Source organism: uncultured Clostridium sp., from assembly GCF_934754925.1.
Lineage (GTDB): Bacteria > Bacillota > Clostridia > Clostridiales > Clostridiaceae > Clostridium.
Window position 1 is genome coordinate 1 of the sequence record NZ_CAKVJA010000012.1, and the last position, 57,671, is coordinate 57,671.

General features: G+C 26.9%; 52 protein-coding genes and 2 tRNA genes (1 of these 54 running past the window's edge). 9 read left to right on the plus strand and 45 right to left on the minus strand.

Going from position 1 to position 57,671, the window contains the following annotated elements; all coding sequences use genetic code 11:
* The 4 genes from Q0G30_RS05880 to Q0G30_RS05895 form a co-directional block, all read right to left on the minus strand.
* Positions 1-1,033: GDSL-type esterase/lipase family protein (locus tag Q0G30_RS05880; RefSeq protein ID WP_294387777.1), on the minus strand; the 1,033-nt coding region annotated here is incomplete at its 3' end.
* Positions 1,034-1,261: 228 nt separating this feature from the next.
* On the minus strand, positions 1,262-2,830 hold the full coding sequence (locus Q0G30_RS05885) for a DNA mismatch repair protein MutS (RefSeq protein ID WP_294387889.1): 1,569 nt from the start codon (positions 2,828-2,830) through the stop codon (positions 1,262-1,264).
* Between the two features lie 170 nt (positions 2,831-3,000).
* Positions 3,001-3,825: a mechanosensitive ion channel domain-containing protein gene (locus Q0G30_RS05890; RefSeq protein WP_294387778.1), complete on the minus strand. Its 825-nt coding sequence runs from the start codon at positions 3,823-3,825 to the stop codon at positions 3,001-3,003.
* A 100-nt stretch (positions 3,826-3,925) separates the two neighbouring features.
* The gene (locus tag Q0G30_RS05895; RefSeq protein WP_294387780.1) at positions 3,926-4,165 is read right to left on the minus strand and encodes a lactate dehydrogenase; all 240 of its coding nucleotides are present in this window, start codon (positions 4,163-4,165) and stop codon (positions 3,926-3,928) included.
* A gap of 560 nt (positions 4,166-4,725) precedes the next feature.
* Between Q0G30_RS05895 and Q0G30_RS05900 the strand changes: the two genes are divergently transcribed.
* Positions 4,726-6,177: an LTA synthase family protein gene (locus tag Q0G30_RS05900; protein WP_294387781.1), complete on the plus strand. Its 1,452-nt coding sequence runs from the start codon at positions 4,726-4,728 to the stop codon at positions 6,175-6,177.
* An 85-nt stretch (positions 6,178-6,262) separates the two neighbouring features.
* On the plus strand, positions 6,263-6,607 hold the full coding sequence (locus Q0G30_RS05905) for a DUF1622 domain-containing protein (RefSeq protein WP_294387782.1): 345 nt from the start codon (positions 6,263-6,265) through the stop codon (positions 6,605-6,607).
* 52 nt (positions 6,608-6,659) lie between these two features.
* On the opposite strand, the gene Q0G30_RS05910 is transcribed toward Q0G30_RS05905, so the two are convergent.
* The 19 genes from Q0G30_RS05910 to Q0G30_RS06000 form a co-directional block, all read right to left on the minus strand.
* Positions 6,660-7,604, minus strand: a complete 945-nt coding sequence (locus Q0G30_RS05910; RefSeq protein WP_294387783.1) for a family 43 glycosylhydrolase — start codon at positions 7,602-7,604, stop codon at positions 6,660-6,662.
* 41 nt (positions 7,605-7,645) lie between these two features.
* Positions 7,646-8,575 carry a helix-turn-helix domain-containing protein gene (locus tag Q0G30_RS05915; RefSeq protein WP_294387784.1) on the minus strand — a complete coding sequence of 310 codons (930 nt, stop codon included), beginning with the start codon at positions 8,573-8,575 and terminating at the stop codon, positions 7,646-7,648.
* A 290-nt stretch (positions 8,576-8,865) separates the two neighbouring features.
* Positions 8,866-9,759 carry a carbohydrate ABC transporter permease gene (locus tag Q0G30_RS05920; protein ID WP_294387786.1) on the minus strand — a complete coding sequence of 298 codons (894 nt, stop codon included), beginning with the start codon at positions 9,757-9,759 and terminating at the stop codon, positions 8,866-8,868.
* A gap of 3 nt (positions 9,760-9,762) precedes the next feature.
* Positions 9,763-10,653, minus strand: coding sequence for a sugar ABC transporter permease (locus Q0G30_RS05925; RefSeq protein ID WP_294387789.1), 891 nt, complete (start codon positions 10,651-10,653; stop codon positions 9,763-9,765).
* A 72-nt stretch (positions 10,654-10,725) separates the two neighbouring features.
* Complete coding sequence (locus tag Q0G30_RS05930; RefSeq protein WP_294387790.1) at positions 10,726-12,111, minus strand: ABC transporter substrate-binding protein; 1,386 nt, start codon at positions 12,109-12,111, stop codon at positions 10,726-10,728.
* Positions 12,112-12,544: 433 nt separating this feature from the next.
* Positions 12,545-13,387, minus strand: coding sequence for an Mrp/NBP35 family ATP-binding protein (locus tag Q0G30_RS05935; protein ID WP_294387792.1), 843 nt, complete (start codon positions 13,385-13,387; stop codon positions 12,545-12,547).
* Positions 13,388-13,526: 139 nt separating this feature from the next.
* The gene (locus tag Q0G30_RS05940; protein WP_294387892.1) at positions 13,527-13,964 is read right to left on the minus strand and encodes a gamma-glutamylcyclotransferase family protein; all 438 of its coding nucleotides are present in this window, start codon (positions 13,962-13,964) and stop codon (positions 13,527-13,529) included.
* 2 nt (positions 13,965-13,966) lie between these two features.
* Positions 13,967-14,608 carry a pyroglutamyl-peptidase I gene (gene pcp, locus Q0G30_RS05945; RefSeq protein WP_294387794.1) on the minus strand — a complete coding sequence of 214 codons (642 nt, stop codon included), beginning with the start codon at positions 14,606-14,608 and terminating at the stop codon, positions 13,967-13,969.
* A gap of 154 nt (positions 14,609-14,762) precedes the next feature.
* The gene (locus Q0G30_RS05950) at positions 14,763-15,692 is read right to left on the minus strand and encodes a DUF979 domain-containing protein (RefSeq protein WP_294387796.1); all 930 of its coding nucleotides are present in this window, start codon (positions 15,690-15,692) and stop codon (positions 14,763-14,765) included.
* Between the two features lie 20 nt (positions 15,693-15,712).
* Positions 15,713-16,384 carry a DUF969 domain-containing protein gene (locus tag Q0G30_RS05955; RefSeq protein ID WP_294387798.1) on the minus strand — a complete coding sequence of 224 codons (672 nt, stop codon included), beginning with the start codon at positions 16,382-16,384 and terminating at the stop codon, positions 15,713-15,715.
* 222 nt (positions 16,385-16,606) lie between these two features.
* Complete coding sequence (locus Q0G30_RS05960) at positions 16,607-16,915, minus strand: hypothetical protein (protein WP_294387800.1); 309 nt, start codon at positions 16,913-16,915, stop codon at positions 16,607-16,609.
* 120 nt (positions 16,916-17,035) lie between these two features.
* The gene (locus Q0G30_RS05965) at positions 17,036-17,716 is read right to left on the minus strand and encodes an N-acetylmuramoyl-L-alanine amidase (protein ID WP_294387802.1); all 681 of its coding nucleotides are present in this window, start codon (positions 17,714-17,716) and stop codon (positions 17,036-17,038) included.
* A gap of 95 nt (positions 17,717-17,811) precedes the next feature.
* Positions 17,812-18,630, minus strand: coding sequence for a MerR family transcriptional regulator (locus Q0G30_RS05970; protein WP_294387804.1), 819 nt, complete (start codon positions 18,628-18,630; stop codon positions 17,812-17,814).
* 204 nt (positions 18,631-18,834) lie between these two features.
* Positions 18,835-20,142, minus strand: a complete 1,308-nt coding sequence (locus tag Q0G30_RS05975; RefSeq protein ID WP_294387806.1) for an MATE family efflux transporter — start codon at positions 20,140-20,142, stop codon at positions 18,835-18,837.
* 164 nt (positions 20,143-20,306) lie between these two features.
* Positions 20,307-23,519 (minus strand): sensor histidine kinase, encoded by a 3,213-nt coding sequence (locus Q0G30_RS05980; RefSeq protein WP_294387808.1) that lies wholly within the window; start codon positions 23,517-23,519, stop codon positions 20,307-20,309.
* Between the two features lie 160 nt (positions 23,520-23,679).
* A complete protein-coding gene (locus Q0G30_RS05985; protein ID WP_294387810.1) occupies positions 23,680-24,027 on the minus strand; it encodes a hypothetical protein in 348 nt (115 codons plus the stop codon).
* A 103-nt stretch (positions 24,028-24,130) separates the two neighbouring features.
* A complete protein-coding gene (locus tag Q0G30_RS05990) occupies positions 24,131-24,637 on the minus strand; it encodes a putative ABC transporter permease (RefSeq protein ID WP_294387812.1) in 507 nt (168 codons plus the stop codon).
* A gap of 95 nt (positions 24,638-24,732) precedes the next feature.
* Positions 24,733-25,467, minus strand: a complete 735-nt coding sequence (locus Q0G30_RS05995; protein ID WP_294387814.1) for a phosphatase PAP2 family protein — start codon at positions 25,465-25,467, stop codon at positions 24,733-24,735.
* 135 nt (positions 25,468-25,602) lie between these two features.
* Entirely contained in the window at positions 25,603-25,833 is a 231-nt protein-coding gene (locus Q0G30_RS06000; RefSeq protein ID WP_294133216.1) for a hypothetical protein, read from the minus strand.
* Between the two features lie 206 nt (positions 25,834-26,039).
* On the opposite strand from Q0G30_RS06000, the gene Q0G30_RS06005 reads away from it, so the two are divergent.
* Positions 26,040-26,825: a polysaccharide deacetylase family protein gene (locus Q0G30_RS06005; protein ID WP_294387816.1), complete on the plus strand. Its 786-nt coding sequence runs from the start codon at positions 26,040-26,042 to the stop codon at positions 26,823-26,825.
* Positions 26,826-26,857: 32 nt separating this feature from the next.
* On the opposite strand, the gene Q0G30_RS06010 is transcribed toward Q0G30_RS06005, so the two are convergent.
* Positions 26,858-27,100: a hypothetical protein gene (locus Q0G30_RS06010; protein ID WP_294387819.1), complete on the minus strand. Its 243-nt coding sequence runs from the start codon at positions 27,098-27,100 to the stop codon at positions 26,858-26,860.
* A gap of 236 nt (positions 27,101-27,336) precedes the next feature.
* On the opposite strand from Q0G30_RS06010, the gene Q0G30_RS06015 reads away from it, so the two are divergent.
* A complete protein-coding gene (locus Q0G30_RS06015; RefSeq protein WP_294387822.1) occupies positions 27,337-27,723 on the plus strand; it encodes a carboxypeptidase-like regulatory domain-containing protein in 387 nt (128 codons plus the stop codon).
* 80 nt (positions 27,724-27,803) lie between these two features.
* Here Q0G30_RS06015 and Q0G30_RS06020 read toward each other — a convergent pair whose 3' ends face one another.
* The 4 genes from Q0G30_RS06020 to Q0G30_RS06035 form a co-directional block, all read right to left on the minus strand.
* The gene (locus Q0G30_RS06020) at positions 27,804-29,882 is read right to left on the minus strand and encodes a sensor domain-containing diguanylate cyclase (RefSeq protein WP_294387825.1); all 2,079 of its coding nucleotides are present in this window, start codon (positions 29,880-29,882) and stop codon (positions 27,804-27,806) included.
* Positions 29,883-30,162: 280 nt separating this feature from the next.
* The gene (locus Q0G30_RS06025; protein ID WP_294387827.1) at positions 30,163-30,399 is read right to left on the minus strand and encodes a TIGR04540 family protein; all 237 of its coding nucleotides are present in this window, start codon (positions 30,397-30,399) and stop codon (positions 30,163-30,165) included.
* A gap of 90 nt (positions 30,400-30,489) precedes the next feature.
* The gene (locus tag Q0G30_RS06030) at positions 30,490-31,020 is read right to left on the minus strand and encodes a cob(I)yrinic acid a,c-diamide adenosyltransferase (protein WP_294387829.1); all 531 of its coding nucleotides are present in this window, start codon (positions 31,018-31,020) and stop codon (positions 30,490-30,492) included.
* Between the two features lie 179 nt (positions 31,021-31,199).
* Positions 31,200-32,225 carry a putative sulfate exporter family transporter gene (locus tag Q0G30_RS06035; protein ID WP_294387831.1) on the minus strand — a complete coding sequence of 342 codons (1,026 nt, stop codon included), beginning with the start codon at positions 32,223-32,225 and terminating at the stop codon, positions 31,200-31,202.
* Between the two features lie 164 nt (positions 32,226-32,389).
* On the opposite strand from Q0G30_RS06035, the gene Q0G30_RS06040 reads away from it, so the two are divergent.
* Positions 32,390-33,292, plus strand: a complete 903-nt coding sequence (locus tag Q0G30_RS06040) for a LysR family transcriptional regulator (protein ID WP_294387834.1) — start codon at positions 32,390-32,392, stop codon at positions 33,290-33,292.
* 210 nt (positions 33,293-33,502) lie between these two features.
* On the opposite strand, the gene cls is transcribed toward Q0G30_RS06040, so the two are convergent.
* The 16 genes from cls to Q0G30_RS06120 all read right to left on the minus strand — a co-directional run bounded on the left by cls (position 33,503) and on the right by Q0G30_RS06120 (position 54,256).
* A complete protein-coding gene (cls, locus tag Q0G30_RS06045) occupies positions 33,503-34,942 on the minus strand; it encodes a cardiolipin synthase (RefSeq protein WP_294387836.1) in 1,440 nt (479 codons plus the stop codon).
* Between the two features lie 242 nt (positions 34,943-35,184).
* Complete coding sequence (locus Q0G30_RS06050; protein ID WP_294387841.1) at positions 35,185-35,637, minus strand: ABC transporter permease subunit; 453 nt, start codon at positions 35,635-35,637, stop codon at positions 35,185-35,187.
* Positions 35,638-35,831: 194 nt separating this feature from the next.
* Positions 35,832-38,021, minus strand: a complete 2,190-nt coding sequence (locus Q0G30_RS06055) for an alpha-galactosidase (protein WP_294387844.1) — start codon at positions 38,019-38,021, stop codon at positions 35,832-35,834.
* A gap of 243 nt (positions 38,022-38,264) precedes the next feature.
* Positions 38,265-38,810: a nitroreductase family protein gene (locus Q0G30_RS06060; protein ID WP_294387845.1), complete on the minus strand. Its 546-nt coding sequence runs from the start codon at positions 38,808-38,810 to the stop codon at positions 38,265-38,267.
* 138 nt (positions 38,811-38,948) lie between these two features.
* Complete coding sequence (locus tag Q0G30_RS06065; RefSeq protein WP_294387848.1) at positions 38,949-39,965, minus strand: phosphotransferase; 1,017 nt, start codon at positions 39,963-39,965, stop codon at positions 38,949-38,951.
* 25 nt (positions 39,966-39,990) lie between these two features.
* A complete protein-coding gene (locus Q0G30_RS06070; protein WP_294387851.1) occupies positions 39,991-40,281 on the minus strand; it encodes a Dabb family protein in 291 nt (96 codons plus the stop codon).
* Between the two features lie 97 nt (positions 40,282-40,378).
* The gene (larE, locus tag Q0G30_RS06075; protein ID WP_294387854.1) at positions 40,379-41,176 is read right to left on the minus strand and encodes an ATP-dependent sacrificial sulfur transferase LarE; all 798 of its coding nucleotides are present in this window, start codon (positions 41,174-41,176) and stop codon (positions 40,379-40,381) included.
* A 131-nt stretch (positions 41,177-41,307) separates the two neighbouring features.
* Positions 41,308-41,628 (minus strand): DUF5661 family protein, encoded by a 321-nt coding sequence (locus Q0G30_RS06080; RefSeq protein ID WP_294387859.1) that lies wholly within the window; start codon positions 41,626-41,628, stop codon positions 41,308-41,310.
* Between the two features lie 143 nt (positions 41,629-41,771).
* The gene (locus tag Q0G30_RS06085; protein ID WP_294387861.1) at positions 41,772-45,140 is read right to left on the minus strand and encodes a starch-binding protein; all 3,369 of its coding nucleotides are present in this window, start codon (positions 45,138-45,140) and stop codon (positions 41,772-41,774) included.
* Between the two features lie 48 nt (positions 45,141-45,188).
* Positions 45,189-46,832 carry a triple tyrosine motif-containing protein gene (locus Q0G30_RS06090; protein WP_294387864.1) on the minus strand — a complete coding sequence of 548 codons (1,644 nt, stop codon included), beginning with the start codon at positions 46,830-46,832 and terminating at the stop codon, positions 45,189-45,191.
* A gap of 18 nt (positions 46,833-46,850) precedes the next feature.
* Positions 46,851-49,925 carry an alpha-amylase family glycosyl hydrolase gene (locus Q0G30_RS06095; RefSeq protein WP_294387868.1) on the minus strand — a complete coding sequence of 1,025 codons (3,075 nt, stop codon included), beginning with the start codon at positions 49,923-49,925 and terminating at the stop codon, positions 46,851-46,853.
* Between the two features lie 284 nt (positions 49,926-50,209).
* Positions 50,210-50,285, minus strand: a tRNA-Val gene (locus tag Q0G30_RS06100).
* Between the two features lie 9 nt (positions 50,286-50,294).
* Positions 50,295-50,369, minus strand: a tRNA-Glu gene (locus tag Q0G30_RS06105).
* A 146-nt stretch (positions 50,370-50,515) separates the two neighbouring features.
* Positions 50,516-51,388: an MBL fold metallo-hydrolase gene (locus Q0G30_RS06110; protein ID WP_294387871.1), complete on the minus strand. Its 873-nt coding sequence runs from the start codon at positions 51,386-51,388 to the stop codon at positions 50,516-50,518.
* Positions 51,389-51,652: 264 nt separating this feature from the next.
* Positions 51,653-53,464 carry an FUSC family protein gene (locus Q0G30_RS06115; RefSeq protein WP_294387874.1) on the minus strand — a complete coding sequence of 604 codons (1,812 nt, stop codon included), beginning with the start codon at positions 53,462-53,464 and terminating at the stop codon, positions 51,653-51,655.
* Between the two features lie 156 nt (positions 53,465-53,620).
* Positions 53,621-54,256: a hypothetical protein gene (locus tag Q0G30_RS06120; RefSeq protein ID WP_294387876.1), complete on the minus strand. Its 636-nt coding sequence runs from the start codon at positions 54,254-54,256 to the stop codon at positions 53,621-53,623.
* 158 nt (positions 54,257-54,414) lie between these two features.
* Between Q0G30_RS06120 and Q0G30_RS06125 the strand changes: the two genes are divergently transcribed.
* Genes Q0G30_RS06125 through Q0G30_RS06135 form a run of 3 tightly spaced genes read left to right on the plus strand, consistent with a single transcriptional unit; the run spans position 54,415 to position 55,400 of the window.
* A complete protein-coding gene (locus tag Q0G30_RS06125) occupies positions 54,415-54,564 on the plus strand; it encodes a spore coat associated protein CotJA (RefSeq protein WP_294387877.1) in 150 nt (49 codons plus the stop codon).
* Positions 54,565-54,575: 11 nt separating this feature from the next.
* Positions 54,576-54,824: a spore coat protein CotJB gene (locus Q0G30_RS06130; RefSeq protein ID WP_294387879.1), complete on the plus strand. Its 249-nt coding sequence runs from the start codon at positions 54,576-54,578 to the stop codon at positions 54,822-54,824.
* Positions 54,825-54,839: 15 nt separating this feature from the next.
* A complete protein-coding gene (locus Q0G30_RS06135) occupies positions 54,840-55,400 on the plus strand; it encodes a manganese catalase family protein (protein ID WP_294387881.1) in 561 nt (186 codons plus the stop codon).
* A gap of 97 nt (positions 55,401-55,497) precedes the next feature.
* Here the strand turns inward: Q0G30_RS06135 and Q0G30_RS06140 are convergent, their stop codons facing one another.
* Complete coding sequence (locus Q0G30_RS06140) at positions 55,498-56,703, minus strand: NAD(P)/FAD-dependent oxidoreductase (protein WP_294387883.1); 1,206 nt, start codon at positions 56,701-56,703, stop codon at positions 55,498-55,500.
* A gap of 220 nt (positions 56,704-56,923) precedes the next feature.
* Between Q0G30_RS06140 and Q0G30_RS06145 the strand changes: the two genes are divergently transcribed.
* On the plus strand, positions 56,924-57,671 hold the 5' portion of the coding sequence (locus Q0G30_RS06145; RefSeq protein WP_294387886.1) for a DUF1002 domain-containing protein. Its footprint extends 497 nt past the window's final position; 748 of the gene's 1,245 nt are visible here — the first part of the coding sequence; the start codon lies at positions 56,924-56,926; its stop codon lies off the right edge, out of view.

Here is a 57,671-nt window from a genome sequence, read left to right on the forward strand (position 1 = left end):
ATTTCTCAAATTTGTACAATATAGAAAAAATCTTTTTATCATAAACTAATACTTCTATATTGGTTCCAGAAACCATAGGTGATATTTCAACTTGAAACTCTCCATTTGCTTTTGCTTGAGTTGTTCCTATAGTTCCATTTTCAGATACAATGATAATATTACTATTAGGAACAGTTTTTCCCTTAATATTATCACTATTAGATGTAACTTTATCTACTTCTAAGTTAACATACTCTTCATAATCTGAGATTACTTGTGTTGCCATCATTGCATGTCCAACTTTATTAGGAGAAATTCTTGCTACTCCATTTTCAATCTTAAAATTTAAAACTTCATCATTATTTAATATGTGATAGCAATCCAAAATTTTATAATCATAATTACTATTATTTTTAACTATTAAATCATTAATTAAATTTATTTGCTCATCAAAAAAATCATAAATATTGCACTTTTTATTAATAGGATTATATACTGTATTTACGTATATCTCAGCTTCAGGAGCTAACTTTTTTATTTTTTTTATTATGTTAGGAAAATCCTTTGAAAATTTATTTACTTCATTTAAAATTTCAGTTTTAATTTCCTCACTATTCAAATATTCACTTATTATAGAGTCAAATTTCTCTTCATCGCAGTTTTGTAATATAGTTTCATCTATATTTAGATTTTTTAATATAGGATTTAAAATATTATTTCCTCCAATTGAGATTGTAATTATATCTGCGTCTTTTATCTTATCCTTATTATCATCTATTATATTTAATAATTCAAAAGATGTTATTCCTTCCTTGCTTAAATTGCTATAATCTAAATTATTATTTAAAGCATATAAAAAATCTCTAATCAAGGAAACATATTCAATATCATAATCATTACTAGCTTCTATAGAAATTTCATCCCCTATGGCAACATATTTATTTAGTCTTTCATTAGCAACTTCTCCCTTAGCTTGTATTGCTACAGATAAGGCTAATACAATTATTCCTATAATTACTACAAATATAATCTTGAATTTACTATTTCTTTTCACAATTTCTCCTCCACACCTTATAACTCCTATACTTATTATAGGTGCTTTTTCTATAAATTTACAGTTTTTTTAGGTATTTTTTTCCAAAATATATCTACATATTTTTTTCCTATTTAAAAAAATAATTTAATTTTCTACATATTATTTTTATGTAAATATTTACTTGTGTAAATAAAAAAATAAGCTATTCTAAGTAATTACACATACTACCTACAATAGCTTAAATTTCTACATATATTTTTCTAAAGTTTCAGCTCTATTATACGATTTTTTTATTATTTCTTTTGGATATCCTATATGATCTAATAACTTAATAGCATTACGTGTTTTAGATACTCCCCTCTTTAATTTGTAATCAAAATTTAATCCCTTGCTATCTACTTTTTCACTAAAATAGAAGAAATCATAATTTTCCTTAAGAATATCTGTAAGCTCTCTATCATGTGTTGCAACAATTGATATACTATCCTTACTATTAATATATTTTAATATTTCAGCAGAAGATGCTATTCTTTCAATTGGATTTGTACCCCTAAATATTTCATCTATTGGACAAAATACCGGTAAATCTAAATCTAAGGCTTTAATTATTCTAAGTAATGCTTCAGCCTCAGCCATGTAATAACTCTTTCCTAGAGTAACATCATCACTTGGACTTATTGATGAAACTATATTAAAAAAACATGCTTCATACTTTTTGGTTAATGTAAAATTAAATGTTTGTGCAAATATAATATTAAGACCTATCATTCTTAAAAAGGTAGATTTTCCTGCCATATTTGTTCCTGTTAAAATAATTCCTCTCTTTTCAAAATTAATTGAATTAGGAACTGCATCTTTTATTAAAGGATGTATACCATCTACTATGTTAATGCCTACTTTATTTATAAATTTTGGTTTAGTATACTTTTCTTTTATTTCTTCCTTATAAGATGCTATAGACATATAACTTTCTATCTCACCTATTAAATAATACAAATCTAAAATATACTCTCTTTTTTCATCTAATAAGCTAGCAATTCTATAAAAAGCAGTTTCCTCTAATAAAAATGGAATAGTTAAAACCTCAAAAACTCCTCCACCTGTATTAGCTAATTGAATAGGTCTAGTAGCACTATCAATACCTTTTAACTCTTTCAGTAATTCTTTAATTTTATTATTATACTCTTCAAGAGCTGGATGTTTTATCTCTTGAATTTTCTTTGCCGAAATTATAATATTTCTTAAATAAAGTAATCCTTGTGATTTAACATTTTTTCTTTCTTTATCATTAATAAATACATTAACCCATAATAATATAAATGTAGCTAAAAGCAACATAGGCTCTTTTAATAATATAGATAATATTATTGTTCCAAGCATTAAGATTCTACCACATAAAATATATAAATAATATTTAGTTTTATTTGCTTCTAAAGATTCCATTATCATATCTAAAAATGTATTTTTTCTATCATATCCAAGCTTGAAATAAATCATTTGTAGCTTTGTTCTTAAATCAGTAGTTTTTCTTAATGTTTCAATTATTTCATCTCTTTCCTCCAATTTTCCCCTATTATGAAGTGGGTTTCTAAGCATTTTATATAAAATTGCTTCTCCTGCACTACTATAAGTTCTATCAACCTTTTCAAAGACTTCATCCATGTTAAAATCATCCCAAGTTTGATCATCTATTGTATATCCATCATGCTCTTCCATATCAAAATAAGTTCTTATATGCTTAAAGTTTCTTTTCTTTTTTCTTTCTTCACCGAAGTCTTTTTCCATCATATCATAAAGCCCTAAAAGTGAATCCATTATATTTTTCATTTTGCACCTCTTTTACGCATTAACTTCAATATAAAAATCTATTTAATATTATACACTATAATCATATCTTATTATATAAAAAGCAACATATTCCTTAAAATAAAACTCCCCTATAAGTCAAAAAATATTTACAACTTATAGGGGAATAAGATTTAATTTTATTTTTCTAATTCTTGTTTTTTTATATGTAAATCCATTTGTGGATAAGGTATACTTATATCTTCTTCATCAAATTTAACTTTAACTGCTTCAAGTAAATCAAAATGAACTTTCCAATAATCACTATTATTAACCCAAACTCTTACTACAAAATTAATAGCGCTATCTCCATGAGCAGAAAGTGCTATAAATGGTGCAGGATCTTTTAAAATTAAATCATGTTTATCTACAATATTAGATAATACTCTTTTCACTTTTAAAACATCTTGTTCATATCCAACTCCAAAAGTTAAGTCTACTCTTCTTAATTCTTTTGCTGAGTAATTTACAATACTTCCATTTGCTAAATTACCATTTGGAATAAGTATAAGCTTATTATCTACAGTTGTCATATGTGTATAGAACATTCCTATTTTTTCAATAATCCCTGTATGTCCAGATCCTTCAATATAATCTCCAACATTAAATGGTCTTATTAATAATATTATTACTCCTCCAGCAAAATTAGATAGACTTCCTTGTAATGCAAGCCCTATTGCAACTCCCGCTGATGCTAACAATGCAGCTATTCCTGTTGTTTCAATTCCTACTTGATCTAAAAATACAAAAAGTACTACCCCTTTTAATACTACTTCTACAAAAGTATCTAAAAAGGATCTAATTGTTGCATCTACATTTCTTTTTTCTAGTGTTCTATTCATTATATTTACTATTTTCTTAGCAAGTTTCCAACCAATCCATAGTAAAAATAACCATACAACCAATTTTACTCCTTCTGTAGTTACCCAATTAATAAGTTTGTTTAAAAATTGTTCTAAATTCATAGTTATAAAAAGTGCCTCCTCATTTTATTCATTATTTTATTATATACATATTTAATTTTTTGTAAACTTATAATTAGTAATTTGAAGCACTTTTACAAGATTAATTCCTCTTATTTCCCTCTTTATACATCTTATATAAGTAGTAGCTATTTACAAAAAATATAAAAGCATTTATTATACCAACAGGGTATGCTTTCACTGTAAAACCATATATAGCAAATAATATACATCCTATTGAATTTATTATTCTAAGCTTTACTATATTAGTCATAATTAATGATATTGCAATCATAATTGAGGCTGCATATCCAACCCATTCAATTGCCGGTATTCCAAACATTAAAATCACTCCATTCTAATTTTATTTACCTAGTTAGTTTATACAAATACACTAAAATTAAAATAAAAAAACATTGTTATTTGTTCGTATGCATATAATTGTTTTTCACTATAAACTTTATTATAAATTCTATTAAATTTCTCTTAATATTCTCTTAATCTAATTTAAAAAAAACTATTTTAAGTATATAATGTTATTTGGTACTTGTAATTTCTCAAGGTATCTTACCAGAAAGGAGTTATTATCGTATAATGAGATCTAACTTAAAAAACATACCTAAATATTTATTAATTATATTATATCCATTATTTTTATCAATTTTATTAGAGTATAATATATGTCAGGATTTTAATGACACATTAAAATTCTTAATAAAAAAACCTAACATATTATTATTTAATATTATTATTTGTATCATATTATTTACTTTAATTTTTCTTATATTAAAAAAAGCTTACCTATCTATGATTTTTCATGGAGGTATACTTTATATTCTTTCTTGTATTGAATATTTTAAATATAAAACTAGTGGCAGTCATTTAGTAATAAGTGATTTATTAATGACAAAAAACTTAAGTGATGTTGGAAAATTTGCTTCTTTAAAAATTACTTATCCATTAATCCTTAATTTTATACTATTGTCATTATATATTTTCTTAACTTACAAAAATAATTTAACTCTAAATTTTTCAATTAAAAAACGTATTTGTAGTTGTGCCTTTATAAGTTTATTAATAACTATATCATTAACAACTCCTATTTCAGCAAAGATTTTTTCAGTTTTTGAAATAGAAACTACAGTTGCTACTAATATATTAGAAAGTAATGAACAATTTAGTGATATAGGGTTTCTTCCTTATTTAACAAAGACTACATCAGAAAATTTAATGGATATTGTAAATCCACCTGAAAACTATAGTTATGATTCTATAAAAAATTTATTATCTAATTCAGATACAAGTACAAATTTGGAAACTGCATCTAAAAATTCCCCTAATGTTATTTTTATTATGTCTGAATCATTTAGTGATTTTAGAGTATTTGATTCTTTAGAGGTTAATAATGATATTTATTCTGGTTTTGATTCTGTGGGTGCTGAAGGTTACGTTGGAAATTGTATAGTTCCAACCTTTGGAGGTTATACTACAAGAACTGAATTCGAATTGTTAACTGGCCTACCAACTTATGCTATTAACACTCCATCAGTTCCGCAAAACTTATTAAAAAAACAGGAAATTATAGATACATTCCCTAGTTACTTTAAGTCTCTTGGATATAGTACATCATATATTCACCCTTTTAGTAAAACTTTTTATGATAGAGATACCTTATATTCTGAATATGGATTTGATACCTTATATTTTGATGATAGTATGACAGTTGAAACAGAATATTTTAGAAGATATATTTCTGATAAAAGTGTTTTTAATCAAATTAAAAATGTTCTACAATCAAATGAAAATCCAAGCTATATATTCGCTACTACTATGCAGAACCATCAACCATATTATGCTGAAACAGCTGATGGAGCTGATCAATTATCATACTATTTAGCTGGTATTAAGGAAACTAGTGATCAATTAAGAGAGTTTACAAATTGGTTAAAAGAATTCGATGAAGATGTATTACTTGTTTTTGTTGGTGATCATTTTCCTTTCTTCACACCTGATGATAATGTGTATGACAGATTAGGTGTTTCTGATGATAACGCTAAGTTAATTTATAGTCAAAAATATATACTATGGAATAATTACGATTCTAACATTTTTAATAAAGAGATAGATACTATTTCTGCATTCTATATACCTTATATAGTTACAGACTTAATTAATTTAGAAGATACAGCTTTCATAAAAACTATGAAAAATTTAATGAAAGAATATCCACTATATTCACCAAGTATTCAAAGTTCTGATTCTAGAAATGAAATTTTAGATTTAATTACTTATGATAAAGTTATAGGTGAAAATTATAGCTCTGATAAATATAATAATAATAATAATAATAATTGAACTTACTAATGTTGAAATCTTTTCCTTCTTAATTTATATTATATTTGTATTATACATATATTTATAAGTTAAGGGGGATATTATTTTGTTAGAACATATTTTTGATAAATTACTTCCAATATTAATTCACATTTTTGAATTAATGGGCGTAATTGTATTAACAGTTGGAGCATTTACAGCTTTTTATCATTATGTAAAATCTAAATTTGGAAAAGAAGGTTATTCGTTAAAATATCAATTTGCAAATTCTATGATTACTGCACTTGAATTTAAACTTGCTGCTGAAATACTAAAAACTGTTTTGGTAAAAAGCCTTGATGAATTAATAATTTTAGGAGCCTTATTCTTAATAAGAGCCTTAATGACATTTGTTTTAGAACGTGAAATTAAGGATAGCGAAAAACATAATAAAAGCCTTCTAGAATCTTAATAAAAATTTGGATGACTCTAAGATAGTTATCTTAGAGTCATCCTAAATAAACTTATTTTAAATCAAATATTATATTTCCATCCTCATCATAACCTAATTCTTTGACAAATGTATGCCTATTAGGATCATATAATGGATCTCCTACTATTTCTTTATAATTTCTTGCATGATATACTAACATATCAGTTTTTCCATCTTCTGAAACAGTAAAGCAACTATGTCCTGGTCCGAATATTTCTTCCTCTTCATTAGTTTTTAATACAGGGGTAACTGATTTATACCATGAATCTTTATTTAATAAATCACTATTTTCATCAGCTATTAAAACTCCCATACAGTAATTATAATCTGTAGCACTTGCAGAATATGATATAAATATTTTTCCATTCCTATTTAATACTGCTGGCCCCTCATTAACTAAGAATCCAATCTTTTCCCAATCATATTCTGGCTCTGCAATCATTATCTGCTCACCCTCTATTGTCCAAGGATTCTTCATCTTTGCAATATATAAATTTGAATTTCCATATATATTAGGATCCTTTTGAGCCCAAACTAAATATCTTACTCCATTATGCTCAAATGTAGTTGCATCTAATGCAAAGGATTCCCAATTAGTTTTTAGCTGTCCCTTTTCAATCCACTTTCCCTCTAATGGATTTTCGTTTTCATTCTCTAATACAAAAATTCTATGATCAAATAATCCTTCATTAGTTTCTGTAGTCCTAGCTGCTGCAAAATATATATACCATTTACCATCAATGTAATGAATTTCAGGTGCCCATATATTTGCGCTTAACATACCTTCATCATGTTTTCTCCAAATAGTTATAGCTGGTGCTTCAGCTAACCCATTTATTGATTTTGATCTTCTTATTTCAATCCTATCATACTCTGGCACTGAAGCTGAAAAATAATAATATCCATCTGTATGCTTATATACCCACGGATCTGCCCTTTGTAATATAATAGGTTTTACTAATTCTTTAACTGCCATAACTCTTCCCCCATACTCAATACATAATTTAATATACTTTTTTATTTTGTATATTCTATTTTCATTATTATATCCTGTGGATAATCTCCAAAAGATTTTCCAAATATACTTATTCCGCCTATATTTTTCGCATTTTCTTTTATACCAATTTTCACACTTATAAAATCATTATCTTCAATATTAAAATCATTAATTGTTCTTTCTGATAATTTCACATCATCAATATAAGTTCCTGTATCCTTAATTCTCCAATATTTTAATAATCCATATTGATTTATTGTATCTGGCCACCATTGAGGGTTATTCCTACCACGTCTACCACCAAAATCTCCTGGACTAGTCCAAGTTCCAACTTCTATACCATTTATCCACATAGTTATATCTGATGGCCAATCATTTTTATAATGAGGTGCTTCCGAGCACATCTCTATTGAAACTTCTAACATATTTATATTTTTATTTTTTAATTTTTCATATGGAAATTTATACTCTATATATCCTTTATAAAACCATAATAATTGAGAATTAACCTTTTCTGGATAATAAAAACTACTTGGCTTATCAAATTGCCCTATACTTCCATTTTCGCTAACTAACCCACAGGATGGTAATACTAAACAATCACTATAATTACCAATAGGCATATTTATATAAACACAGCTTTCTGATAAAGTATTTATACTATCATTTAAATTAATAATAATATTACTACATGCCTTACTACTTACCTTCATAGAACCTCTAATTCCCGGTTGTAACTCTGTAAGTACTAATCCAGCTTCTTCTAAAATCTTTATATTTAACGCTGTTGTTGATACTGGTAAATCTAAAGTTTCTGCAATTTCATTTACATTTAAACATCCTCTATCTAATAACTGTAAAATATTTATTCTTGATTCATTAGCTAATGCTTTTATAACACTAAGCATCTCATTTTTATCACTATAACTTAGTTCAATTTCCTTTAACATTCTGCCACACTCCTTCTTGTAAACACCACTTTTTAATTTTTAGTACTATTAATCTGCAAGTAAATTATAAAGCGATTAAAAAACTACCATAGTACACTAATAATTTTAAATTTAAGATACTTAGTTAATATATTAATATACCTTTTATATTTTTCTTTAATCTAATTATATTCTAAGATAACTTACCTAATTGTAAAGTTAAAATTCCATTATTTAAAATCTTTATATATTATTATATTTGTTTTTTACTAATGATATATATATTCACTTTTGTACTTGATTGTTTATTTTTATCCTTTAACAGCTCCTGCTGTCATACCATCAACAAAGTATTTTTGGAAGCATAAGAAAATTATTAAAACTGGAATTACTGAAAAGAATGATCCAACTATTAATAAATCATAGTTATTTCCATAAGGAGTTAACAGTGTATTTAATCCTATTGGTAAAGTAAATTTAGTATCAGTTTTCAAAACAAGTAAAGGCCATAATAAGTTGTTCCATGCACCCATTGTATTTAAAATTGCCATTGCTGCAAATGCAGGTTTCATAACAGGAAGTATTATCTTAAAAAATATACCATATTCTGATGCACCATCAATTCTTCCTGCATTGATTAAATCTCTTGGTATCCCCATTAAATATTGCCTAAAGAAGAATATAGTTGAGGCACTTGTTATTCCAGGTAATACAACTCCAGCATAAGTATCTATTAGTCCCATATCTATTATCTGACTATACATAGGAACCATTAATATTTCAAAAGGAACCATCATAACAAATAATACGCAAATAAATAGAAAAGTTTTAAACTTAAAATCATACATTGAAAATCCATATCCAACTGCTGCACATACAAATAAAGTTATTATTACAGAAACAGCTGTTAAAAATAAACTGTTAAAGAACCATGTAAAGTATTGATGATCTCCAGTAAATAAGAATATAAAATTATCTAGAGACATTTTATCTAATTCAATTTTTAAATTTATTCCGTAACGAATTAAATCATTACCTGGCTTAAATGAAGAAATAACTAATATATAAAAAGGTATAATTATAATACAAGATAAAATAAGGAATAAAGTAAAAACTAATATCTGTAATGCTAAACGCTTCTTATTTGCAACAGCTTTCTTTTTTATTGTTTTTTCTATATTGGTTGATATATTTAAACTAGTCATTACCTATTCCTCCTTCGAAAATGTTCCATTTAATTTTAATTGAATCATATTAATAGTCATTGCTATTATGAATAATATAATACCAACTGCAGATGCATATCCCATTGCATTCTTTTCAATACCTTGTCTATATAAATATCCTACAATTGTAAGTCCTATATTCTTTGGTGATGAATTTCCACCCCAAATCATATAACTTTCTGTAAACATTGCCAATCCTGCATATATTGAAATAGTTAATACATAGACTATTGTTGGTTTTAATTGTGGAATTGTAATATAAATAAATTTTTGAATAGCATTTGCTCCATCAATATCTGCTGATTCATATAATTCATCTGGTATATTCTTAAGACCTGATAGGAAATATAACATATTAACCCCTGTCCATCTCCAGCATGCTAAAAGTAATAATGCAAAGAAACCTGTTCCTGCACCCTTTAGCCATTTTATAGGGTCCATGCCAAAGAAACCTATAATAGAATTCATTACTGCACCATCTAATTCACTAAATGCTAATCTAAATATTGTACCTGCAACAACTATAGATGTTAAAGCTGGTAAATATAATGCAGATTTAAAGAACTCTCTTCCCTTAGCAAATTTACTATTTAAAATTGTTGCAAGCAACATAGGAATTGGAATAAGTAATATTAACGTCCAAATCATATATTTCATGCTATTCATAATGGCTTTAAGGAATACTTTATCACCTAATAATCTAGTATAATTATCAAATCCTACCCATTCTGTTATTCCTGGTAATACTGATTGGAAACTCATTATAATTGTCCTGGCCATAGGGGAAATAAAGAATACTAGAAATATAATTATAAAAGGTAATATAAATACATATGGTGCAACTTTTTTATTGTATATAAATTTTTTTACCATTTTGTTACCTCCTCTATAAATTATGCAAAATCCATTATATAAAATGGATTTTGCATTTATTAAAATTAATTATTATTGAATTGCATTATCTACTTCATCTTTGGCATAATCTAAAGCGTCTTGTACATCTTCACCATCTTCAAATATGCTATTTAAAGTTGTAGTACAGAATACTTCATTAATTGAAGGACTATTTGCAACAACCTTAGTTAATCCAATCTCATTTCTAATTTCTTTTAATACATCAAATGGATTGTTTTTGAAGTATTGAATATATTGATTATCAGGATTATTAGTAACCTCTTCATTTTCCCAAACAACAGTATTAACAGGATCAAACCCTAATATTTCCCAAACCTTAATATTACCTTCTTCTGAAAGCTTAGCAAAGGCTAAAAATTCTTTAGCTAACTCTACATCATTACATTGGTTTGTAACAACAGTACCAGTACCTCCTCCACCAACAGAACGGTCTTGTCCATCTTCAAATACTGGAGCAGGAGCTATAGCAATTTTACCTGATAGTTCTGGCATGTAATTTATAAATCTTGACATATACCACATAGGCATGATAGCGCAAGCATAGTTTCCATTATTATATTCACCAAAAGCCTCTTCATTATCTGGTTGTCCTCCTGCAATTGTTGCAATAGCATTACATTCTTGAAGCTCTTTTAATGTTGTTAATAACTTTTTCATTTCAGGTGTATCTATTTGTGGATTTCCCTTATCATCTGTATAATCACTTCCAAGTTCTGATAACATTAATGACTCTGTCCATATAGACCCTGTATCAGCTGTTCCTAAGTGTTTACCTGTAGCTTCGTAATATTTAATACCAGCTTCTTTAAAATCATCCCAAGTTTTAATTGTTGTATAATCAATACCAGCTTCTTCTAACAACTCAGTATTATAGAATGCAACAGTTGCTCCAACGTGTGTTGGTAATCCATATATATCTCCATCTTTGCTATAAAGATTAAGTCTTGATTCTACAATTGAATCTTTATAAGGCTCAACTACATCATTTAATGTTTCTAATTGCGGAACACCTTTTAAGAAATTAGGAAACTGTCCAACTTCTATATCACATAAATCTGGAGCTCCCTTTCCAGCTAACAACGATGATTGTAATTTAGTATGCATATCACCATAAGGTAAAACTGTCATTTTTAAATTAATTGTCTTATCTGGATTTTGCTCATTCCATTCTTTAACCATTTCTTCATAAAATTTAGCATGTAGCTCAACAAATGCCCACATTTCAAATTCAGTTCCATTCTCGTCTCCTGCAGTTACTACTGTTGCCTCTTCCTCTGTTTTCGTTTCTTCTGATTCACCTTTTTTACTTGAGCTATCTGTACTTTTATTAGATCCACAACCTACCATTGCTCCCGTAGTCATTGATGTAGCTAATAAAATTGCCATTAACCTCTTAAACGTTTTCACTTTAACCATAATACCCCTCCATAATTCCATATAAATATATATTACAAAAGCCTAAGCTTATGTTTACCCTTATTTTCTCATATTAAAATACCCTAACCCATTTTTTTATCTTACATTTATTTTTGTTTTATTGAATTATTACAATATTATTGTAACTAATTGGTAACAGTATTGTCAATACATTTTTATGTATTTCTTATACTTTTTTCCATATTGTTTTATCATTTAAGTATCAATTCTTTATTTTTACGTATTATTGTACTTACAATAATATATTTAATATTTCATAATCACTTTTGTCCTTACCTATATTATTACTATATAATTTTATTCTAATAAAAAAATATCCATGTTTTAAAAGTTAATCATGGATATTTTATTAATTGTAATTTCATAATTATATATTTTTATACTTAAATAACTTAATAGTAATTTATTTAAACTATAATACTAATTTTTTCTTTGATTTCTCTATTATCTTCTCAACTATAGGATCAAATAACTCAGCAACTTCTTCCTCTTCTTCAATTAACTCTATAGATCCATAATTAGTTATGGCTCTATGCATAGGTAATTCCCCTAATAGCTCTACATTCATATCTTTTAAGAAATTCTCAGTATTTTCTCCATTAAACAACTTAATTGTTTTATCACAATCTGGACATTTAATATAACTCATATTTTCTATTACTCCAAATATATCTATATTCATTTTTCTAGCCATATTTATAGATTTAGAAACTATCATTGAAATCATATCTTGAGGAATAGAAACCATAACTACTCCTTTTATAGGTATAGTTTGCATTACTGTTAATGGAACATCTCCAGTTCCTGGTGGCATATCTATTATTAAGTAGTCTAATTCTCCCCAATATACTCCAGTCCAGAATTGCTTTACAACATTAACTATAGCTGGCCCTCTCCAAATAACAGCTTCATCTTCTTTTTCTACAACAAGATTTAAAGACATTACTTTAATTCCTTCATTACTTTCTACAGGGAAAATAAGTGTTTCTGTTCCTCTTGCCCTTTCTTCCTCTATATGAAGTAATCTGGGTATACTAGGTCCTGTTATATCAGCATCTAAAATACCTACTCTATATCCTCTTTGAACTAATTGTCTAGCTATCATAACAGACATTGTAGATTTTCCTACTCCACCTTTACCACTCATTACTGCTATTATATTTTTAATTTTATTTTCTGGATTATTTTCAATTCCACACTGTGTTGCATCTTTTCCACATGATCCATGACTTGGACATGTATTACAGTTTCCCATTTACTTCACCTCATCTTGATTATATTTTTATATTTATTTACCCTAAGTTTATTCCTAATATTTTTCTTTGTCAAATATAGAAAAACTGCCTCCAATCAATTCCAATATATGGATTGACCCCGGAGGCAGATACATTTTTTTACAGAGAATGTTGTAACATATAATCTTTCCAGTCACCATTCTCTATATAAATACTATTCTTTTCAAAAATATCCTTATCATTCATAGCATAATAATAAACATAACAACTTTCTTTAGTTCCATCTGAAAGCTCAACATCCATTATTATTCTATTATATTCATTTCTATTATCATTTACCCCATAGTAATTTTCCATCTTATCCATTGGAATCATTACCTCTTCAAAGTTATTTAAAGCCATTATCTCACCAATTACCACATCATCACCTTCTAGCAATGCTGGATATCCCTTATTTGGCATATGATATAGCTTTCCCTTTACTTTTCCAACTTGAGCATTTGATACTTTGCCTAACAAATATTTATTATAGTTAAAAAAACCAGTTCTTAAACTACCATAAACAAATATCTTCTTTTGTTCTCTTGGTTCTATCATTTTTAGCAAATAGCTCCACCAACAGCTTTAATATCTTCTGAATTTTCTACTGCTGCTTTTATTGATAATTCTAACCCTTTTGATATATCAATTGTACTCATAGATGGTTTTTCTGGTTTATCAACTACTTGTGCTGGAATATATGGAACATGTATAAATCCTGCTCTAATATTTGGATACTTCTTGTCTACTAAATATAATACCCCATACATTACATGATTACATACAAATGTTCCTGCTGTATTTGATACTGATGCAGGAATGCCATTATTTTTCATTTCATTAACCATAGCCTTTATTGGTAGGTTTGAAAAGTATGCTGGCTCTCCATCTTCATATATGGCAACATCTAATGGTTGATTTCCTTCATTATCTTCAATTCTTGCATCATCTATATTTATTGCAACTCTTTCTGGTGTTATACCAAATCTACCACCAGCTTGACCTACAGAAATAACAATATCAGGATTATGAATTTCTATAGCTTCTTCAATTTTTGCTAAAGATTTTCTAAATACTGTAGGAATTTCAAGTTTAATTATTTCTGCACCTGAAATTGTATCTGGTAATAATTTCACTGCCTCTAAAGCTGGATTTATTGATTCTCCTCCAAATGGATCAAATCCTGTTATTAAAACTTTCATATTTATCTTCTCCTTTGTTAACTTCTAACTTAAGGGGAAAACTTAGTTATTTTCACCTTATAAGTTTTCAGATAATTATGAGATACTTCCTAAACTAGTAAAATTATTAGAAAATATCTCATATATATTATACCATATTAAACTATTATTTAAATTAAAATGCTAAGAAGTACATTAATATAATATGAATAGCTAATAAAATTAAAGCTACTGGTGCTTGATGCTTAATTATTGAATTTTTATCTTCAATTTCAAGTAAAGCAGCTGGCATAATATTAAAATTAGCTGCCATTGGTGTTAATAATGTACCACAATATCCAGCTGTTAATGCTAAAGCACCTGCTATTGCTACATTAGCACCTTGTGAGAATACAAATGGTATCCCTATACCAACTGTTATTACTGAGAATGCTGCAAAAGCATTTCCCATTATCATTGTAAATAAAGCCATACCTACACAATAAGCAGTAACTCCTATGAATATATTTCCTTGTGGTAATATACTTGATATTCCTGAAGAAATTACATCTCCAACTCCTGCTGCTGTAAATAAAGCACCAAGTGCTGCTAATAATTGTGGTAGTATACTTACTGCTCCTACTGATTGAAGCATTCTATCTGATTCTTCAACTAAAACTCTTGGTTTTGCTTTAGTAATAATAAATGTAACTATTACAGCAATAACTGCTGCAACACCTATAGCTGCTGATCCTGAAATTGCTGTAAATTGTGCAATTCCTAATGCAGCTAAAGCTATAACTAATGATGGTATAAATACCTTAAGTCCTAATTTATTTGCTTGTTCTTCACCAAACTTTTCATCTAAAGCTTTAACAGTTCCTGGTTTAACTTGTTTAGTTAAAGTAAGTACTGCTATAACAACTAATATTGCTCCAACTAATACTGATGGTATATATGGCCCAAATATAAATATTATTCCAAGTAATGCCCAAAAGGCAGCTGTTCCAATTTTAGCCTTATGATTTTTATCTCCTAATGTTAATACAGCTGTATTTAACATCATAATTCCAATTATTATGTAGAATATTTCTAATAATATATTAGAAATTGCTGCAAAATCCATATATCTCTTCTCCTTTGTAACTATTTATTCTTCTTTCCAAATTTTTTATCTAACTGCTTGTCTAGTAATATATTTTGAACTAAAACTAATACAAAAGCAATTATAGCTATAGGAACTGATGCTTTTGCAATATCTAATCCTGTTGTTGTATATCCTAATTCACTTAATGTATTAGCAATTAATAAAACCCCTGAACTTGCTAAGAAAAGATTTTGTCCATAGAAGTTTCCATAGTTATCCATAGAAGCTGCTGCTGCTTTTATTTTAGCTTCTGTTTTTTCATCAATTTTTCCATATTTACTTATTGCAGCTCCTTGAGCCATTGGATTTATTAATGGTCTTACAAATTGAGGATGTCCACTTATTCTTAATGACATAGCCCCAGCAATTTGTCTTATTAAACAATAAAGAGTTAACAGTTTTCCTGTTGAAAGATTTTTTACCTTCTTAATAAGTGAAACTGCTTTTTCCTTTAATCCATATCTTTCTGATATACCTATTACAGGTAATGTTAATATAAAAATTGTTATTAATCTTTGATTAACAAATGTTTGTCCTAGTATTGAAAGTATTTCGGTAATATCCATATGAGCTGCAAATCCTGTAGCAAGTGCTGATATTATTATTACAGCTATGCTATCTAACTTTAATGCAAACCCTATTATTACCATTAAAATTCCTATTAGTACCATTTTTATTCCCTCCATTATATGTCTATATTATATTTATACCCATTTTTTCTACATTTGTCTACAAAAAAAATTTGCCAACAACTCTTATTTATATAACTTATATAATTTATCATCGCTTTCATTAATAAAATATTAATATTTAATCCCTTTTATACTCACTTTATTACATATGTTTATTTTTAGATTATTCACATCCTAATAAATATAACTTTTTATGTATAATTATTCACCGTTTTTATAATAATGATGGTCATAATAATCATCCTTTTTATCATAATATTGAAAATCCTTATAATTATTATAATAATCATAATCATCAAAATAATAATGAAAATCGTCTATTTTATTAATATCACTATTATTATTTAAATCATTATTAGGTACCGTTTCATATTGTTTAGGAATTGTTTTATTAAAATAATCATCATAATATGATGTAGGTTCTAATATGTAAAAATCAGAATTAATTTTTGTTATATTAAAAAACAAAATTAAACTTAAGCAACTTATTATCCTTTGTTTTCTATTCATAATTAATTACCTACCTTCAATTAGTTACTATAATTAGTTTTAGCTATATTTTAACTTTTTATTAATATAAAATAGCTATATCAAAATTAATAAATCATTTTAATATAGCTATTCTTAATCTTAATTCTTTTTATAAACGTCGATAAATGTATCTCTATATCCTTTAGCTATTAGTTCAGTTTTTCTATTTTCTGCATTTATTCTTTCCTTAAAACTACCCACAACACACCTATAATATATTTCATCTCCATTCAACTGATTATTATTTATATTTATAAATTTTCCTATATGACATAAACATGCCCTAACAATTGATTGAGCTATTTCTTCAAATTTTGAATCAAATATTAAGTTATCTAAGGTGTTATCTATAAAACCAACTTCTACTAATATGGCAGGGCATTTAGTTTCTCTTAAAACATGAAAATTAGAAATTTTTACTCCTCTATTAACAAATCCACTTTTTACCATTTCTGAATTAACTTTATTAGCTAACTCTTCGGCTATTCCTCCTTTAGCATATATATGAGTTTCACATCCCTTAGCACTTTCTGCCTTATATGCATTTCTATGAATACTTACAAAATAATCATAATTTCCAACATTCTCTCTATTACTTCTTTCTAGCAAACTTACAGTAATATCCTTAGATCTTGTATAATAAACATCTTCATTATTTTGTTGTAACAATTCTCCAACTCTTAAAGTTAACTTAAGAACATTATCACATTCTCTTCTACCCTTATATGTTGCGCCTGAATCCTCTCCTCCATGTCCAGGATCTAATAACCATTTTGCCATATTGTATATACCCCCTAAAAATTTATTTTTCAAGGTAAATATATACAATAAAAACTTAGTATTTACATTTTTCTTTAATTTCTGAATTATACAACTTATTTAATAAGTATTTGTATTTTACCTAACGATTTCTCTGTTCCATCACTACCAACTCTAGTTATTATGTATATCTCATAAAAATCTCCTATTGCTTCAATATTATTATCTTGTATATAATCCATAATAATATCGTAGTATTTTCTGGTGTCATTATAATCGTCATCAAAGTTTAAAGTTAAATATCTTCCAGCCGGTAAGCTAATCTTATCATATTCTTTAATATTCATATCCTGAGTAAATTTTATCATTGTATTTCTATATGTTACTTTTTTATACTCTTTAAGATCATTGTATGAAATAATAAATCCTAATTCCTTATTAAAATATGTATATTTTCTTTCTACTTCAGCTAAAATTTTACTTAAATTTATTTCAAACTCTTCTGTAAATCTATTAGTATTATTATATTTAATAAAATTTCTCTCATCATAAAACTTTATAAATATTTTATTTAACCCCTCATCTAACGATACCTTTATACTCTCTTCAAGAAATGTAATATTATCTTTTATATTATTTAACTCCTTTATTTTTTCATCAACAATCTCTTTCTGTTTTCTTATAATATGCAAAACTGATTCTGGTGAAGTATAATTTTCTATAATATTTTTTATCTCATCTAAAGATAATCCCATAGCCTTACATTGTTTAATTAAATCTAATATTATAAAATCCTTAGCACTATAATATCTATATCCTGTGCTACTATTTATATATGAAGGCTTTAACAATCCTACTCTATCATAATGCCTTAAAGTTTCTACTGTAATATTATGTATCTTAGCTACTTCTCCAATGGAAAATTTAGATTTCATATAAACTTACTCCTCTTAACCATTTACTAATAATAATTATAAATACATCTTTTTCACTTAAGATATATTTATTTTATATTTTATATGTTTTTCTTTATTTATATCATTATAAAACATATATTTTACTTTAAAATATAAAAAAGCCATATTGTAAAGTAAAATTCTAATACCTCAATATGGCTTATATTATCCTATTATATTTTTTTAAACTTCCTCTATCACTCTAAATGTATATAATTTTATATTTCCTACTATTTTTATAGTTATAAACGTTAAAGTCTCCGATATAATTGCACTTGCCCAAATACCATTAATACCAAAGAATTTACCTAAGAAAAATAAGCATACTGGTAAATATACTATTGATCTTAAAATACAACTTAAATTAGAATACTTAGGTATTTCAATTGCTTGATAATAAACTAAAATATTTAAATTTAATCCTACAGCAAAATAACTTAAGCATGCTATTTTTAATGCATCATACGCCATTTGTGCTATTTGTATATCATTTGTGAATATAGATATTAATGAAGGTCCAAATACAAAGCTTATAATCACAAAAACTCCTGTTATTATTATATTAGAAATTGATGTTATTCTAAAGAAACCTAACATCTTTTCTACATCTTTCTTTCCATAATTATAACTAACAAGTGGCTGAACCCCTAATGTAATTCCATATAAAACCATATATATATTAGTTGTTAGATAGTTTAATATACTATATGCTGAAACTCCAATTTCACCTGCATATTTTACTAAAGCTATATTATGAAGCAAAACAATTATAGAATAGCTTCCTTGTGCAAAAAATGAAGGAAACCCTATAGTACAAAACTCCTTTACTGTTTTAAATGATACTTCTACATTTCCAAAAGATAAATATCCTTTTTTCTTAATAAAATGAGGTAATAGTATACTTACTGTTACTATTTGTCCAAGCCCAGTTGCTATTGCTGCCCCCTTAATTCCAATTCCTAATTGAAAAATAAATATATAGTCTAAAAGTATATTAGTAATAGCACCACTTATAGTAGATACCATTGCTAACTTTGGTCTACCATCATTTCTAACAAAACTATTTAAAACAATTCCAATTAAGTTTGGTATACAGAATAATGCATAAAATCTTAAATACTCTACCGCTAATGGTTTTAATACTTCAGTTGCTCCTAGCAAACTTACTATTGGGCTAGTGAATACTACACATATTACACTTATTATCAAACTAACTATTAATAATGACTTAAATACTTGCCTAAATATATTAATTGCTTTTTCTATATTATTAGCTCCTATATTTTTAGATACTAATGCTCCTCCTCCAATAGCAAACATTGAAGCTAATCCAAATATCATTACTGTAAATGGAAGAACTATATTTACAGCCGCTAAAGCAGAATCACCAACGCCTTGTCCAACAAATATTCCATCTATTACTGTATATAATGAAGAAATAAACATCGCCAATGCTGATGGAATAGCATATTTAAAAAATTCCTTTCTCATATATATCTCTCCTTTAAATTTTAATACTTTCAAATTATAAACTCTTTTCTTACACAAGAGTCAATACTTTTTATACATTTTATACAAAAAAAAGTCATCTAAAAGTATATAGATAAATATAAACCTCTTTATATTTGATCTATCTTTTAGATAACTTCTTATATTTACTTACAAGGTAATATTATTGTGACTTTAGTTCCCTCATCTACCTTACTTTCTAAATCTATAGTTCCATTATGTAGTTTAACTATATACTTAACCAAGGTTAATCCAATGCCACTACTGCTAACCTTAGTAGAATTTCCATTTTCCCCTTGCTCAAATCTATTAAATATAAATTTCTGGTCTTCCTCTGATATACCAATTCCAGAATCCTTTACATCAATTTTTATACTATCACCTTTATCTTCTACAGTAATCTCTATCTTTCCACCTTCTGGAGTAAATTTAACTGCATTTCCTATAATATTGACTATGCATCTTTCTATTTCATTTGCATCACAAGATATATACTTTTCTTCTATTTGTGGATCAATAATTAATTGAATACCTTTTTCTTCAATATAATCACTCATAGTTAAAGCCGTTTCTTCCACTAAATAAACTATATCAACATTATCTTCCTTATTGATTTTATAGCTACCTGATTCTATTTTAGAACTATCTATAATATCATTAATGATTTTTAATAAACTATTTGAACTTTTATGTATAATTTCCATGTAATGATTAAGTCTTTTTTTAGAAATATCTTTATCTTTATTCAATGAATTTATTAGTTGTACTGTTGATAAAATAATATTAATAGGGGTTCTTAATTCATGGGATAAATTTACAAAATAATCATTTTTAAATTTTTCGTTTTTTATATTTTTTTCGTATAGTATTTGATTTTCTTTCATCTTATCATTAATTTCTTTTGTTTGTTTCTTTACTAGTGCTCTTAATATCTTTACACTATTTCCAAAATAAATTACTATGATTGCTATTATTAATATATAAGATAAATTTGCTATTGGTGTTTTCCACCAAGGATTTCCTATTTTTATTATTATACTAGTTTCATTAGTTAAATATCCATTATCTTGACTAGCCCTAACTTTAAAAATATACTTTCCTGGTGCTAATGATGTATAATTTGCATAACTAATATTATTAGAATATACCCATTTGTCATTTAGACCTTCAAGATTATATTCATACGTTATATCAGAATACTTTCTATAATCAGGTAAGAAAAAGTTAATAATTATATTATTTTCATTATATTTAAGTTTAATTTCATTTTTCTCATCAAACTCTATTTTCTTGTCGTTAATTCTAATACTTTCAATAATAACTGAATTCTCTTTATTAATTTCCTTATACAATTCATTAGGATTGAAGTAAACAATACCTTCTGTAGTTCCAAATAATAAATATCCACTTTTTGTTTTCCAAGAAGCATTTAAATTAAATTTACTTCCTTGTATTCCATAGTATTTGTTATAATTAATGAACTTATTTTCCTCAATATCAAATTTACATAACCCTTTATTAGTACCAATCCATATATCCTCATTATCATCTATAATAATAGAATTAACATAATCATTTATCATTCCACATTTTTCATCATATATAGTAAACTCTTCAGTTTCAATATTAAGTTTATTTAGCCCGGAGCTCGTCCCAATCCAAAGGTTTCCTTTTTCATCACCTTGTATGCAATTTATAACATCATAACTTATAGAATTTTCTAAAGTATTATTAATATAATTTTTTATTATTCCCTCAGTTTTATGAAATTTAATAAGACCTGTGTACTCACCTCCAGCTAACCAAAGTATATCTTCATCATACTTATCTTGAAATATATCTACTATTTTTATATCTTCAAGTCCATATTCTTTGAAATCACTCTTATAGCTTTTTATTTCATTATTAATATCTACTCTAATAATGCCTTGCTTAGTAGCTATCCAATGATATCCCTTATTATCACATATTATTTTTTGTATTTCTAGATATCCATCAGCATTTAATTCTTCAGAAAACTTATTAATAATTATTTTGTTTTCATTTTTATTAATTATATCTATTCCCTTATCAGTAACTATAGTGATTTCACCTTTTTTTAATTCAGTAATATATTTTACTGTGTTGCTAGAAAGAGTATTTTGATCATAACTATACCTTACTAAATTTTTCTCATCTTCTACTATATTTATCAACCCATGATATTGACTTCCTATCCATAAATCTCCATCACTATCTTCTATTATTGAAGAAAAACTTGTTTCTTTTATCTCATTTTCTTTTAATATTAAATTTACTCTATTATTAATTTGTTGTGTAATATTTAATTTACTTATTCCATTATCTGTTCCTATCCATAATAATCCATTACTATCTTCAAAAATGTAGTGTATACTATCACCGCTTAAAGAGTTAACAAACTGCTTTTCTGCTTTATATAATGTGGTTACATCATCATCTTCATTATACTTTATTACCCCACTAGAGCTTGCAAACCATAAATTATTATTTTCATCGCATAGTATATAACTAATATCGCTATGTATTTCTTCATATTCTTCAATAGTAAAAGCATTTAATGTATCACTTTCATGCTCATATTTATGTATTCCGTTTTTAGTGGCAAACCATATGTCCCCATCATTATCAATTTCCGCATTGTAAATATACTCATATTGTTCTGGATCAGAACTGCTTTTAAACACTATATTTTCTTTTATATCTACTGTATTTACTCCAGATTTTGTTGTAACTAATAGATATTCACCTTTTATCTCCTTAATATCAGTTATATATGGATTTGTTAATTCCGCATAACTATATTGTATAAAAGTCTCGCTCTCATAATCATACCTATTAAGACCTTTTTCAGTTCCTACCCACATCGTACCTTGGCTATCCTTGTAAATAGTAGTAACATTATAATGTGATATACCTTTTTCACTTTTATCGTATTTAATGTTTTTAATCTCTTCTGTTTTACTATTAATAATACTTAATCCACCGCGAGTTCCTACCCATATATTGCCATATTTATCTTCACATACTGTATTTATATAAGTTGATGCCATTCCATCGCTATAATTATATTCAATTAGATAATAACCATCATATTGATTTAGACCATCATCTGTTCCAATCCACATATATCCATTAGAGTCTTGAAAGATTGTAGTTATAAAATTACTAGATAATCCATCTTCTATTGTTAAATTTTCAAAATTAATTTTCTCATTTTTAGGAACTAATTTACTAAAACTGTTTATCTTATCTGCAAATACTAAATTACAATTAAAAACTCCAATTATCAATGTAAAACATGTCCCTATTAAAATACACCTTTTTATGAGCCTATTCATATAGCCCTCTCCCTTATTTCAATATCTAATTCTACACTATTTTACCTTGTTTTACTTTTTATGTCAAACTTATGTTTTTTTATATTTCTATATGTTTTAATGAGTTCTTTATATAGAAAGCCCATGATAATAATAAAATCATGGGCTTTGTGAAAAATTTTTAATAAATAATTTTTCCTCTTCTACTGTTATTTATATAGTTTACTGCTCTCATTTTAAATCTTTCATATTCCTTTAAGTTATAAAAGTGAATTAAATCTGATACTAGAAATAATGCGCTCATTATTAAATATCTCAAATCATTTAAATTATTTTTATTATCTTCTTCAACTTGAATTTCATCACTTTCAAACTTTAATTTTTCATAATTTTTTAAAGCTATATTTAAATTCATTTTTATTTGATCATCTGTAAAAGATTTAAAATCATTTCCAATTAACTTATCTATAAATTCTATAAATTCTTCATTTATATGTGTAAACTTTTCGTATGTACTTATTAAACTCATGCTTTTCCTCTTTCTAACTAATAATTATATATACAATTATATATTAACATTAAAAACTTTCAAAGTTAAAAAGATTCTCTCTAAATTATTTTTTAATTTTAAATCATATTATTTGCCTTCCTTTTCTGAAATCTATAAATGTTAATATTTCATCCATAAACAAAGCTAATATAAACAAAATTGATAAACCTGGCCATATTCCATTTATTGAATCAAAAATTTTATATACAAAATATGGATGAATAACTTTTACATCAATAACACTTAAAATAACCCAAATAATTGAAAATTTTAAACATATAATTCCCTCATAATTAAATTTTTCTTTAGAATAATCCCAGTAATCATTATTAAAAAACTTTCTCATTACAAATCCTGTTATATATTCTACTGTGGTTGGAATTATAAATGATATAATAATTAAAAATTTTATATTGGGCACTATTTTATATAACTCTAGCATCCATGCCATTGCTATTGCATACATAGGTTTAAATGGCCCCTTTAAAAACCCTTCCTTTTGAAAATGTCCATGAATATAGTATGAAAAGATATTTTCTATTATCCACCCAATAAATCCATATACAAAAAAATTATATAAAATTTCCATCTTTCTTCCTCCTTAGTATTTTTAGTTTTTCTATCTCTTATAAATTTTATCCATAAAAAAAGATGCCTAAAAAACCTTAAACATCTTATAAATATCTATTTTTTATTTTTAACTAATTTACTTTCATGTTGTATAATTTCTTTATTCTTTATTTTACTCTTATATTTTATCTTATACGGTAAATTTAATATTTTTTCTATTGTAGAGTTATCTATTTTTTTCACTAAAAAAATTATAATCTCTCCCAGAAATATTGCACTAATAACATCTACTATAAAATGTTGCTTTATAAACAATGTAGATAATATTATTAGTACTCCTGTTATTTGAGTATAATAAAATTTCATTTTTGAATATTTATATTTTGTATACCTCATTATAAAATAAGTTGTTAAAACATGCAGTGATGGAAAACAATTTACAGGCCTATCAAGTAAATATATAATATTTACTAAATGATTTAATATATTACTATTTTGAATTATAGGCCTAGCTATTTGTGTTGGGTATAAATAATATATAACATAACTTATACTCATTCCAATAAAAAATGATATAAAAACTCTAATATATTCCTTCCTTGAATTTACTAAGATGAACATAAAGCCTATCACAATATATACATACCAATATATATATGGAATAATAAATACAGAGTTAAACGGAATTATATCATCAAATTTACTTGTAAGATCTGCCCCCTTTTTAGCTAAAATACTTGCTAAAATATAGTTTACATTAATTATTGGAATTATAATAAACCAAATCAAATCTAATAGTTTTATTTCATTGTTATTATTTAATCTTATTACGTCTCCTTTAATTTCCATATTATCACCCCATCAGTTCTTATTATAAATTTATTTAATCTATAATTTATTCTATGTTATTCTACTCCATAAATAATCAATTAACAAAAAAATAACCAATTTAAAATTGGTTATTTTTATTAATTAATTATTGTATTAATTTAATAACTTAAACATTTCTGCAACTGACTGCTTTATATTATCAGGTAAATTATTTAAAGCTCTTTGTCTCTTACTTTCATCTTTTATTTGTGCTATTCTCATTATTTCTTGTTGCAAACCTGGAGTTCTATTTAATTCGCCTACTAATCTATTAAACTTATTTGCAAAAACTGGATCCTCTTTCATTTTCCTATCAATCTTCATTATAAGTTCATATGGATTCATTTATTTTTTAATCTCCTTGATTTCTTTATAATTTCATAATATTCTTCATTATTATAAATGTTCATTTCATTGTTAAGGTACTTATAATTAATTTTAATAAATTTTATCTAAAGGGTATAAACTAAGGTTGGTTTTACACAATATATTTTATGTACCTTAAATTAATACTGAAAAATATAAATATTTTTATATGAGGAGAATTAAAAATGAAATTTATAAATATACACTCTATTTTTTTAAAAAAAATAATTCTATTTTTACTTATATTTTTATGGGTAAGTAATATATCAGTCTATTCATATATTTTATCTCCTATTAACATAAAAGATAATTGTACTGATTATAGTCTAAAAAAAAATAACGTAAGTGAAGAAAAAAAAATTGTTTATTTAACTTTTGATGATGGTCCTAGCAAAAATACAGAGCTAATACTTAATATATTAAAAGAAAATAATGTACATGCAACTTTTTTTATAATTTCACCATATATAGAACCTCATATTGAATTTATTAAAAGGGCTTATGAAGAAGGAAATGCAATTGGTAATCATACTGCAGACCATGAATTTAAATATGTTTATACCTGTGAAGAATCATTTTTTAAAAGCTTTAACAAGCAACAAGATTTTATAAAAGAGGTTACTGGAAATGAATGCACTATATTTAGATTTCCTGGTGGTTCTCATAATACTATTGTTAAGAATTCTAGAGGAAAGGATTTTACTAAAAATATAACTTATAAACTAAATGAAATAGGAATCAATGTCTATGATTGGAATGTTGATTCCGGTGATGCTAAGGGAAATAATATTCCAGCATCTACTTTAATTCAAAATGTATCTAGAGAAATTAAAGATAAAAATGGTAATTATAAAAATCCCGCAATAATATTAATGCACGATTGTATGACTAAAAATACTACTGTAGAAGCTTTACCTGAAATAATTAAATTATTAAAAGATTCTGGATATGATTTTGACATATTAAAATAACTAAATTGCAAAAGCAATTTAGTTATTTTTTATTAATAGTTTATACCTGCCGCAACTACATTTTCTTTATCACGTGATGAACAAGGAGTAACTCCATAAGTCATACCACAATACGGACATTTATCCACTAAAGTTTTCATTGTAAAACTTTTATCACAACTACATTCAATTTCATGTTGTATTGATATAGGAAAATCAGCTTTTCCTTTACTTCTTACTAAATCAACAACTACTTTTCCATCTTTCTTATTCATGCTTGCGCATCCACAACTCATATTATTGCCTCCTAATTTTTTGTCATACTCTTATTATTATACTTAAATAAAAGAACTATTTCAGTAACAAAAGTTACAAGAACGTTAAATATAATTTTTTATATATTTAATAGATTATATTTTAACTTTTTATCTTAAAATAACTTTACATAAACAAAATTTACAAATTAGAACACATCAAGTTTATATTGGAATATATTATAGTATATTACAATTACACTTAGGAGGATAAAATTATGAGCTGTAGATTAGGAAATTGTGTTTTTAAAACTAGTTATAATGAACAAATCGATGCCACTGTAAAATTACCAAGAGAAACTAGAAGTTGCATATTTGGTACAGTTGTTGATTCTGCTGGTTTACCTGTTGCCGATGCAGTTGTTAAATTGCTTCAAATAGTTGACAAATGTGAATATCCAGTTCCATTAACTCACACATTTACAGATGATAATGGACAATTTTTACTAGGGCCTCTATGTCCAAACACAACTTATATGTTAAAGATATTTAGCGACAATACTCAAATAGTTCATAAATGTCTAAAAGTAAGTTGTTATAAAGGTTCTTGTATAAACGCTAATACTGTATCAAACGACTCTAATAATCAAGGATGTGGATGTTAGTTTTACCCCTTAATGATTTTCTGTACAAAAGATAAGCTAAAAGGAGCTATTTAAAGCTCCTTTTAACTTTTATATTTAACTTATATCTCATCATACGATACAACTCTATTTCTACCTAATGCTTTTGCCATATATAATGCTTCATCAGCAAATTTTATACTCTTATAAAAATTTATATCTTTAATACAATAATTATAAACTCCTAAGCTTGCCGTAACCCCTATTGTTTGAGAATTAAATATAAATTTATAATTTTCAACATCTTTTCTTAATTTTTCTGCAATTTTTTTAGTTTCCTCATAGCCATACTCATAAATAACTATTAAAAACTCTTCCCCTCCAAATCTCCCAACATATCCACTCTGAGAAATAATTTTTTTCATAATAATACCTATACTTTTTAAAATATAATCGCCAGCAGCATGTCCGTAATTATCATTAATTAATTTAAAGTTATCAATATCCATAAGTATTATAGAACAATTATTATTGTTTTTTAATATACAATCACCTTTATTTAATATTTCTTCTCTATTTAAAAGTCCTGTTAACCCATCATGGGTAGCTGAATATTCTATCTTATTAAATAACTTTGCATTATCTAATGCAATTGCCATATATGAAGTTAAAATTTCTAACTTTTTTATATCGTTATTATTATAAGCATTCTTATTATAACTTTGTACACTCAATATTCCTATAACATTATTTTCTAATATTATTGGACAAAATACTAAGGATTTTACTTTTTTAGACTGACACTTTCCTAATTCATTTCTTATATTTGAAATATATTTATTATACTCACTTTCAATATCATTAACTAGAAGGTTTTTTTTATTTTTATAACACCATCCTCCAAATGTTTCTTCATCTAATCCTACACTTCCATATTCTTTTAAAACTCCATCTATTATAAATAAATCGTAATATAAAGAATTATTCTTATACAAAGCAATTCCAAAAACATCTGCTTCCATAAGTTTACGTACTTCTTCATATATAATATTTAAATTTTTTTCTATTTTTAAATTAGAAGTAAGTTTTTTCCCTATTTCAGATATTAAATCCATATCTTGATACATCTCTTTATATATTTGTGCCTCTCTAGTTATTTCTTTACTGTGTATTTTAGCAAACCAACAACTACTCTTATTATTAAAAATGTTTTTTTCAAGCTCTAAATGCATCTTTAAATATTTATATGCTAAATCCATTTTATTATTTTTAGCATATAGTTCACTCAATTCATAATATATATCACTTTCATCTAAAGGAGATGATATCTTTTTTATTTCATTACATGCTTCTATAAGCTTATTTATACTTTGCTCATTGTCTCCAATGAAATAATAATAATGAGAAAAGCGCCTTAATGTTTTAACTATCAATACAGTATTATTAAAACTTCTAGCGTTTTCAATTGCTAATATAAAATCATTTTCTGCCTCTTCTAACTTTCCCATTTTAAAATTTGCCATAGCTCTAATTGATAATACTTCACATTCATATATCCAACATCTAATTTCTTTAATTAATTCATATGCCTTTTCACAACATTCATAAGAATATTGAAAGTTTCCACTATTAACCTCTACTTCGGCTAGTGTTATATAATATGATATATTTTCACTTTTAGATATTCTTTTATGAAACTTTTTTATTTTATTTAATAACTGTTTAGCTTTTTTATAATTTTTACATTCTGTATATGCAATAGAAGTATTAATCAAAAGCTGTACTAATGAATCTTCCATACTTTCTTTCTCTGCTAAATCAATTCCACGTAATCCACTTTCTATAGCTAAATCTAAACTTCCTAGTTTTGAATAATCTACTAAAAGTGCGTTATAAGTTGCTATTTGTCCCTTTACATCGTTATTCTTTATAAATATTTCATTTGCTTCCAATCTATTTTTACAAGCTTTATCATATTTACATTCAATATGATAAACCCATCCCTTATATAATAAACACCATGCATAAGCTATTTTATAATCGTTAGCCCTTGCTATAGTTTCCACTTCTTTCAATATTTTTTTCGGTTTTGTAGGATTTTCTCTTATATTATTTAAAAAAATAGATTTAAAGTATTCTATATGATTTTCATTCTTCTTAAACTGCTCCAAATTATATTCTAGTTTTTCATTTCCAATCAAAATACTTTCCTCCATCTATTTATTCATATTTTTGTATGTTTTACTTTGTATTAACTATTTTACTACATTTTTCATTTTTTTTAAATCTATTTAATTATATTAATATTATTTTTATACTTATAAAGGATTAATTTGAATTTTTTATTATGATTAAATTTTTAATCTATAATTTACTTACACTTAAATTTATGAATTTTTTTACTTTTTATATACTTATAATAAAAAGAGATTAATGTTACAAATAGTTTTATTTGTAACATTAACCTCCTTTTATTAAGATTTATAAATTATTATCTGAAGCTATTTTATCTACTATAGCTTTTCTTTCTTCCCCTATAGCAGCAATTAACTTTGTAGGCATAAATCCATTTTTATAAATTCTATCATCATTTGCTTTTATCATAGCTACAACTGTAGCTTCTAACTTTTCATATGATAGTAAATCCTCTAAATATAAATCAATTACATCTTTTAATTTTGTTGCTAATTCTCTTGGATTTCTATATACAGCTCTCATATGTTGCTCCTTTATCGTACATATCTTTAATATTTTTTCTTATTCTACCCTATGTATTATATATTAACTCAATAATATTTACTAGATATTTTATAGTTCTATTCCTATTCTAGATGGTATTCCTTCTTCAAAGGGATGCTTTATACACTTCATTTCTGTTACATAATTTGCAAGTTCTATAAGTTCATCCTTAGGATTCCTTCCTGTCATAACAACTTCTAACGTTTTAGGTTTATTTTTTAAAAAATCTATCACTTCACTTAATTCAATAAATCCATTATTTATAGTTGCTATTATTTCATCTAATATTAATAAGTCATATTCTTTTGTTCTTATAGTTTTTATTATTTCATTAAATCTTTCTGTATGTTCTTCTTTTGCTTGACTTTTTTCTTCATCATTCATATTCCACACAAATTTATTTACAGGTTTTCCTGGTAAAAAAGTTATATACTCTTTTAATTTATCTAAAGATACTAATTCTCCACTTTTTCCACTTTTTAAAAACTGAGTTATAAAAACTTTTTTTTCTCTACCAGCTGCTCTAATTGCCAATCCCATAGCTGCAGTAGTTTTTCCCTTTCCATCTCCACAATATATATGTATCAGTCCCTTTTCCATAATACTCACTCCCAGTATATTATCTATAATTTATTTTTAACTACAATACTTTTTATATAACAGTGTTGTCAACGCTATACCTTTATTCATTATAATAAAATATTTATATTATAAATAAAAGCTAAAATTTTAATATTATCTAAATAATATTTTTCCTCTTTCCTTAACTTTTAATTAAACTATCTTACTAATATTAATATTAATATTAATGCAGCAACTATTTGTAATGATCCTACTCCTAGCGCATATAAAGATACAGCTTTTCCTTGTTTAAGTAGTTCTCTTACATTAACCCTTAATCCAATTGCTGCTAATGCAATAATTTCAAGATTATTACTTATACTTTTACATATATGTGATACATTTACCGGTATAACCTTTAATGAAAATAGAGCACAAGTTACAAAGAATCCTATAACATACCAAGGAATTCTTACTTTTTTCTTTTCTATTTCTTGAATTTCTTCTTCTACTATTTCCTCTTTGCTCTTATTTTTTAAATGTCCAAATACAAAAACTACAACAACTAACAATACAACTCTTAATATTTTAAAAATCATAGCCATGTCTTTTACAGATTCCCCAACCATAGCACCACTTGCAGCTACTTGCCCTACTGATTGTAATGTTCCACCTATTAAAGCTCCTGTTTGCATTGTATCAGCTTTAAATAATGTATTTGCTATTACTGGTAAAATAAACATTAAAACAATCCCTGTAATATTTACTATAGTAATTGCAATTCCTTTTTCCTTATCATCCGCATCAATTACTGGTGCCGTAGCTGCTATAGCAGATGACCCACATACAGCATTTCCACTAGCCATTAAGAATCTAAAGTTTTGACTAAAGCCTAACTTCTTACCTATATATAGTGTCCCAACTATAGTTATTGCCATTTGTAGAACTATAAATACAAATCCGCCTACACCAAGTTCTAATAATGTACTTACACTTAATGTTGCCCCTAATAAAACGATTGAATAAGATAATATGTCCGTTTCTGAAAATTTGTAACCTTTTTGAAAAATATCTTGATTTAAAAATAAATTTCCTACAAACATTCCTAAAAATATTGATATCGTTCCTGCCCCTAGCTTTGGTACAAATTTAGCAATAAACATCCCTACAACTGCTACTGCTACTGCTACTAAAAGTCCAGGTAATATTCCTTTCATATAATTTATAAATTTATTATTTTTCATATATGTTAATTCCTCCTTATCGCTTTTTACATAGCTTAGTATATCTATTTACTTATCATTAGTAAAATAAATATTAAATATAATAACCATTACTTTTTTAAATAATTAGTGTATAATATAATTATTACAGTTAGTTTATCCATTAATACTAGGAGGTTATTACATTGATTGAAGAATTTAAAACGTTTATTGCCGTTGTTGATTTTAAAAACTTTACTAAAGCAGCCGAATATTTAAATCTTTCACAACCAAGTGTGAGTACTCATATAAAAAACTTAGAAATAATCTTTGGTGTTACACTAATTAATAGATCTGTTAAACAAAAAACTATATCTATCACTGAAAGTGGTTATACTTTATATAAAAGGGCTAAAGAAATTATAAATCTTTTAGATGTTACTTTTCTTGATGTAAAGACACTTTCTAACACAGTTAAAGGAAGTATAAAAATAGGAGCTAGTTTAACTATAGGAGAATACATATTACCAAAATTTTTATCTCATTTTTCAAGTAAATATCCTGATGTTGATATAGAAGTAATTATAGAAAATACTTCTCTTATATCTACAGAACTAAAAAAAATGAAATTAGATATAGGTCTTATAGAAGGCTTAGCATCATCTACTCTATTTAAGCAAGAATATTTTTTAGAAGATGAAATGGTGCTTGTTGTTCCTTACAGTAGTGATTTAAAAGATAAAGAGCTTACTTTAGATGATCTTCAAAATAGAAGATGGATTGCTCGCGAAGAAGGTTCAGGCACTAGGGAGTATCTCGATTTATTCTTTACACAAAATAAAATCATCCCAAAAAGTATTATGGTATTAGGTAGCAATTTAGCTGTTAAAGAGGCTGTTAGAAATAACTTAGGATTAACTATTACATCTAAACATGTAATTTTAGAAGCTGAAGCTAGAAATGAATTAACTTCTATAAAGCTTACTAATGATTTTACTAGATCATTTTCATACATATATCCAAAAGAATTAACACTATCAAAAGCAGCCAATATCTTCTTAGAAGAACTTAAAGCATACACCCAATCCAATAACTACATTCATAAATAAAATATTCTTAATTAAAAAGATAACTATAATATCAAAATAATTTGTAGCACAAACCATTAACTATAAAAAGGGGCATGTTATAAGCAAATACATTAAAAAAGAAAAAATGAAATATTAATTTGGAGGGAATATTGAAATTGAACCGTAGAATTTCACCGTTCCCAGAAAATAAATATTTCATTTTTTCCATCCATCTAGTTCGCAATTTAGTTATAATACGTCTGAAAATAGTCTTGATAGTGATTCTTTAATTTTAACTTTTCTACTTCTATTTTTGTATTTTTCTAATGTTAGTTCTTCACATTTTAATATATCTTTTTCAAATTCGGCTTTTTGTTGTTTTGATATGGTTTCTGAATAAATGAATGCATTAACTTCAAAATTTAATTCATAACTTCTAGTATCCATATTTGCTGTTCCAATTGAACAGACTTCATTATCAATAACTACAGTCTTAGCATGAAGAAAAGCACTTTTATCATAGTGATATATTTTAATACCATACTCTAATAATTCTCCAGCATAAGCTAGATTTGCCCAATATACAAAAAGGTGATCACCTTTTCCGGGTATCATTATTCTTACATCAACTCCTGATGCTGAGGCTAATTTTAAACTATCTGATATGGTTTTATCAATAATTAAATAAGGTGATTGAATATATAAATACTTTTTAGCTTTTTGAATCATTTTTAAATATGCTAACTTAATTTCATATTTATCGCTTAGATTTGGTCCACTTGATACTATTTGCATTCCTGTATTAGGTTCACCAATATTTTCATCACTCATTTCTAATACCTTACTTAAATCTACCTCTTCTTTAGTTGCATATCTCCAATCCGCTAAAAATCTTAAATTTAAATCTTTCACTGCACTACCTTTAAATTTAATATGAGTATCTCTCCAATATCCAAACTTTTCATTTTTTCCTAAGTACTCATCTCCAACATTGAATCCTCCAACAAAGCCAACCTTGTTATCTATAACAACTATTTTTCTATGATTTCTAAAATTCATATTAATGTTAATAAACTTTAGCCAAGAGGGAAAGAATTCTCCTGTCTTTCCGCCAACTTCTCTTAATTTTTTTAATACATTTCTATTTAATAATCTGCTTCCAACAGAATCATATAATAATCTAACTTCAACTCCATTTTTAGCCTTTTCTTCTAATATATCTAATATTTTTGTTCCTATATCATCATTTTTAAATATATAAAACTCTATGTTTATACTTTTTTTAGCCTTGCTAAGACTTTTAATTAACGCATTAAAAAACTCTTTTCCATCTGAATACATACAAACTTCATTATCATCTCTATATGGTGAATAATCCATAGTCTCTAATGCCATTATCATATCTATACTTTTAAAATTATTATTTTCTATTTGTATTTGAGCTCTTTCTTTTACTTGCCTATTATATTTTTCTAATACTTTTATTTCTGCATTTTTAATTCCAAACATATTTGACTTGTTCATTTTTCTCCCAACAAGTAAAAATACTATAAACCCTATAAAAGGTGCTATGTATAAAATCAAAGTCCAAGCTATAATATTATTAGGTGAACGTCTCTCTTTAAAAATCATATAAGCTATTGTTAATAAATTTATAATATGAATTAAAACAGTTAAAAATTTAAACATTATACTCATCTCCTTTACAAGTTATTTTTTACTAAATATTTTTTATTTATAATTTTAAATTTATTATAGTATATATTAGTTTAAACTATTTTATCAAATTTATATTTTCCATAATAACAAAAATAAAACCTCTATTATCCAATACACTTAAATTTAATAAGTATATTTTCTAATTAGAGGTTTTATTTTCTAGTTAGAGGTTTTATTTTTTTATTATTTTATTGCCCCTTTAGTTACTCCATTTATAATCCATTTTTGGGCAAATAAATAAAATACTTCATAATTCCTATTTTTGCATGCATTGGTTTTAATAATGGGAATATAATTTTCAAAAATACAGTCCATTGTTTTGCTCCATCAACATAAGCTGCTTCTTCTAATTCAAGTGGAATATTCTTTAAATACCCAACATAAAGCAATGTATTCATAGATATACCAAATACCATATAAAGAATTATCATTCCTATTTTATTATCTAAGTTAAAGAAACTTACTTGTTTAACAAGAGGTAACATTAACATTGAAAAAGGTACAAACATTGCACTTACAAAATAGAAATATATACACTTATAAAATTTCTTATGCATATTTCTTGCAATAGCATATGCAACTAATGAGTTTGTAACTATAGTTACTATTACAGCCCCTGCTGTTATAATTAAACTGTTCATTATTGTATGAAAGAAGTTAGTCATTTCAATCGCTTGCGAAAAATTACTAAAACTCCATGTCTTAGGCAATGCTAAAACATTTAAAAAAATTAAAGGCGTTAGTCCTAAGCAATATAGAAGTACAAAAAAAGAAACAACAGAAAAATATCTTTTATCTGAATAATAAAAATTTAAAGGGATTTCAAATTTGACATCCCTTTATGTTATACTTATTTGAATTAATCAACTTTTCTTAAAGTCCAAATCTTAGCTTGATAGTCTCCAATAAGTTCTCCAATTTCAAGACCTATATACATAAGTTCATCTCCACCAAATACTTCTTCAGTTTCAATTACTTCATATAATGAATTCTCATCTAAAGCTTTTAACTTCAATCTCTTTGGTAATACATTTGCTTCTGCATATTTCTTAACATAACTTACTACAAGATTGTTACTGTCCTTAGATATATTCATCCAAGCTGCTTCATTACTATCAAATGAAGTTTTCAATCTATATAAATCCCCGAATTGAATAATTCTTCTAATATTTTTATAAAACTCAACTTGCTTTTTAACTTCTTCTTTTTCTTCTGCATTCATTTTAGTTATATCTAATTCATAACCAAAACTTCCAGCCATTGCTACTACACCCCTTGTATGAAGCGGTGTTATTCTATGAACTTGGTGATTAGGAACTGCAGAAACATGACTTCCCATTGTACTAGCTGGATATACTAATGAAGTTCCTTCTTGAATTTTCAATCTTTCTATGGCATCAGTATCATCACTTGTCCAAGTTTGTGGCATATAATACAACATTCCGCCATCAAATCTTCCACCTCCGCCTGAGCAACTTTCAAATAAAATATTTGGAAAATTAGTAGTTATATTTTCTAATATTTTATATAAACCTAACATATATCTATGGGCAACTTCTTTTTGTTTTTTAGCTGGCCACGCTGGTGAACCTATTTCTGTCATATTTCTATTCATATCCCATTTAACATATGATATAGGTGCTGACTTTAATACATTAGTAAGCATTTCAATTACAGCATTACAAACTTCATCTCTAGATAAATCTAATATAAGTTGCTTTCTTGCTTCAGATCTCACTCTTCCATCAATATGAATACACCAATCTGGATGTTCCTCATATAACTTACTCTTTGGAGAAATCATTTCTGGTTCAAACCATAATCCAAACTGCATTCCCATTTTATTTATATCTGTGACTAATGAATTTAAACCACCCTTAAGTTTTTCTTCATTTACGAACCAATCTCCAAGTGAACAATCGTCATTATTTCTTTCACCAAACCAACCATCATCTAAAACAAATAACTCTATTCCAAGATTACTAGATTCTTTAGCAATACTCTTAATTTTTTCATTATTAAAATCAAAATATGTTGCTTCCCAGTTATTTATAAGTATTGGTCTTTCTTTATCCCTATAGGTTCCCCTACATAATCTTTCTCTATATAAATCATGATAAATATGAGACATTCCAGTTAATCCATTAGGTGAATATACCATAACAGCTTCAGGTGTTTGGAACTCTTGCCCCGACTCTAAATTCCAAGTAAAATCAAATGGATTTATTCCAATTTGCGCCCTTGCATTACTATGCATATCAACTTCAACATTTGCTAAAAAATTCCCACTATATATTAAATTAAATCCATAAACCTCACCTTTGTCTTCTGTTGCATCTTGACTTACTAATGCTATAAATGGATTCTGAGCATGACTACTTGCACCTCTTCTACTTTCTATAGCTTGTACTCCATTTCTTAATGGTGTTCTAATTATATGTCTTTCTCTAGCCCAAGAACCAGATAATTGAATTAAGTCAAACTCACTATGTCTAAAATCAACATTTGTACTTAAAGCTCTTAATACGTCTACTTCTTTATCACTATCATTTATGATTTTACAACTTCTTGTTATAGCATCATAATTTTCAAATACAGTATACGATAATATTACTCTTAACCCTGCTAATTTATCCTTTAAAGTTATTTCTAAAGTTTCTGCCTCTTCTTTATTTTCAATATAAGTTGCGGGTAATCCTTTAAGTCCTTTCTTTCCATTATATATTTCATGACTATGATACCTAAAGTCTGTTACCGTTGTTCCATTTTCTAATTTTATTTGAATTGCCGGTGAACGTAAATCTGTATTTCCATAGCTTGGATACTCCTGTGGTATTACTTCTAAATGAAGTGAATCTATGTTATCTAAATCAGCTAAGAAACTTCCACAAGGTCTTTTCTTAACTACATAATCTATCTTATTGGAATTAATCTTTTTCCCCCAATATAAATTAATCAAATGACCAGTCTCTAAAATTCTCATTACATAACTTGTTTTCTTTGACTTAATATGAAATAATCCATTTTCTTTATTAAATAAAATTCCCATATTATCCTCCCAATATATATTTTCCTATTTAAATAACGTTTTCACAATGTAATATTATTATAACGTTATATTTATATAATAACTATGACTATTTGTTATTAATACATGTCTAAATGTTATATAATGAAAAAAGATAACACACAAATTATCTCATAAGTAAATTTATGTATTATCTCACTTAAATATAAATTATATTATTTTTCTTTTAAATTATACCTAATAATATTATACAAATTCTATACTTTATCTAATAATTAAACTTCTACCTGGAATTCTCTTAGGTTCAATACCTTCTTTTGCAGGATATCCTATAGCTGCACATCCAATTACATCAAATCCTGATGGTATATGACACCTATCAAGCACTCTTCTTACTAAAGGTGAATTACAAGTATCTCCTAATTGATTTATCCAACAAGATCCTAATCCTAAAGAAGTTGCTGCTAAAAATATATTTTCTAGACCCGCTGAACCATCTGTATAAAAATACTTATAATCCTTATTTGCTGTAACTATTATAAGAGTAGGTGCATTATAATAAAAATTATAATCTTCATTTGAGCCTCTTGCATCTCCTCTTTCTTTAAATACCCTTTTCACCTCTTTATTTAATTCCTGTAAAATCTCCTTATTTTGAATGGCTGTATAATAACAACCCTGCTTATTCATGCCACTTGGACCACATAATGCACATTCTATTATTTCATTTAAAATATCGGTACCTATTTGTTCATCCTTATAAGCTCTACAACTTCTTCGTGATTTAATATTTTTAATAACTTCATTCATCTAAATTTCCTCCAAAATTTACTTTCTATATAATTTATATAAATAAAAAAACACTATTATTCTTAAATAAAAATTCTATATTTCACTGTTTGATTATTCTATCTTTTGTAACATTAAATTATAAAGTAAATTTTTCATCTAACTCAGCAATTCTATTATTTTATTTTCATTTTCACTTACCCACTTACACAACGTAATTGCCTTAATAATTTGTTCCTTAAGTATTTCCGTTGCCGTCATAAAACTATTGCTAATACCTTCATTATATCTAACAAGAAAATGTACAATTACATCTAATCTTCTAAGCATAATAAGACTTGGAACTACTTTTATTTCATCTATTGTTAAATTGATATTATTTTTATATCCATCAATAAATCTTTTTATACAACTTAATTTAAACTCATCATTATTTCTATTTGCAATAGCTTCTGATAAGCATATAGCTAAATCCATAGCTCTTAAATCTCTAGCAACAAATTCAAAATCTAATACTGCTGAAATATTATTATTCTCATCCTCTAATACGTTAGAAGCATTAATATCACCATGAATTAATTGATGTGGTAAATTCCTTAAATGTGGTATACATTCCTTAAATCTTATAAAATATCTACTTAAATCAACTAATTTATTTTTTTCCTCACTAAACTCCTTAGGTGGATTAAGACAAAATTCTATAACTTTCTTTAATGGACATTTAGGATAAGACTTTTCCAACTCATAGCATGGAAAATATATAGGTTTCTCTTTAATATTAACTTCACCTAACTCTCTTGTTATTTCACCAACAACACTTCCTAAATTATAAAATTGCTCTATATTTTCTAATATAGGATTATTTCCTTTAATCATTTTGGTCATTGATACTAATTTACCGTCAGAACTTACACCTATTGTACTCCCATTTAAACTCATTTTAGGCTTAGGTATATTGAAAGTTAAGCTTCTCTCACCTAAAGCTTTTAAAACTGCATGTTCATAATTAACTTTTTTATTATCATTATGACTCTCATATATTCTTAAAATAAATTCTTCATTATCTACAACTAAAAATTTAGTGGTATTATTCATACCACTAGATCCACTTTTTACATAATAATTATTACTTTCAAAGTATTGCTTAACTATATTATCAATATATAATCTCTCCATTTAACTCTCCCTTGTATATATTATACTATACCTCATAATCCATACACATTCTATTACATGTAACACTTCTAACAAATGTTGCTACTTTAACATGCTCTTCATGCACTTGATAATTATTTAATGCTTCCACACTTTCAAAAGTACTATTTAACATTATTTCAGCATTACTTCCTGCTACTGGTTTAGTTATAACTTCAATTTCAATAATTCCTGATATTTTATCTTTTAATGCTTCAAGACCATTTTTTATTTTTAGCTTATCCTCTTCACTACCTTTACCTTCTTGAAAATTCCATAAAATAATATGTTTAATCATGTTATACATCTCCCTTTAAATTAATTTATACTTTAATTATATCAAATATTTAATAGCTTTCTTTTATTCCATATATTTTTAATATAAAAACATACTCTTATATATTTAAAACTTCATTCATACTGCCACTTCTAAACCCTTCTAAATCTATAGTTATATAGGTAAAACCTATTTTTTTAAACTCTTCTATAATCTCTTTAGATATAGTTATAATTTTATGAATTTCATCATTAGGTACTTCTATTTTTGCAAGGTTATCATAATATCTTACTCTAAATTGTTTAAATCCCTTACTAAATAAAACCTCTTCAGCTAGTTCAACCTTTTTTAATTTCTCCTTAGTAATTATAGAACCATATGGTATTCTTGACGCTAAACATGCCATAGATGGCTTGTTCCAAACCTTTAACCCCATTTCCTTACATAACTCTCTTATTTCACTTTTAGTAAGATTAGCTTCCTTTAATGGACTAATTATTCCAAGCTCCTTTATAGCCCTCATCCCTGGTCTATAATCTGAATCATCATCAACATTACTTCCATCTAATACTACATCATAACCTTCACTCTTTGCTATTTCCTTTATTTTTGTAAATATTGACTTCTTACAAAAATAGCACCTTTCCTTGTTATTTAATACAAACTCTGGAATACTATATTCATCTGCTTCTATTAAGATATGTTTTGCTTCTATTGATTTACAAAAATTTACACTCTCATTTTTTTCCCTTTCTGGATTCATTGATGATAATGCTGTAACTGCTAATACATTATCTCCTAATACCTTCTTAGCTACACTTAATAAAAAAGTACTATCTACTCCTCCTGAAAATCCTATACATACCTTCCCCTTATCTTTCAAAAACTTAACTAACTTGTTATATTTATCACTCATAACTTCTCCTTAATAAATAAATTTATTTTATACCACTTTTATTTTACATATATAGCAATTAATAATCTATTATTTTCCAAACAAAAAAAGATTTTTGTAATATAACAAAAATCTTTTTTCTTAATATGCAATTACATTTTTGTTTTCCAATATGCATCTGCTTCTGATTCAAGTTTTTTAAGCCTAGTATAATAATCCGGGAACTCTAAAAGATGTGCATATGCAATTTTCCCTGTTAATATTGGATCATTGTTAGTCACATTAGTCTTAGAAAACTTAGTACCATGCTCAAGTTCAACATTTACCCCCATAGTAAATTGATTTAAATCAAATTTTTCCTTAGTAAAATCAATTCCTATATCCTTTGCTATCTTTGCGGCTTCTTCAGTACTAAAAGATATCCTATTACTTTCACCTCTTAATTTTACTATATACCATTGATTAAACTTCATTTTTAAACTCTAAACTTTATTAATTATATACCATATTATGCACTTATATATATAATTGTATCAAATCCTTTAGACCAATTAAAATTAAACTAAAATAAGACCATTATAAAATTTCTCTTATAATGGTCTTATCTTTATTTATATTATTCAGTTACCTTAACTTCTATTGATTCTGATAAATAATTTCCATCCTCATCTATAACGTCTACCCAAATTACATATGTGTCTGCAATTTCTGGAGTCCAGCTTGTTATATTAGAAGTTTCAAAATCATGTAGTGTTGTCCATGTATTTTCAAAATCATGAACTGCTACTCTATACTTAATATTATTTGCTCCTAAAGCTATAGTTGTTATATCAACTGTTTCTCCAACTTTAATATCTTCTTTACTTAATGTTACTCCACTAACTTTTAATTTACTTTCTACAACAAAGTTTTTTCCACTCATTCTTACATTTCCAGCTGAATCTCTAACTTCTACTCTAACTGAATAAGTTCCTGCTTCAGTTGGTGTCCATACCACTGAATTTTCACTTGAATATTCCTTTATAACCACGTATTCAGAATCTTTTTCATAATAGAACTTATAACTTAAATTTCCTATACCACCTGTTGCTTCAGCAGATAATACAACCTCTTCAGATACTACACATGAGTCTTTATCAATCTTAATTTGGCTTAAAGTTATATCACTAACTCTTTCCGATACAACAAATTCTATAGTTTTATATTCAGTAGCATCTTCTGAATCTTTAACTATTACCTTAACTTCATAAGTTCCAGCTACTGTTGGAGTCCATTTTACAGAATTACTACTGCTAAAATTACTAATAACTTTTTCATTTCCAGTAGATATATTTTTAGCTACAAACTTATATTGTAATGCTCCAGCTCCTCCATTTGCATCTGCAGTTAAAGTTATTGTAGTATCTGCAATTTGTGGAGATGTCTTATTTGTTGTAAATGAATTTATTTCTATAGGCTCCGTAGGAATAATCTCTTCTTCTAATGTCCATCTTCCATCTGCATAAGTTCCTATATTACCTGCTGGTAATACAAATCCTGGTTGTTGAGCTGCTGGTATTTGATTATTTCCATTGTTGAATATTACTTGAGTATTGTCTCCCCATCCTTCTGGTAATGTATAACTATATACTCCATTACCTTCATTTGTCATTGCTGCTCCTGGCCATGCAGCTAGTTCTTTTACTGTGCTTCCACTTTCATCATATACATAAATATTTGCAGATGACCATCCACTTGGTAACTTAATCTTTGCAACTGATGTAGTTACAATTGGTTTAGCAACTTTTTTATATGTGTAAGTTTTTGTTACTGTCTTTCCTTCTGAATTTTCACCTACTAATGTTAACTTAACAGTTTCTCCAACAGCTATATCTGAACCTAAAGTTATAGATTGTCCATTAGTATAAGTTTTTGCTGCTCCTCCATTTATTGAATAAGTTGCTTTAGCTGTATTTTCAGCATTTAATGTTACTTGTAATGAATTAATAAATTCAGTTCCTGATACTACTGAACTAGAAACTACTGGTTCCTTAACTACTACCCCTGCGTTCTTCCAAGTACCATTTTCATAAATCATTGTGCTACCTGTTGGTAATACAAAACCTGGCTCTTGAGCTGCTGGTATTTGATTATTTCCATTGTTGAATATTACTTGAGTATTGTCTCCCCATCCTTCTGGTAATGTATAACTATATACTCCATTACCTTCATTTGTCATTGCTGCTCCTGGCCATGCAGCTAGTTCTTTTACTGTGCTTCCACTTTCATCATATACATAAATATTTGCAGATGACCATCCACTTGGTAACTTAATTTTTGCAGTAGCATTTAATACTTTATCTACTTTTTCATACTTATAAGTTGCAGTTGTACTCTTTCCTTCTTCATCATTACCAACTAAAGTTAATGTGATAATGTCCCCAATCTTTGCATCTTTACCTAAAGTTATAGATTGTCCATTAGTGTAAGTTTTTGCTGCTCCACCATCTATTGAATAAGTTGCTTTAGTTGTATTTTGAGCAGTTAATGTTACATTTATAGAATCAACAAACTTTGTTCCTGTTTCAACTGAACTTGAAACTGTTGGTTCTTTAACAACATCTTTTAAAATTATTGTTGCAATAGTTCTGTTACCAATATTACCAGTTAATTTACCGTTAGATACTGTAAATGTATTTCCTGATACTGTATCTTTGTATTGTCCATTTGGTAATTTAGTATCACAGTTAACATTTGTTGAACCTCCAACGTTAACTATCATTACACCACTAGTTCCTCTTTCAGTAATAAATAAATTATTACCTTGAGTTCTAACATATTCATTTTCTCCTGCCATTGCATTTCTAAAATTATTAGCAGCAACTACTATAGGATCTTTCCACATATTGTCTCCAGCACTACCTATACTTCCTGCTAAATATCCACCTGCTGTTCTATTAAAGAATAAAGGAGTTGAATCTGCTCTACCTGCAATTATTGCCCATCCTAATTTTATTTGTTCATTAGTTAAAGCAACAGTTTCCTTATGATCATTTGCATAAGTATCATGTGATTCTACCCATGTTACTAAATTAGAAGGATTAGCACTTATAGGATAAGTTTTTGCATTATTTACATTTGCACTTCCATGATATCCAACAGCACTTCTTACAGAACCACCATACCAATCAACTGTAGTTGCCATATATTGATGATATCCAGTAATATTATCTGCTCCACCTTGTAATACTTCACCATAGATAAATAAATCGTCTCTATCTAAAGAACCTAAAACTCTTGGCCAGAAATCACTTCCTGCTGGATCACTTGGTAATTCAATATGCTTAGCAGCATCAAATCTAAATCCATCTGCTCCACAAGCAATAGCATCATTTAAAAAGTCGATAATCATATCTTGTAATTGCCTATTTGCTGTATTTAAATCAGGAAGACCAATTCCCCATTGAGTTACTTGCCATCTATTATTCCAGTCATCTACCCCTCTATGATCATGCCAAAAACTTTCATTATTTTTTATAGAAGGATCAACACTGTTATGTGGATAATAAGCATCAGCTCCGTCACCTCTATTACCAGTATGATTTGCAACAACGTCAACAATTATATCAATATCATATTTTTCTGCTTCTTCACACATACTCTTAAATTGATCTCTACTACCTAATTGAGTATTACCAATTTTAAAGTTAATTGGTTGATATAATATCCACCATTTAGAATTATCAGTATAAGGATCTTTATTAGCTTGAATCGGTGATGTTTGAACAGCCTTATATCCAGCAGCTTTAATTTCAGGTAACCTTGATTTTATTGTATCAAAAGACCAATTCCATGCATGTAAAATTGCTCCATCATCTATTTCGTTAACTGAAGCTTTTTTACTCGCTGCATTAACTGTTAATAATCCAGTGACATTATTAAATACTAAGCTTAAAGCTAATGTAGATGCTGTTAAAAGGCTAATAATTTTATTTCTATTTTTCATTTTTTTCCCCCCATATTTTATATTCCCAATACATAATAATTATTTATCTTATTCTACAATGTATTCTATATACTTTGATGTTTTTGTATTAGAATCCTTAGCATCAATCCATATCTTATATTTTCCTGCTTTACTTGGAGTCCATGAGATTACATTATTTGAATCATATTTACTTACATTTTTCCAACCCTCTGTTATTTCATGAACAGATAATGCATATACAGCCTCCTCTGAGCCTTTAGCTGTTACTGTAATTTCAACTACTTGACCTACAGTACCTACCTCTTTGTTAGCTTTTATACCCTCTATCTCCAAAGTTTCTAATACCTTTTCTGTAATTTCATAATTTAAAGTCTTTGTACTAGTAGTTCCTTTAGAGTCTTTAACTGTAACTTTTATTGTGTAATTACCAGGTTCTTTAGGAGTCCATTTAAAATCCTTTGATGTAGAGAAATCTCTCACTACTTCTGAATTTATTTCATACTTGTAAGTTAAATCTCCTTCACCACCAGAAGCTTTTGTAGTTAAAGTTATTGATGTTCCTTCAACTTGTGGAGATTCTTTTGAAGTAGTTATACCATCAATTTTAATAGGAGTTATAACCGGACCATCACCTTTACCTTTACCTATACGAGCTAATGAAGTAGTGATAACATCATAATCTTCCTTTTCTGCTGAAGTAGATTCATCTGGTCCATACGCTTCTGTAGCAACATCTAGCATTGATGGATCATATGGTATTGATGTAGTACCTGATTGACCAAATGTTGAGATATGCATAACTCCAATACCATTGTTTTCAATATACTCCCTATTAATTCCTAATGACTCTAGTGGAATTGTCATAGAGTACATAGTATCTTGTTTTGTATCATGCCCTTTTTCTAGCATATCAACCCAATTTGAAGAATTACTAAATAAATCTTCTGGAGTATATCCAGCCCATCCATTACTATTAATTCCCATTATTGAATCACCTAAGAATCCATCTTTATATTTAAACGATACTCCTGCATCCTTAAATCCAACGGCAGTATCATAACTAAAACAAGAATCATCATCTACCTTAAATATAGCTGGTTGACCTACTCCTGGTTTACTTGAAAAATACATTAACGTATCTACAGGTGTTTCATAGTTTACTCTAATTCCCCAAACATTATCATCATAGTTCACTGTGCCTGTTTTAGGATCTGTGCTCTTTATAGTTCCATCTCCACTTTTATTAGGATCTATACTAAATGCTAGTATTTGTGGAATATCTCCATTCCAAGGCTTACCATTATCGCTTATTGGATAACCTTGAGCAGGATCTACTACATCTGTAACATTTACAAATTGCCACATTAAATATAAATTATCATCATCCCATGCTCCATATAGTGCATATGTGTCATAAACTGGGCCTTCATGACTTCCTCTAAATATACGAGCATCATCATTAGCTACACCTTGAGCTATTATCATATCTTCTGACCAATCACTAAAGTCATTTATAGTTTTGTATTGTCCAAAGCCATTAGGATTAGTTGCATACTTACTATCTGTAGTTGATTTTAAATTTAAAGTTGTCATAAACTTACTTAAATGATCATTTTCTTGTGCTAAGGCATTAGTTGCTCCATAAAGCATTGTAGTTCCTAATACTGTAGCGGCAGCTATACTGAAATATCTTTTATAAATAGATTTCATAATATCCTCCTACTTATGCTATTTCTTTATATTAATAGATATACATTTATACTCTTTATTACCATCTTCATCTTTAACGTCAACCCAAATCTTATAAACTCCATCCTCTTCTGGAGTCCAATCAATTTCTTTTTCACTAGTATATTTTGAAGTTAATGCTCTCCATCCCTCCTTAATTTCATGTACAGAAACCTTATATTGAAGTGTTCCACTTCCTAATGCATCTGTTGTTATTGTTATTGGCTCTCCAACCTTTCCTTCAACCTCACTTGTAGTAACTGAATTTATAACAAGATTTATTTTTTCAATTAAATACGTTTTTGTTGAAGTTACCTCTTTTCCACTTTCATCCTTAACAGTTACAATTACAGTATAAGAACCGATTTCAGTTGGAACCCATGTAACGCTATTATTAGTAGTATAATCACTTATAAATGTTGAAGTTCCTTCCTTGTTAACTTCAAATTTATATTGTAACTCACCTTTTCCTGTTGCATTAGCTATAATTTTTATATCTTCATTTATAAACTGTGGAGAATTCTTATCAAAAGATATACTACTTATAGTTGGCCCATCTGGATTTGATTTATACCAAATCCCATCTTTATACCACATTTCACCATTAACTTGAAAACCTGGTTGATTTTGTCCTGGATTTTGACTTGCACCTGCATTACTAAATATTACTTGTGAATTTAACCATCCAACTTGATTATAACTATACCAACCATTACCTTCATCTTCCATTTTTACACCTGGCCATGCTGCTACTTCTTTTGATTCACCATCACTTTCATCATACATATAAACATACGGGTTACTCCAACCTTCTGAGTTATAATAATGAACTTTTACTCTCTTTTTTAATGGATCCATTTTAGTATAGGTATAAGTTAAGCTTGATTCTCCCTCTAAATTTTTTGCAGAAACAGTTACTGTTGTTGTAGTATCATAAGCTAAACCTTCACCAATAATTATTTTCTCTCCATTAGTAAACGTTTTTTCTTCTCCGCCATCAATACTATATTTACCTACTTTTGAATTAGTTACATAAAGAGCTAACTCTAAAGTATCCTCATAATATTCACAACCTTGTACACTAATACCTACATCTGGTGATTTATCACCTTTTTCAATTAATATTACTCCATTTTCTCCTGCAGTAAATGTTGCCTTTCCATTTTGAACTGTAGTAATAACTCCTGTATATGCATCTCTTACCTTGCTACCATCATTAAATACTTTTGATACATCTACATCTATAGTTCCTGTTGCTCCAATAACACAAACTACTTTATCGCTATTTCCATCCTTATTATATATTCTACCGAATGTATAAGGTGAATCAGCAATGTCTATATGCTCTCCGGCACCTACTGATAAATGATTATTTCTAAATTGTCCAAGTTTTTGCCAATGAGATAATGTTTTTGAGGCTTGGCTATTTGGATTTTCTAAGTCATCCCAGTTCATTGATGTACGATACATTTGATCTTTATATTCTCCTCTTGTAAAGAAGTCTTTCCATCCCACAGGTCTTGCTGTTTCATCTCCGTAGAATATTTGTACCGCACCTGGAGCTAATAATAATGATGTTCCTCCATCTATTAAACTATTTCTATCATGTAGTAAATCATCATGTGATGAAATATAACTTAATACATTAAAATTATCATCTTTATTTACAGCTTTTAATGAATTATATTTTGCTTTTATATTTGAAGTTGAAGCTCCTTTAAATGAGAAGTTTATAATAGAGTTAAATCCTCCACTTGTAAAGAATGCAGACTTAGTTACTCCATGTCCCCATGACTCTCCTGTTGTCCAAAAATCAGCATCTTGATCCAATACTTTATCTGGATTATTTGCTTTATATTCTTCAAATGCTATATCTGCTTCTTCATTTAATGCTGCCCAGCCTTCCATTTCAACATGATTTACTGTATCACATCTAAATCCATCAACACCAAAATCTCTAATATAGTCTGTTAACCATTTTATTACATAGTTTCTTGGAGTTCTAGGTAAATTTCTCTTTGTAAAGAATTCATTTAATTCTGCCATTTCTTCTTCATATCTACCTTCTCTTTTCCACTTCGTTTCTAATATTGCTGGTAAGTCAACTTCTTCTTTACTTTCTGTTTTTATATCAGGTAAACCTGAAAGTGGGTTTGTATATCCTCCACCATCACTATGTTTTTCATATCCTGCATATCCAGCAGAAACTCTTACAAAATCGTCTCCCCACCAATTAGTTGCCCATGTTGAATCTTCCTTGTTATACCAAGTATTTGCTTCAACTGCTCCACCATCTAAGTCTCTTAAATTTCCATAGTAATAGTCTTCCCAACCACTCTTCATAGAACCAAATCCATATTCATCAGCATCCTTCATAGTTGTATAACCAACGTGGTTTAAAACTATATCCATTACTACTCTTATTCCTTGAGAGTGTGCTGTGTCAACAAAATTTCTAAAGTCCTCTTCAGTACCCATATTTGCATCAATATTACTATAATCTAATGTCCAATATCCATGATATGAGTAATATGGAAAGCCCTCTCCATTATCTTGTCCATTTCCTCCAGCTGCATTACCTGAAGTAAATCCATGAATTTGTTCATATGGTGCCGTTATCCATATAGCATTAACTCCTAAATCTTTAAAATATCCCTCTTTTATTTTTTCTGTTAATCCTTTTAAATCCCCACCATGAAAACCTCCTGGATTATTTTCATATCCTTCTTGAACATTTCCATTTTGATCTAAACCTCTTCCATATGAATGGTCATTACTAGTATCACCATTACTAAAACGATCTGTTAAAGCAAAATAGACTGTTGCGTTGTCCCAAGAAAATTTTCTTTCTTCTTGAGAGTTTATACTCTCATCAATATTACTTGTTGTACAGTATGCTACCTGACCATTCTCATTTACATCAACCTTTAAAACGTTTTCATTTTCCTGAGAACGATTTAAATAACTGTTATTAAAAGTAGTTACTTTTATTGTAGCTCCTGTTACAAGGCTACTTGAAATAATAGTAAAAATTAATGCTCCAACTATTATTCGATTAAAATTTTTCTTTTTCAAACCTCTCCCTCCTATTTATTTTTTACCCTTATGTAACTATAATAGTTACATATTTTAATATATAACTATTTTCATTACACAACAATATATTTTCCATTTTTTGTATATTGTTACTAATTTTCATTTTATTTTTTTTTGTGAAATCTTCCAAATGTTTTTATATTTTCTTGAAAAATCTTTTAAAAAAATTATTAATTTTACTAATCTAATAAGGTTATTAATAGCTTTTAATTTATTATAATTTTATAAAGCATAAAAAAAAGACGAGTATAATTACTCGTCTTTGGTGGAAACAACAGGGATCGAACCTGTGACCCTCTGCTTGTAAGGCAGATGCTCTCCCAGCTGAGCTATGCTTCCAAATATTAATGGTGACCCCTAGGGGAATCGAACCCCTGTTACCACCGTGAAAGGGTGGTGTCTTGACCGCTTGACCAAGGGGCCATAAATAATTTCTTGTTAACTTGCTTATTAAATATAATATATATTTAATATTATGTCAATACTTTTTTAAATATAATATTTTTAATAATTAAAATAAAAGCTAATAATATATATTAATTATTATCAGCTTTTACTAATATATTAAACTATTTTTGAATAAAATATATATTTTCTCCATCACTTTTAATACTTATATCTCCACTACTTGTATAGAATGTTTTTATTTTATATTTCTCTAATAAAGAGATAAGCTTTCTATCTGAATACATAAAATATGAACAAGTTATAACTGCATAACTTGGTGAAACTGACTCTAAAAAATTTCCTACTTCATCATTATATATTCCGTGATGAGCCATTTTTAAAAAAGTATATGTTCCAGTATCCTCTTCTATAAACTCTTTCATTCTCTCATTCTCAGCATCTGCAGCAAAAAGAAATCTATATTTTCCATAATCAATTCCAACTATAATACAGTAATCATTAGATTTATCATATCTGCTCTTAATTGCTGGATATATCGTCATTTTTGCTCCATTTATATTAGTTACTATATTACTATGAATCAATATTGGTTCTATACTATTTCTCTCAATAGCTTCAATATAATTTTTATATTGAACTGTATTTTTTTCATAATCAGCCTGAACCAACTTATTAATTTTAAAATTATCTAAAATAACAGGGGCTCCTCCAATATGATCCTTATCATTATGAGTTAAAATTAGATATTCTATTTCTTCTACACCTTTAAATTTTAAAAATTCTTTTATTTTTTCACTATTTTCATAAAATCCGCAATCTATAACAACAAACTTACCTTCACTTTCTATTAAAATAAAATCTGACTTTCCTGTACTTAGTATATTTATTTCAAAAGGTAATTTTACTGTAACGTCTGCATCTACCCATCTTTTACTATCACCTTTTATCTTCAAGAAGTTTATAATACTACAAATAATCACTAAAATAACTATCACTATTTTTACTTTTACTTTTTTTATCAAATAAGTTTTCATTTATACCACTTCTTAATTTCTAAATTTTCTCTTATATTATTATATTCTTTAATGTATATAAGTTATACACTTAAAATAAAGTAACACGTTTAAAATTATGTTATTTTTTAATCATTTTCTTTTCATATACCTGACATAAATCTGACATATTAATATACTATAATAATATACATAAAGAACCACACCAACAAATTCAATAGTTTTGTAATTAGTTAATATCATTCCCTTCACAAAAGATATAGATTAGTTTCCCCTATTTCTAATCTATATCTTTTGTATTAATTTCCTTACACTACCGTTAAAATCATCATATAATTCACTTATATATTTAAATATGTTTTCATTGTATTTTTTCTTATAAACCATTAAAACCTTATATCCAATTTTAACTACAAATTCATTGTTCTTATCAATAAATTCAGTAATGTTATCATCTCTATATTGTAAATTTCTAAGATATAATTTTTGAGTCAAAAGAGTAGTATGTATTATTAAATCTCTAATATAATTATCACCTTTACTCTTATTTAAATATTCTCGACTAGTATCAACTAAATATTCATCATATTTCAACACTTTTCTTACTAATTGAATTATTCCATCCTTTAACCTATAAGGGAAAATATATTTATTAGCCAGCAAAACTATTATTACTCCCATTATTACATAAAAAATCCTATATACTAATAATTTGTTTAAATTCACTGTTAGTGAAGACATACAAATAGATGCCATAGCTGCAAATAATGAAATTTTATAATACTCCTTAAATCCATAAAGTAAATATAATGATATAACTAATATTAAAATGGTTATCCATTTTGTATGAAATAAATGTATTATTATACCCGTAAATAAAATTGCTATAATATTTCCTTTTATTCTCTCCCTGGTTTTTGTAATTGTATCTTCATAATAAGGTTGCATAATTGACATTATGGTTATAATAGCCCATATAATTTTATAGTATCCTAATAGTTCTGCTATAAATATAGAAAATGTTAGAGTTATTGCCATTCTCATTGCAAATTTAAATCTTATAGATGAAGGAACAAAATATTCTTTAAATATTTCCTTCGGCTTATCTAAGTAAGTTCTTTCCCACTCCTTGTAAATCTTATCTGCTTCTTTATTATCTAATATTTCTGCTTCTTTAATTTCATCTACTATAGATGTTACTATAAGTAATATTTCATTAAATAGCTCGGAATCCTTTTTATACTTTTCATTTATAAATTTACTTTTATAAGTTACATCCTCCAATTTACACTTATTTGTTAAATAATTTATTATTAATTCAATTAATGATAAAAGATCTAATATTTGCTCCTTAGAAATTCTACCTTTTTCATAATACTCATATATTTTGCTTAAATATATATTTAAATATTCTATGTTTAAATATAGTTTAAACTGTATAGTGCCTAAATTAGTAGTAAGATATCTTTTATAACGTGTTATATATACTTTATATACTAAATCCATCATTATTTTAGAGCAATTTTCGGTTAATTTTTCATCAATTTTTCTCTCTATAATATTTTCAATTTGTTTTTTTATATTAAGAAATGCAGAATTGACACTATTCCCTAGTATCTCCTTTCCATTACTTCTTTTTATATATGTACCTGCTATAATAACTAATGCACCAAAAACTACAGACAATAATCTATTAGGTAATTCATAAATTGAAATATTTGCGTACTGAGTAAAAACATAAAGCATTATAAATGGTTTATAAAAAGTTGCATCATATGGTGATGTTACAATATAAACAATGAAAAATATTGCAAAAAAATCTATTATAATTCCTATCCATATATTTAAAGATGATATAAATGCTATTAATACTATAATCAAATCTAATGCCAATATTCTAATTATTCTATTGAATGGTTTTACATAAAAATTTTGTCTTCCTATAACAGTAGAAGTTAGTGCTATAGGAAATGCTAACATTACATTTTTGCTTCCAAATAATATTCCGACTCCTAACATAGTTATTACTGCAACAGTTCCATTTCTAATCATTGATGTAACATTTACATTATACTTTTTAATTAAATAATCAAACATAAAATTTTATTTTCCCCTTCTAATTGCTAATAAATTTATTCTTTGTTTTTAATAAATTTATATACTTAAGTTAGGTAGTAAAATTTTACTTATAAATTATAATTATAATTTTAAGTTAGTTATAAAAAACTTAGTAATAAACTTCTTAATCTACTACTAAGTTTTCTTTTTTAATTCCTCTATTTCTTTTTTTAACCCTTCTATTTCATTACATAACTTCTTTACACAAACCTTAAGTTCATTTATCTCCTTAAAACTTTGGGACTTATTTCCAGTTTTATTTCTTTGATTTATACTAGCATTTTTTTCGCTTTTCTCATCACTCTCACTATTTTTATCTACCACTATATTTTTTTGTGTCTCATCTGATTGACTTGTACAAAATGGATTTGCTACATTTCTATAAATACTATTATAATATCGTCCTGGCCCACCTTGATAATATTGTTGTTGTGCATTAAATACTTCAATTGCCTGCCCTACTAATTGTAACCAATTTCCTACTACATTTTGAACATTAAATGGTAAATTCCCTGCCATTACATTTCCTAGCAATTCTCCAATTACTAGTAAGAGCTGAGGCGGAATATCTTGAAACCCACCTGGAATATCACTATCTGCCCGTCTTGCCGATTCATCTGCTTCTCCTTGCCCATTACCTGGTTTACAATTGTTACACTTGGATGAACTTTGATTATTTTCACCTTTATTGCCTTCATAATTATCTTTATTAGTTGAACCTGAACAAAATTTAAATATATCTTCCCAACTATTAAAGCTATTTTGGTCCATTACTTTTCCTCTAAGAAAAACTGTTTACTATCATTTTACTCTAAAAAATAGTATTTGATACAAAGTAAAATTATTAAAATTTACATTATTAATATTGGTAACATAATGTAAATTTTACTCATATTATATTATATAAAACTTAAGAAAGGATGAAATATATGAGTAACTATGAAAAAAATGATTATGCAAAAGCATTTATTGTTCCACAAAAATATGAAAATCTTATAAATCCTACAACTTCCTTAAAGGTAGGTACTATATTTAAAGATTTATATAGACCCTATGCTAAACATGATAAAAAGTATTAGGAGGTATTGTTATGTGTGAAAATGATTTACTAAATGAAATAAAAAAATATCAATTCTATGCAGTAGAATTAAATTTATACCTTGATAACTTTCCAAATAATTCAAAAGCAACAAATGACTATAAAATAGTTTCTAAAAAGCTTGATAATTTAATAATGGATTATGAAAAAAACTTTGGTCCATTAAGAAATTTTGGTTCTGCTTACTTTGAAAATCCTGACGCCTGGGTATCATCTCCTTGGCCTTGGGAAAATTATTAAGGAGGTTTATAGTTTATGTGGTACTATGTTAAAACTTTAGAATATCCTATTAATTTAAAATGTAATGATTTAAAAATGGCTAAATTTCTTATGTCCCAATATGGTGGACCTGATGGTGAATTAAGTGCAGCTCTAAGATATTTAAACCAAAGATATACTATGCCAACTGGCAAATCAAAAGCTTTATTAACTGATATAGGTACTGAAGAAATGGCTCACGTTGAAATGATAGCTACTATGATTTATCAATTAATGTCAAATGCCTCCTTAGAAGATTTGAAAAAAGCAGATTTAGCTGGTCATTATACAGATCATGGTAGAGCATTATATTATACAGATGCACAAGGTAATCCTTGGACAGCAACTTATATTCAAGCTAAGGATGATGTTATTGCTGATCTTCATGAAGATATGGCTGCTGAACAAAAGGCTAGAGCAACTTATGAATGGCTTATCAATTTAACTGATGATCATGATATTAAAGAAATTCTTAAATTTCTAAGACAAAGAGAAATTGTTCACTTCCAAAGATTTGGTGAAGCTTTAATGGACGTACAAGATCATATTAAATGCTAACTTAATTATTTAAATTTAAAAATATAAAGAATAAGTAGATAAGATTTAAAACTTATCTACTTATTTATTTTTTATATTAAATATAATTACAATTGTTTTAAAAATCCGATCCAGCTAAGTACCCAGTTGAAAATGCCATTTGAAGATTATACCCTCCAGTTTCAGCATCAATATCTATAACTTCTCCTGCAAAATATAAGTTTTTAACTATTTTAGATTCCATCGTTGAAGAATTAATTTCTTTCACCTTAACTCCACCAGATGTAACCTGTGCAGCTTTTATTGATAAAGTTTCTCTTGCAGTAAGTTTCATTTCTTTCATATAATTTATTATCTTATTTTCATCTTCCTTCTTCAAATCACTAGCTTTAACCTCTGTTAATTCTAACATCTCAAATACTACCTTTAAAAAGTTTTGTGGAAGAACTCCCCTTAAATTATTTAATACAGTTTTATTTGGATTACTTCTTATTATCTGAGAAATTTCATCCTTAGACTTATCTTTTAAGAAATCTAAAGTTACTTCCACTTCACCTTCACTTAAAGCTTTGCTTATATATGAAGAAAGTTTCAAAACTGCTGGTCCTGATATTCCAAAATGAGTAAATAACATATCACCAAACTTTTCAATTTTTTTCTTTTTAAGCTTAGCAGAAACTACTACATCTTTCATAGCAACTCCTTGTAGTTTTTTAACAAATTCTTCTTTTATAACAAGTGGTATTAAAGCTGCATGTATTGGTGTTATTGTATGCCCATGCTTCTCTAATATTTCATACATAGCTCCATCAGATCCGGTATGGGGAAAACTCTTTCCTCCTGTTGTTATTATAACCTTATCACCTAGTATCTTTTCACCATATGATGTTATAACGCCTTTAATAGTTTCATCTTCAACTACTAGGTCACTTATCATAGTATTATATCTGACTTTTACTTTATTCTTTTCTAAATCATTTCTTAATAATTCTATAACTTCATCAGCTTTATCACTTTTTGTATATACTTTTTCATCAAGTTCAACCTTATACTCAAGTCCATTATTACTAAAGTATTCTAAAAGTGAATAGTTTGAAAATGTATATAAAGCACTATATAAAAACTTTTTATTATTTACTATTTTATCGAAAAACTCTTCTATATCTCTATTATTAGTTATGTTACAACGACCTCCACCAGTAAGTCTTAGCTTCATACCAATTTCTTTATTTCTTTCTATTAATGTAACTTCATTATTTTTTGCTGCACTAAGAGCTGCCATAATACCAGCAGGTCCTCCCCCAACAACTATAACTTTAGCCAAACTTGTCACCTCACTAAATTTCTTTTGTTTATTTACTCATTATATCATACTTCATTTTTTTATCTTATGTGAATTTTTTTAATAAACTGTTCGTTTGATTTTAATAAACCAATCAGATATAATTTATAAAATAGGTAATACATACTGCTTTAACTATCTAATTCCATTATGTAATTTTATTACATCATATTGAAATAATTTATTTAAAAAGGAGATAATTATGGGATTAAAGAAGAAAATTTCAGCATTACTTATATGTGGTGCAATTATTTTAGGAAATGTAAATATCGCTTACGCTGATGGTGCTAATGTTGTAACTTTAGGGACAAACCTATCTGCTGAACAAAAACAAATAGTCTTAGATTACTTTGGAGTAAAAGAAAATGAAGTAGTTATATTGGAGGTAAATAATCAAGAAGAAAGAAAATACCTAGAAGGTGTTGCTACAGAAGCACAACTTGGTACAAGAACTTATTCTTGTGCATATGTACAACCAACTTCTAAAGGCAATGGCCTTAATGTTAAAACTGTAAACTTAACTTATGTCACATCTTCTATGATAGCAAGTACACTTACAACATGTGGAATAACTGATGCCAATGTAATTGCAATGACACCACTATCAGGCGGAGTAAGTGGTACTGGAGCCTTGACTGGAATAATGAAAGCTTTTGAAGATGCAACAGGCGAACCACTTGATGAAACAAAAAAAGAAATTGCATCTGAAGAATTAGTTATAACTGGTGATTTAGGTGAAGATATTGGACAAGATAAAGCTACTGGTGTAATAAATGATATTAAGACAGAAATAATTAAAAATAATACTCAAGATACTATACAAATAGCTGATACAATAAATAATGTTACTAATAATTACAATGTTAATTTAACACCTGAACAGCAACAACAATTAGAAAGTCTAATGACTAAAGTTGCAGAACAAGATTATAATTATAAAGAAATGAAAG

Bases quoted from the DNA above. Each gene is read 5' to 3' on its own strand.
- Q0G30_RS06090 (WP_294387864.1), bottom strand. From the start codon at position 46,832: ATGAAATCTATTTATAAAAGATATTTCAGTATAGCTGCCGCTACAGTA.
- Q0G30_RS05950 (WP_294387796.1), bottom strand. From the start codon at position 15,692: ATGGATTTTGCAGCAATTTCTAATATATTATTAGAAATATTCTACATA.
- Q0G30_RS06115 (WP_294387874.1), bottom strand. From the start codon at position 53,464: ATGTTTGATTATTTAATTAAAAAGTATAATGTAAATGTTACATCAATG.
- Q0G30_RS05910 (WP_294387783.1), bottom strand. From the start codon at position 7,604: ATGGCAGTTAAAGAATTAGTAAAACCTATTATATTACAAAGGGCAGAT.
- Q0G30_RS06010 (WP_294387819.1), bottom strand. From the start codon at position 27,100: ATGAGTTGTGGATGCGCAAGCATGAATAAGAAAGATGGAAAAGTAGTT.
- Q0G30_RS06060 (WP_294387845.1), bottom strand. From the start codon at position 38,810: ATGAATGAAGTTATTAAAAATATTAAATCACGAAGAAGTTGTAGAGCT.
- Q0G30_RS05975 (WP_294387806.1), bottom strand. From the start codon at position 20,142: ATGAGAAAGGAATTTTTTAAATATGCTATTCCATCAGCATTGGCGATG.
- Q0G30_RS06005 (WP_294387816.1), top strand. From the start codon at position 26,040: ATGAAATTTATAAATATACACTCTATTTTTTTAAAAAAAATAATTCTA.
- Q0G30_RS06025 (WP_294387827.1), bottom strand. From the start codon at position 30,399: ATGAGAGCTGTATATAGAAATCCAAGAGAATTAGCAACAAAATTAAAA.
- cls (WP_294387836.1), bottom strand. From the start codon at position 34,942: ATGTTTAAATTTTTAACTGTTTTAATTCATATTATAAATTTATTAACA.
- Q0G30_RS05995 (WP_294387814.1), bottom strand. From the start codon at position 25,467: ATGGAAATTAAAGGAGACGTAATAAGATTAAATAATAACAATGAAATA.
- Q0G30_RS05915 (WP_294387784.1), bottom strand. From the start codon at position 8,575: ATGTTAAAGGAAATTGAACTAAGTTATAGTGATAAAAATGAGATGCTT.
- Q0G30_RS05965 (WP_294387802.1), bottom strand. From the start codon at position 17,716: ATGGCAAAATGGTTATTAGATCCTGGACATGGAGGAGAGGATTCAGGC.
- Q0G30_RS05895 (WP_294387780.1), bottom strand. From the start codon at position 4,165: ATGTTTGGAATACCGGCAATTGAATGGGTTGGATATGCAGCCTCAATT.
- Q0G30_RS05940 (WP_294387892.1), bottom strand. From the start codon at position 13,964: ATGATAGAACCAAGAGAACAAAAGAAGATATTTGTTTATGGTAGTTTA.
- Q0G30_RS05925 (WP_294387789.1), bottom strand. From the start codon at position 10,653: ATGGTAAAAAAATTTATATACAATAAAAAAGTTGCACCATATGTATTT.
- Q0G30_RS06000 (WP_294133216.1), bottom strand. From the start codon at position 25,833: ATGAATCCATATGAACTTATAATGAAGATTGATAGGAAAATGAAAGAG.
- Q0G30_RS06120 (WP_294387876.1), bottom strand. From the start codon at position 54,256: ATGGACCAAAATAGCTTTAATAGTTGGGAAGATATATTTAAATTTTGT.
- Q0G30_RS06125 (WP_294387877.1), top strand. From the start codon at position 54,415: ATGAGTAACTATGAAAAAAATGATTATGCAAAAGCATTTATTGTTCCA.
- Q0G30_RS06130 (WP_294387879.1), top strand. From the start codon at position 54,576: ATGTGTGAAAATGATTTACTAAATGAAATAAAAAAATATCAATTCTAT.
- Q0G30_RS06110 (WP_294387871.1), bottom strand. From the start codon at position 51,388: ATGAAAACTTATTTGATAAAAAAAGTAAAAGTAAAAATAGTGATAGTT.
- Q0G30_RS05960 (WP_294387800.1), bottom strand. From the start codon at position 16,915: ATGAATAGAAAACAAAGGATAATAAGTTGCTTAAGTTTAATTTTGTTT.
- larE (WP_294387854.1), bottom strand. From the start codon at position 41,176: ATGAGTGATAAATATAACAAGTTAGTTAAGTTTTTGAAAGATAAGGGG.
- Q0G30_RS05930 (WP_294387790.1), bottom strand. From the start codon at position 12,111: ATGGTTAAAGTGAAAACGTTTAAGAGGTTAATGGCAATTTTATTAGCT.
- Q0G30_RS06065 (WP_294387848.1), bottom strand. From the start codon at position 39,965: ATGGAGAGATTATATATTGATAATATAGTTAAGCAATACTTTGAAAGT.
- Q0G30_RS05985 (WP_294387810.1), bottom strand. From the start codon at position 24,027: ATGAGTTTAATAAGTACATACGAAAAGTTTACACATATAAATGAAGAA.
- Q0G30_RS06015 (WP_294387822.1), top strand. From the start codon at position 27,337: ATGAGCTGTAGATTAGGAAATTGTGTTTTTAAAACTAGTTATAATGAA.
- Q0G30_RS06135 (WP_294387881.1), top strand. From the start codon at position 54,840: ATGTGGTACTATGTTAAAACTTTAGAATATCCTATTAATTTAAAATGT.
- Q0G30_RS05900 (WP_294387781.1), top strand. From the start codon at position 4,726: ATGACAAAAAACTTAAGTGATGTTGGAAAATTTGCTTCTTTAAAAATT.
- Q0G30_RS05980 (WP_294387808.1), bottom strand. From the start codon at position 23,519: ATGAATAGGCTCATAAAAAGGTGTATTTTAATAGGGACATGTTTTACA.
- Q0G30_RS06080 (WP_294387859.1), bottom strand. From the start codon at position 41,628: ATGAAGTTTAATCAATGGTATATAGTAAAATTAAGAGGTGAAAGTAAT.
- Q0G30_RS05885 (WP_294387889.1), bottom strand. From the start codon at position 2,830: ATGGATTCACTTTTAGGGCTTTATGATATGATGGAAAAAGACTTCGGT.
- Q0G30_RS06050 (WP_294387841.1), bottom strand. From the start codon at position 35,637: ATGACTAACTTCTTTCATACAATAATGAACAGTTTAATTATAACAGCA.
- Q0G30_RS05970 (WP_294387804.1), bottom strand. From the start codon at position 18,630: ATGAAATCTAAATTTTCCATTGGAGAAGTAGCTAAGATACATAATATT.
- Q0G30_RS05955 (WP_294387798.1), bottom strand. From the start codon at position 16,384: ATGGTACTAATAGGAATTTTAATGGTAATAATAGGGTTTGCATTAAAG.
- Q0G30_RS06030 (WP_294387829.1), bottom strand. From the start codon at position 31,020: ATGGAAAAGGGACTGATACATATATATTGTGGAGATGGAAAGGGAAAA.
- Q0G30_RS06055 (WP_294387844.1), bottom strand. From the start codon at position 38,021: ATGGGAATTTTATTTAATAAAGAAAATGGATTATTTCATATTAAGTCA.
- Q0G30_RS06085 (WP_294387861.1), bottom strand. From the start codon at position 45,140: ATGAAAAATAGAAATAAAATTATTAGCCTTTTAACAGCATCTACATTA.
- Q0G30_RS06070 (WP_294387851.1), bottom strand. From the start codon at position 40,281: ATGATTAAACATATTATTTTATGGAATTTTCAAGAAGGTAAAGGTAGT.
- Q0G30_RS05990 (WP_294387812.1), bottom strand. From the start codon at position 24,637: ATGGAAATTTTATATAATTTTTTTGTATATGGATTTATTGGGTGGATA.
- Q0G30_RS05920 (WP_294387786.1), bottom strand. From the start codon at position 9,759: ATGACTAGTTTAAATATATCAACCAATATAGAAAAAACAATAAAAAAG.
- Q0G30_RS05890 (WP_294387778.1), bottom strand. From the start codon at position 3,825: ATGAATTTAGAACAATTTTTAAACAAACTTATTAATTGGGTAACTACA.
- Q0G30_RS06035 (WP_294387831.1), bottom strand. From the start codon at position 32,225: ATGAAAAATAATAAATTTATAAATTATATGAAAGGAATATTACCTGGA.
- pcp (WP_294387794.1), bottom strand. From the start codon at position 14,608: ATGAAAGTTTTAATAACAGGATTTGATCCATTTGGAGGAGAATCAATA.
- Q0G30_RS05935 (WP_294387792.1), bottom strand. From the start codon at position 13,387: ATGGGAAACTGTAATACATGTCCAAGTCATGGATCATGTGGAAAAGAT.